This is a genomic window from Sphingomonas asaccharolytica NBRC 15499, from assembly GCF_001598355.1.
Taxonomy (GTDB): Bacteria; Pseudomonadota; Alphaproteobacteria; order Sphingomonadales; family Sphingomonadaceae; genus Sphingomonas; species Sphingomonas asaccharolytica.
On sequence record NZ_BCYU01000009.1, the window covers coordinates 1 to 54,106 of the forward strand.

60 protein-coding genes and 1 tRNA gene (1 of these 61 cut by a window edge) are annotated in these 54,106 nt (G+C 65.4%); 33 read left to right on the top strand and 28 right to left on the bottom strand.

Translation table 11 applies throughout. The annotated features are described in order from the left end of the window. Window positions 1–87: 87 nt before the first annotated feature. Window positions 88–978 carry a LysR family transcriptional regulator gene (locus SAS01S_RS03600; protein WP_066804949.1) on the bottom strand — a complete coding sequence of 297 codons (891 nt, stop codon included), beginning with the start codon at window positions 976–978 and terminating at the stop codon, window positions 88–90. A 91-nt stretch (window positions 979–1,069) separates the two neighbouring features. Between SAS01S_RS03600 and SAS01S_RS03605 the strand changes: the two genes are divergently transcribed. The 3 genes from SAS01S_RS03605 to rlmN all read left to right on the top strand — a co-directional run bounded on the left by SAS01S_RS03605 (window position 1,070) and on the right by rlmN (window position 3,817). Then, window positions 1,070–1,996, top strand: coding sequence for an NAD-dependent epimerase/dehydratase family protein (locus SAS01S_RS03605; RefSeq protein ID WP_066804952.1), 927 nt, complete (start codon window positions 1,070–1,072; stop codon window positions 1,994–1,996). Window positions 1,997–2,047: 51 nt separating this feature from the next. Then, on the top strand, window positions 2,048–2,563 hold the full coding sequence (locus SAS01S_RS03610; RefSeq protein WP_066804954.1) for a hypothetical protein: 516 nt from the start codon (window positions 2,048–2,050) through the stop codon (window positions 2,561–2,563). A 69-nt stretch (window positions 2,564–2,632) separates the two neighbouring features. After that, window positions 2,633–3,817, top strand: coding sequence for a dual-specificity RNA methyltransferase RlmN (gene rlmN / locus SAS01S_RS03615; RefSeq protein ID WP_439646828.1), 1,185 nt, complete (start codon window positions 2,633–2,635; stop codon window positions 3,815–3,817). Window positions 3,818–3,919: 102 nt separating this feature from the next. Here the strand turns inward: rlmN and SAS01S_RS03620 are convergent, their stop codons facing one another. Continuing rightward, window positions 3,920–4,582, bottom strand: coding sequence for an MBL fold metallo-hydrolase (locus SAS01S_RS03620; RefSeq protein WP_066804962.1), 663 nt, complete (start codon window positions 4,580–4,582; stop codon window positions 3,920–3,922). A 117-nt stretch (window positions 4,583–4,699) separates the two neighbouring features. Between SAS01S_RS03620 and pabB the strand changes: the two genes are divergently transcribed. Next, complete coding sequence (gene pabB / locus SAS01S_RS03625; protein WP_066804978.1) at window positions 4,700–6,463, top strand: aminodeoxychorismate synthase component I; 1,764 nt, start codon at window positions 4,700–4,702, stop codon at window positions 6,461–6,463. Window positions 6,464–6,504: 41 nt separating this feature from the next. Here pabB and SAS01S_RS03630 read toward each other — a convergent pair whose 3' ends face one another. Both SAS01S_RS03630 and SAS01S_RS03635 read right to left on the bottom strand, forming a co-directional pair. Beyond that, window positions 6,505–7,779: a spinster family MFS transporter gene (locus SAS01S_RS03630; RefSeq protein WP_066804980.1), complete on the bottom strand. Its 1,275-nt coding sequence runs from the start codon at window positions 7,777–7,779 to the stop codon at window positions 6,505–6,507. 74 nt (window positions 7,780–7,853) lie between these two features. Further along, a complete protein-coding gene (locus tag SAS01S_RS03635; protein ID WP_066804982.1) occupies window positions 7,854–10,241 on the bottom strand; it encodes a TonB-dependent receptor in 2,388 nt (795 codons plus the stop codon). Window positions 10,242–10,366: 125 nt separating this feature from the next. Here SAS01S_RS03635 and SAS01S_RS03640 point away from each other — a divergent pair, with 125 nt between their 5' ends. Continuing rightward, the gene (locus tag SAS01S_RS03640; RefSeq protein ID WP_066804985.1) at window positions 10,367–10,999 is read left to right on the top strand and encodes a TetR/AcrR family transcriptional regulator; all 633 of its coding nucleotides are present in this window, start codon (window positions 10,367–10,369) and stop codon (window positions 10,997–10,999) included. 69 nt (window positions 11,000–11,068) lie between these two features. On the opposite strand, the gene SAS01S_RS03645 is transcribed toward SAS01S_RS03640, so the two are convergent. The 7 genes from SAS01S_RS03645 to SAS01S_RS03675 form a co-directional block, all read right to left on the bottom strand. Next, complete coding sequence (locus SAS01S_RS03645) at window positions 11,069–11,359, bottom strand: GIY-YIG nuclease family protein (RefSeq protein WP_066804987.1); 291 nt, start codon at window positions 11,357–11,359, stop codon at window positions 11,069–11,071. 52 nt (window positions 11,360–11,411) lie between these two features. Then, window positions 11,412–11,798, bottom strand: coding sequence for a MerR family transcriptional regulator (locus SAS01S_RS03650; protein WP_066804988.1), 387 nt, complete (start codon window positions 11,796–11,798; stop codon window positions 11,412–11,414). A gap of 11 nt (window positions 11,799–11,809) precedes the next feature. After that, window positions 11,810–12,109: an integration host factor subunit alpha gene (locus SAS01S_RS03655; protein ID WP_066804989.1), complete on the bottom strand. Its 300-nt coding sequence runs from the start codon at window positions 12,107–12,109 to the stop codon at window positions 11,810–11,812. A gap of 101 nt (window positions 12,110–12,210) precedes the next feature. After that, on the bottom strand, window positions 12,211–13,176 hold the full coding sequence (locus SAS01S_RS03660) for a beta-ketoacyl-ACP synthase III (protein ID WP_084238466.1): 966 nt from the start codon (window positions 13,174–13,176) through the stop codon (window positions 12,211–12,213). Then, on the bottom strand, window positions 13,173–14,219 hold the full coding sequence (gene plsX, locus SAS01S_RS03665; RefSeq protein ID WP_066804990.1) for a phosphate acyltransferase PlsX: 1,047 nt from the start codon (window positions 14,217–14,219) through the stop codon (window positions 13,173–13,175). Before plsX ends, SAS01S_RS03660 begins: the two co-directional genes overlap by 4 nt. Before the next feature lie 28 nt (window positions 14,220–14,247). Then, the gene (gene rpmF, locus SAS01S_RS03670; protein WP_066804991.1) at window positions 14,248–14,427 is read right to left on the bottom strand and encodes a 50S ribosomal protein L32; all 180 of its coding nucleotides are present in this window, start codon (window positions 14,425–14,427) and stop codon (window positions 14,248–14,250) included. 119 nt (window positions 14,428–14,546) lie between these two features. Then, complete coding sequence (locus SAS01S_RS03675; protein ID WP_066804992.1) at window positions 14,547–15,503, bottom strand: acyl-CoA desaturase; 957 nt, start codon at window positions 15,501–15,503, stop codon at window positions 14,547–14,549. 84 nt (window positions 15,504–15,587) lie between these two features. Between SAS01S_RS03675 and SAS01S_RS03680 the strand changes: the two genes are divergently transcribed. The 6 genes from SAS01S_RS03680 to SAS01S_RS03705 all read left to right on the top strand — a co-directional run bounded on the left by SAS01S_RS03680 (window position 15,588) and on the right by SAS01S_RS03705 (window position 20,161). Further along, complete coding sequence (locus SAS01S_RS03680; protein WP_066804993.1) at window positions 15,588–15,902, top strand: metalloregulator ArsR/SmtB family transcription factor; 315 nt, start codon at window positions 15,588–15,590, stop codon at window positions 15,900–15,902. A 50-nt stretch (window positions 15,903–15,952) separates the two neighbouring features. Next, window positions 15,953–16,390, top strand: coding sequence for an MAPEG family protein (locus SAS01S_RS03685; protein ID WP_066804994.1), 438 nt, complete (start codon window positions 15,953–15,955; stop codon window positions 16,388–16,390). 105 nt (window positions 16,391–16,495) lie between these two features. Further along, on the top strand, window positions 16,496–17,254 hold the full coding sequence (locus tag SAS01S_RS03690) for a sulfite exporter TauE/SafE family protein (RefSeq protein ID WP_066804995.1): 759 nt from the start codon (window positions 16,496–16,498) through the stop codon (window positions 17,252–17,254). 53 nt (window positions 17,255–17,307) lie between these two features. After that, complete coding sequence (locus SAS01S_RS03695; protein ID WP_066804997.1) at window positions 17,308–18,111, top strand: cytochrome b/b6 domain-containing protein; 804 nt, start codon at window positions 17,308–17,310, stop codon at window positions 18,109–18,111. Further along, on the top strand, window positions 18,108–18,866 hold the full coding sequence (locus SAS01S_RS03700) for a molybdopterin-dependent oxidoreductase (RefSeq protein ID WP_066805000.1): 759 nt from the start codon (window positions 18,108–18,110) through the stop codon (window positions 18,864–18,866). Before SAS01S_RS03695 ends, SAS01S_RS03700 begins: the two co-directional genes overlap by 4 nt. A gap of 62 nt (window positions 18,867–18,928) precedes the next feature. Continuing rightward, on the top strand, window positions 18,929–20,161 hold the full coding sequence (locus SAS01S_RS03705; protein WP_066805003.1) for an SAM-dependent methyltransferase: 1,233 nt from the start codon (window positions 18,929–18,931) through the stop codon (window positions 20,159–20,161). 45 nt (window positions 20,162–20,206) lie between these two features. On the opposite strand, the gene hemA is transcribed toward SAS01S_RS03705, so the two are convergent. Next, entirely contained in the window at window positions 20,207–21,451 is a 1,245-nt protein-coding gene (gene hemA, locus SAS01S_RS03710) for a 5-aminolevulinate synthase (protein ID WP_066805006.1), read from the bottom strand. A gap of 197 nt (window positions 21,452–21,648) precedes the next feature. Here hemA and SAS01S_RS22735 point away from each other — a divergent pair, with 197 nt between their 5' ends. Then, window positions 21,649–21,822: a hypothetical protein gene (locus SAS01S_RS22735; protein ID WP_169804895.1), complete on the top strand. Its 174-nt coding sequence runs from the start codon at window positions 21,649–21,651 to the stop codon at window positions 21,820–21,822. A gap of 3 nt (window positions 21,823–21,825) precedes the next feature. On the opposite strand, the gene murI is transcribed toward SAS01S_RS22735, so the two are convergent. Then, window positions 21,826–22,617, bottom strand: coding sequence for a glutamate racemase (murI, locus tag SAS01S_RS03715; RefSeq protein WP_066805008.1), 792 nt, complete (start codon window positions 22,615–22,617; stop codon window positions 21,826–21,828). Window positions 22,618–22,787: 170 nt separating this feature from the next. On the opposite strand from murI, the gene plsY reads away from it, so the two are divergent. The 5 genes from plsY (at window position 22,788) to topA (ending at window position 28,153) form a co-directional block, all read left to right on the top strand. After that, on the top strand, window positions 22,788–23,357 hold the full coding sequence (plsY, locus tag SAS01S_RS03720; RefSeq protein ID WP_084238470.1) for a glycerol-3-phosphate 1-O-acyltransferase PlsY: 570 nt from the start codon (window positions 22,788–22,790) through the stop codon (window positions 23,355–23,357). Further along, a complete protein-coding gene (gene dprA / locus SAS01S_RS03725; RefSeq protein ID WP_066805022.1) occupies window positions 23,350–24,429 on the top strand; it encodes a DNA-processing protein DprA in 1,080 nt (359 codons plus the stop codon). Before plsY ends, dprA begins: the two co-directional genes overlap by 8 nt. A 78-nt stretch (window positions 24,430–24,507) precedes the next feature. After that, window positions 24,508–25,176 carry a hypothetical protein gene (locus SAS01S_RS03730; protein ID WP_066805025.1) on the top strand — a complete coding sequence of 223 codons (669 nt, stop codon included), beginning with the start codon at window positions 24,508–24,510 and terminating at the stop codon, window positions 25,174–25,176. Further along, entirely contained in the window at window positions 25,173–25,547 is a 375-nt protein-coding gene (locus SAS01S_RS03735) for a hypothetical protein (protein WP_066805027.1), read from the top strand. Before SAS01S_RS03730 ends, SAS01S_RS03735 begins: the two co-directional genes overlap by 4 nt. 59 nt (window positions 25,548–25,606) lie before the next feature. Then, complete coding sequence (gene topA / locus SAS01S_RS03740) at window positions 25,607–28,153, top strand: type I DNA topoisomerase (protein WP_066805031.1); 2,547 nt, start codon at window positions 25,607–25,609, stop codon at window positions 28,151–28,153. Window positions 28,154–28,233: 80 nt separating this feature from the next. Here topA and SAS01S_RS03745 read toward each other — a convergent pair whose 3' ends face one another. Then, the gene (locus SAS01S_RS03745; RefSeq protein WP_066805210.1) at window positions 28,234–28,533 is read right to left on the bottom strand and encodes an SEL1-like repeat protein; all 300 of its coding nucleotides are present in this window, start codon (window positions 28,531–28,533) and stop codon (window positions 28,234–28,236) included. 84 nt (window positions 28,534–28,617) lie between these two features. Then, a complete protein-coding gene (gene panC, locus SAS01S_RS03750) occupies window positions 28,618–29,448 on the bottom strand; it encodes a pantoate--beta-alanine ligase (protein ID WP_066805034.1) in 831 nt (276 codons plus the stop codon). Window positions 29,449–29,546: 98 nt separating this feature from the next. Between panC and SAS01S_RS03755 the strand changes: the two genes are divergently transcribed. The 4 genes from SAS01S_RS03755 to SAS01S_RS03770 all read left to right on the top strand — a co-directional run bounded on the left by SAS01S_RS03755 (window position 29,547) and on the right by SAS01S_RS03770 (window position 33,007). After that, entirely contained in the window at window positions 29,547–30,314 is a 768-nt protein-coding gene (locus tag SAS01S_RS03755) for a division plane positioning ATPase MipZ (RefSeq protein ID WP_066805036.1), read from the top strand. A gap of 2 nt (window positions 30,315–30,316) precedes the next feature. Next, complete coding sequence (locus SAS01S_RS03760) at window positions 30,317–30,610, top strand: J domain-containing protein (RefSeq protein ID WP_066805039.1); 294 nt, start codon at window positions 30,317–30,319, stop codon at window positions 30,608–30,610. A gap of 52 nt (window positions 30,611–30,662) precedes the next feature. After that, window positions 30,663–32,045, top strand: coding sequence for a phosphoglucomutase/phosphomannomutase PgmG (pgmG, locus tag SAS01S_RS03765; RefSeq protein ID WP_066805042.1), 1,383 nt, complete (start codon window positions 30,663–30,665; stop codon window positions 32,043–32,045). Between the two features lie 206 nt (window positions 32,046–32,251). Continuing rightward, window positions 32,252–33,007, top strand: a complete 756-nt coding sequence (locus tag SAS01S_RS03770) for an exonuclease domain-containing protein (RefSeq protein ID WP_066805044.1) — start codon at window positions 32,252–32,254, stop codon at window positions 33,005–33,007. Between the two features lie 4 nt (window positions 33,008–33,011). On the opposite strand, the gene glmM is transcribed toward SAS01S_RS03770, so the two are convergent. Next, window positions 33,012–34,352: a phosphoglucosamine mutase gene (gene glmM / locus SAS01S_RS03775; RefSeq protein WP_066805046.1), complete on the bottom strand. Its 1,341-nt coding sequence runs from the start codon at window positions 34,350–34,352 to the stop codon at window positions 33,012–33,014. 69 nt (window positions 34,353–34,421) lie between these two features. On the opposite strand from glmM, the gene SAS01S_RS03780 reads away from it, so the two are divergent. Next, the gene (locus tag SAS01S_RS03780; protein WP_066805048.1) at window positions 34,422–35,699 is read left to right on the top strand and encodes a dicarboxylate/amino acid:cation symporter; all 1,278 of its coding nucleotides are present in this window, start codon (window positions 34,422–34,424) and stop codon (window positions 35,697–35,699) included. Between the two features lie 187 nt (window positions 35,700–35,886). On the opposite strand, the gene SAS01S_RS03785 is transcribed toward SAS01S_RS03780, so the two are convergent. Further along, window positions 35,887–36,585 (bottom strand): NnrU family protein, encoded by a 699-nt coding sequence (locus tag SAS01S_RS03785; RefSeq protein WP_066805050.1) that lies wholly within the window; start codon window positions 36,583–36,585, stop codon window positions 35,887–35,889. A 223-nt stretch (window positions 36,586–36,808) separates the two neighbouring features. Further along, window positions 36,809–38,620, bottom strand: a complete 1,812-nt coding sequence (locus SAS01S_RS03790; protein WP_066805053.1) for a peptide MFS transporter — start codon at window positions 38,618–38,620, stop codon at window positions 36,809–36,811. A gap of 149 nt (window positions 38,621–38,769) precedes the next feature. On the opposite strand from SAS01S_RS03790, the gene SAS01S_RS03795 reads away from it, so the two are divergent. The 3 genes from SAS01S_RS03795 (at window position 38,770) to SAS01S_RS03805 (ending at window position 41,450) form a co-directional block, all read left to right on the top strand. Continuing rightward, on the top strand, window positions 38,770–39,348 hold the full coding sequence (locus SAS01S_RS03795) for a nitroreductase family protein (protein ID WP_066805056.1): 579 nt from the start codon (window positions 38,770–38,772) through the stop codon (window positions 39,346–39,348). Window positions 39,349–39,387: 39 nt separating this feature from the next. Beyond that, window positions 39,388–39,741 carry a GntR family transcriptional regulator gene (locus SAS01S_RS03800; protein ID WP_066805059.1) on the top strand — a complete coding sequence of 118 codons (354 nt, stop codon included), beginning with the start codon at window positions 39,388–39,390 and terminating at the stop codon, window positions 39,739–39,741. A 149-nt stretch (window positions 39,742–39,890) separates the two neighbouring features. Next, window positions 39,891–41,450 carry a hypothetical protein gene (locus tag SAS01S_RS03805; protein ID WP_066805062.1) on the top strand — a complete coding sequence of 520 codons (1,560 nt, stop codon included), beginning with the start codon at window positions 39,891–39,893 and terminating at the stop codon, window positions 41,448–41,450. Between the two features lie 68 nt (window positions 41,451–41,518). Here SAS01S_RS03805 and SAS01S_RS03810 read toward each other — a convergent pair whose 3' ends face one another. Continuing rightward, window positions 41,519–41,917: a VOC family protein gene (locus tag SAS01S_RS03810; RefSeq protein WP_066805065.1), complete on the bottom strand. Its 399-nt coding sequence runs from the start codon at window positions 41,915–41,917 to the stop codon at window positions 41,519–41,521. A 99-nt stretch (window positions 41,918–42,016) separates the two neighbouring features. Here SAS01S_RS03810 and SAS01S_RS03815 point away from each other — a divergent pair, with 99 nt between their 5' ends. Then, window positions 42,017–42,601 carry a dienelactone hydrolase family protein gene (locus SAS01S_RS03815; protein ID WP_066805068.1) on the top strand — a complete coding sequence of 195 codons (585 nt, stop codon included), beginning with the start codon at window positions 42,017–42,019 and terminating at the stop codon, window positions 42,599–42,601. A 55-nt stretch (window positions 42,602–42,656) separates the two neighbouring features. Here the strand turns inward: SAS01S_RS03815 and SAS01S_RS03820 are convergent, their stop codons facing one another. Continuing rightward, window positions 42,657–43,481 carry an arylamine N-acetyltransferase family protein gene (locus SAS01S_RS03820; protein ID WP_066805070.1) on the bottom strand — a complete coding sequence of 275 codons (825 nt, stop codon included), beginning with the start codon at window positions 43,479–43,481 and terminating at the stop codon, window positions 42,657–42,659. Beyond that, window positions 43,478–45,196 (bottom strand): acyl-CoA dehydrogenase, encoded by a 1,719-nt coding sequence (locus SAS01S_RS03825; protein ID WP_066805073.1) that lies wholly within the window; start codon window positions 45,194–45,196, stop codon window positions 43,478–43,480. Before SAS01S_RS03825 ends, SAS01S_RS03820 begins: the two co-directional genes overlap by 4 nt. Window positions 45,197–45,237: 41 nt before the next feature. Here SAS01S_RS03825 and SAS01S_RS03830 point away from each other — a divergent pair, with 41 nt between their 5' ends. Further along, on the top strand, window positions 45,238–46,215 hold the full coding sequence (locus tag SAS01S_RS03830) for an L-threonylcarbamoyladenylate synthase (protein ID WP_066805076.1): 978 nt from the start codon (window positions 45,238–45,240) through the stop codon (window positions 46,213–46,215). A gap of 127 nt (window positions 46,216–46,342) precedes the next feature. Then, window positions 46,343–47,068, top strand: coding sequence for an aquaporin Z (gene aqpZ, locus SAS01S_RS03835; protein ID WP_066805079.1), 726 nt, complete (start codon window positions 46,343–46,345; stop codon window positions 47,066–47,068). Window positions 47,069–47,170: 102 nt separating this feature from the next. Here the strand turns inward: aqpZ and msrA are convergent, their stop codons facing one another. Then, window positions 47,171–47,719 carry a peptide-methionine (S)-S-oxide reductase MsrA gene (msrA, locus tag SAS01S_RS03840; RefSeq protein WP_066805082.1) on the bottom strand — a complete coding sequence of 183 codons (549 nt, stop codon included), beginning with the start codon at window positions 47,717–47,719 and terminating at the stop codon, window positions 47,171–47,173. 82 nt (window positions 47,720–47,801) lie between these two features. On the opposite strand from msrA, the gene galE reads away from it, so the two are divergent. Next, window positions 47,802–48,800, top strand: a complete 999-nt coding sequence (gene galE, locus SAS01S_RS03845; RefSeq protein ID WP_066805085.1) for a UDP-glucose 4-epimerase GalE — start codon at window positions 47,802–47,804, stop codon at window positions 48,798–48,800. A 19-nt stretch (window positions 48,801–48,819) separates the two neighbouring features. Here galE and SAS01S_RS03850 read toward each other — a convergent pair. Then, window positions 48,820–48,895, bottom strand: a tRNA-Lys gene (locus SAS01S_RS03850). 108 nt (window positions 48,896–49,003) lie between these two features. On the opposite strand from SAS01S_RS03850, the gene SAS01S_RS03855 reads away from it, so the two are divergent. After that, the gene (locus tag SAS01S_RS03855; RefSeq protein ID WP_066805092.1) at window positions 49,004–49,339 is read left to right on the top strand and encodes a hypothetical protein; all 336 of its coding nucleotides are present in this window, start codon (window positions 49,004–49,006) and stop codon (window positions 49,337–49,339) included. Here the strand turns inward: SAS01S_RS03855 and folK are convergent. Continuing rightward, a complete protein-coding gene (gene folK / locus SAS01S_RS03860; protein ID WP_066805095.1) occupies window positions 49,336–49,791 on the bottom strand; it encodes a 2-amino-4-hydroxy-6-hydroxymethyldihydropteridine diphosphokinase in 456 nt (151 codons plus the stop codon). The genes SAS01S_RS03855 and folK overlap by 4 nt on opposite strands. A 26-nt stretch (window positions 49,792–49,817) precedes the next feature. Here folK and SAS01S_RS03865 point away from each other — a divergent pair, with 26 nt between their 5' ends. After that, a complete protein-coding gene (locus tag SAS01S_RS03865; protein ID WP_066805098.1) occupies window positions 49,818–50,477 on the top strand; it encodes a uracil-DNA glycosylase in 660 nt (219 codons plus the stop codon). 9 nt (window positions 50,478–50,486) lie between these two features. Here SAS01S_RS03865 and SAS01S_RS03870 read toward each other — a convergent pair whose 3' ends face one another. Continuing rightward, window positions 50,487–50,942 carry an SRPBCC family protein gene (locus SAS01S_RS03870; protein WP_066805102.1) on the bottom strand — a complete coding sequence of 152 codons (456 nt, stop codon included), beginning with the start codon at window positions 50,940–50,942 and terminating at the stop codon, window positions 50,487–50,489. Then, a complete protein-coding gene (locus tag SAS01S_RS03875) occupies window positions 50,935–51,261 on the bottom strand; it encodes an ArsR/SmtB family transcription factor (RefSeq protein WP_066805106.1) in 327 nt (108 codons plus the stop codon). The genes SAS01S_RS03870 and SAS01S_RS03875 overlap by 8 nt, the downstream gene beginning before the upstream one ends. A 103-nt stretch (window positions 51,262–51,364) precedes the next feature. Between SAS01S_RS03875 and SAS01S_RS03880 the strand changes: the two genes are divergently transcribed. Further along, window positions 51,365–51,613 carry a hypothetical protein gene (locus tag SAS01S_RS03880; protein WP_066805108.1) on the top strand — a complete coding sequence of 83 codons (249 nt, stop codon included), beginning with the start codon at window positions 51,365–51,367 and terminating at the stop codon, window positions 51,611–51,613. A gap of 24 nt (window positions 51,614–51,637) precedes the next feature. On the opposite strand, the gene SAS01S_RS03885 is transcribed toward SAS01S_RS03880, so the two are convergent. Next, window positions 51,638–52,510 carry a sigma-70 family RNA polymerase sigma factor gene (locus SAS01S_RS03885; protein WP_066805212.1) on the bottom strand — a complete coding sequence of 291 codons (873 nt, stop codon included), beginning with the start codon at window positions 52,508–52,510 and terminating at the stop codon, window positions 51,638–51,640. 143 nt (window positions 52,511–52,653) lie between these two features. Between SAS01S_RS03885 and SAS01S_RS03890 the strand changes: the two genes are divergently transcribed. Then, complete coding sequence (locus SAS01S_RS03890) at window positions 52,654–53,277, top strand: glutathione S-transferase family protein (protein WP_157082651.1); 624 nt, start codon at window positions 52,654–52,656, stop codon at window positions 53,275–53,277. A gap of 42 nt (window positions 53,278–53,319) precedes the next feature. Here SAS01S_RS03890 and aguB read toward each other — a convergent pair whose 3' ends face one another. Continuing rightward, window positions 53,320–54,106 carry the 3' portion of an N-carbamoylputrescine amidase gene (gene aguB / locus SAS01S_RS03895; protein ID WP_066805214.1) on the bottom strand. The gene runs 62 nt beyond the window's last position, so 787 of the gene's 849 nt are visible here — the last part of the coding sequence; the start codon falls outside the window, past its right edge — the gene reads right to left on this strand; it ends in the stop codon at window positions 53,320–53,322.

Here is a 54,106-nt window from a genome sequence, read left to right on the forward strand (position 1 = left end):
TCACCTTCCCACTCGGCTATGCCGAGCGGGCCCCTTCCTCTCCCAAAGGGAGAGGAGATTGCACCGATCGCACTGCATCCCCTCGCCTCAGGCCTTTCCCGAGCCGAGATAGTCCTTCAACCCCGCGACCAGCGCGTCGAACACCGCGCGCACCGGGGCGGAAGTACGCAAATCCTCGTGCATCACTACCCAGGTGTCGAGCGGATGGCTGAACGCGTCGGGCAGGATGCGGACCAAAGCCGGGTCGCGCGCGGCGAGGGGCACCTGGCATACGCCGATCCCCAGCCCGGCTCGGAGCGCCGCCATCTGCGCGAGGTCACTGTCGGTGCGGAAGGCGAAGTCCTCGACCCGGATCGGGATGCCGCCGGCGCGCATCGCGCGGGTCACGGCGTTGTCGTTCTCGACTCCGATCAGCCCGAAGGCGATGACCTCCTCGAACGTCGCGGGCGCCGGCCGCCCGGCGAGCAGCTCGGCGCGGACGTGCAGCCCGACATGGATATCGCCGATCCGCCGCGCGACCAGCGCGTCTTGCGCGGGCCGGACCATCCTGACCGCGACATCGGCCTCGCGCCGCACCATGTCCTCATTGCGATTATTTGGGCTGAGCGCGACCACCAGCCGCGGATGGCGCCGGCGCAGATCGGCGAGGATCGGCGGCAATATCTCGACCGAAATCACTTCGCTCGCCGACACGCGGACCAGTCCGGCGACCTCGTTCCCCTGCGTCGCGCCCCGGGCAAAGGCGGCGGCGGCGATTTCCATCGCCTCGGCATGCTGGCGCAGACTGAGCGCGGCCTCGGTCGGCACCAGCCCGTCGGGCGCGCGGGTGAACAAGGCGACGCCCAGCCCTGCCTCGAGATCGGCGATCCGCCGCCGCACCGTCGGCTGCGCCAGCGCCAGCCGCCGCGCGCCGCCTGACAGGCTGCCTTCCCGGAGCACCGCCAGGAAAGCGCGGTGACGTTCCCAATCTTCGCTCATCAAATTTATATGGGCCGATCGTCATATCGTGACAATTTTATTCAGGCGCCGGCTGGCCGATATCAAGGTCAACAAATCGAGGAGACGAACGATGACGAAAACGGGTCTGGTGCTGGGCGCGACCGGCGGGGTTGGCGGAGAGACGGCTCGGGCGCTGATCGCTAATGGCTGGACGGTGCGCGGACTGACGCGCTCGCCGCGCGAGGGCGACGGCATCGACTGGCGGATCGGCGATGCGATGGACCGTGCGGCGGTGCTGGCGGCGGCGGACGGCGTCGATGCGATCGTCCATGCCGTCAACCCGCCGGGCTATCTCGATTGGGAAAAGCTCGCCATGCCGATGCTCGAGAACAGCATCGCCGCGGCGCGGGCCAACGATGCCCGGCTCGCGCTCCCGGGCACGATCTACAATTACGATCCGCGCACCTCGCCGGTGATCGCGCCCGACAGCCCGCAGCATCCGAACACCAGAAAGGGCGCGATCCGCGTCGCGATGGAGCGCGCAATCGAGCAATCGGGCGTAAAAGGAGTGATCCTGCGCGCGGGCGACTATTTCGGCCCGCGCCCGGGCAATAGCTGGCTGAGCCAGGGCCTGGTCACGCCGGGCAAGCCGGTCGGCCGGGTGATGGTACCGGGCAAGGCGGGGATCGGGCACGCCTGGGCCTATCTGCCCGATGTCGGCGGGACGTTGGCGCGACTGCTCGACAAGAGCGACGACCTGCCTCGCTTCGCTCGTTATCATTTCGCCGGCGTGTGGGACGATGACGGCACGCGGATCACCGGGGCGATCGCGCAAGCGGTCGGGCGTCCGGTCAAAACCTGGCGAATGCCCTGGGCACTGCTCCCGCTGATCGGCCTGTTCAATCCGACGATGAAGGAAATGGTCGAGATGCGCCCATTCTGGGAGTATCCGGTGCGGCTCGACAATGAAGACCTGGTCGCCGCGATCGGACCCGAGCCGGACACGCCGCTCGATATCGCGATGGCGACTAGCCTCAAGGAACTCGGCTGCGACTGACTTGCTGGCGGTGGCGGGACATGTCAGCCTGCGGCGGACAAGGGAGGAACAATGAGCCCGATCGCCCTGCTGCTCGCCGCCGCCGCGCCGCAAACCACGCCGCCGCCGACGCCGCCGAAGGTCGACTGCACCGACGCCGACCACCGCGCACTCGATTTCTGGATCGGCGACTGGGACGTCTTTGCCGCCGGATCGAAGACTCCGGTCGCGCACAGCAGGATCGAGAAAATCGTCGGCTGCGCGATCAGCGAGACGTTCGATCAGTCGATCGGGCCGAACGGCAAACCGATTGCGTATAAGGGCCGTTCGATCAGCGCCTATGTCCCGGCGGAAAAAGGCTGGCGGCAATATTATGTCGATAGCGGCGGCACGGCGGCGACGTTGACGGGCAATATTACGAGCGGCGACATGATCTTCCTGTCGACCAACGGACCGGTCACCAACCGCATGACGCTCGGCCCCGATCCGGTCGGCTCCGTCCATCAGCGAGGCGCTTTCTCGACCGACGGCGGCAAGACGTGGAGCCCGGCCTACGACTTCACCTATCGCCGCCGCGCGGTACCCTAGCCACCCACCTAGCAAATCACGCCCTTTTCCCCTATGTGCGGCGCCATGCAGACAGAGTCGGCCGCCCTCATGCCCATTCCGGGGCACATCGATCCCGTGCCCGTGCCTCGCCAGACGGTGGCGCGCGAGGATGGCCGCCTCGACCTGATCGGCCTGTCCAAGGCCGAGTTGCGCGAGGCGTTGCTCGCCGCCGGGATGGACGCCAAGCAGGCGAAATTGCGCGCCAAGCAGATCTGGCACTGGATCTACAATCGCGGCGCGACCGACTTCACCGCGATGACCGACATCGCCAAGGCGCAGCATCCCTGGCTGGTCGAGCGCTTCGTCGTCGGCCGGCCCGAGGTGATCGAGGCGCAGGTGTCGACCGACGGCACGCGCAAATGGCTGCTGCGCGGGCCCGACGGCCAGGATTACGAGATGGTGTTCATCCCCGACGCCGATCGCGGGACCCTATGCGTGTCGAGCCAGGTCGGCTGCACGCTCAATTGCCGTTTCTGCCACACCGGCACGATGCGGCTGGTACGCAATTTGACCAGCCAGGAGATTGTCGGCCAGGTCATGCTCGCGCGCGACGCGCTCGGCGAATGGCCGTCGCAGCCCGAGGGGCGGATGCTGACCAACATCGTGATGATGGGGATGGGCGAGCCGCTCTATAATTTCGACAATGTCCGCGACGCGCTCCATGTCGTGATGGACGGCGACGGGCTTGCGCTGAGCAAGCGCCGGATCACGCTGTCGACCTCTGGCGTGGTGCCGATGATGGCGCGTGCGGGTGCCGAGATCGGGGTCAATCTCGCCGTCTCGCTCCATGCCGTGACCAAGGAAATCCGCGACGAGATCGTCCCGATCAACCGCAAATACGGAATCGAGGAATTGCTCCAGGCGTGCGCCGACTATCCCGGCGCCAACAATGCCCGGCGCATCACGTTCGAATATGTGATGCTCAGGGACAAGAATGACAGCGACGAGGAAGCGCACGAGCTCGTCCGCCTGATCCGCAAGTACAAATTGCCGGCCAAGGTCAATCTGATCCCGTTCAATCCCTGGCCCGGCGCGCCGTACGACACATCGACGCCCGAGCGCGTACGGCGGTTCAGCGACATCATCTTCGAAGCCGGCATCTCGGCCCCGGTGCGCACCCCGCGCGGCCGCGACATCGACGCGGCCTGCGGTCAGCTCAAGACCGCGTCGGAGAAGAAGAGCCGGGCGGAACTCGATCGCCTCGCCGAGGAAAAGCTCGCCGCTCTGGGCTGAGAGTCCGTTTGGAAATGCGCCGCGAGCGCATTTCGCGGCACCGGCCTTAAAACTCGCTCTACCGCGAGTTTTCAAACGGTCTCTGACCCTCGGGAAAGAACGTCAGGCGATTACCGAGTCGGCCACGAACGGGTTCGACTGGCGTTCCTGGCCGAACGTGCTCGGGTCGCCATGGCCGGGCAGGAAGAAAGTGTCGTCGCCCATCGGCCACAGCCGCGTGACGATCGAGTTGATCAATTCCTGGTGATTGCCGCGCGGAAAATCGGTGCGGCCGATCGATCCGCGGAACAGCACGTCGCCGACGATCGCCAGTTTCGACTCGGCATTATGAAATACGACATGGCCGGGCGTGTGCCCGGGCGTGTGGTGGACCGCGAACTCGACCTCGCCGACGGTGACCGTGTCGCCCTGGTCGAGCCAGCGCGATGGTACGAACGATCGGCCGGGTACGTCGTAGCGCAATCCGTCCTCATGGAGCTTTTCGAGCAGGAACATGTCCTCGGGATGCGGCCCCTCGATCTTGACGCTGAGATCGTCGGCGAGCTGCGCCGCGCCGCCGCAATGATCGAAATGGCCGTGCGTCACCAGGATCTTCTCGATCGTGACGTCGTGCTTTTCCATCTGCGATTTGAGCAAAGGCAAATCGCCGCCCGGATCGACGAACGCGCCGCGCATCGTCTTCGTGCACCACAGCAAGGTGCAGTTCTGCTGAAGCGGAGTGACGGGGATGATCGCCGCGCGAAGCGGCTGCGCGGTGCTGGCCATGGCGGAGACCTAAGGTCTGTGTTCGCGACGGGCAATGCCCTGTGCGAGGTGACTTGCATGAGCGCCTGACGCATCGCGGCAAAAGCTTGGGGTTGCGGAAGCGTCGGACCCGGTTGCATGAGCAGGGCAGTGATCCGCCGCGGCCGCCCTTTCATTCTGCTCGACGACGCCCGCGAAATCGGCGCCGCCCCCGCGCGGCTCTATCAGTCGCCGGTCGAGATCGTCGAGGCGCGCGAGATCACCGCGGTCAAACCCGCGCTCGAGCGGCTGCGCGCGGCGCGGCATCGCGGACTCCATGCCGCCGGGTTCCTCGCCTATGAGGCGGCGAGCGCGTTCGAGCCGGTGTTGGGCGACCTGCCCCAGGCCCGAACCCCCTTATTATGGTTCGGCCTGTTCGAGCGGTTCGATGAGATCGCCCCGGCCGATGTCGCCTCCTGGCTGCCCGATCCCGCCGCCGCCTGGCTCGGTTCACCCGAGCCCGATATCGACCGCGACACTTATGCCGACCGCTTCGCCGAAGTGCATGCGCTGATCGAAGCGGGCGATCTCTATCAGGCCAATCTGAGCTTTCGCGCGCGGGTGCCGATCGCCGGCGATCCGCTGGCCGCTTATGCGCGGCTGCGGGGCAGCGCGCGCGCGGGCTACGGCGCGGTGGTGTGGACCGGGCACGATTGGCTGCTGTCGCTGTCGCCCGAATTGTTCTTCGCGCTCGACGGCGGCCGGCTGACCACGCGACCAATGAAAGGCACCGCGCGGCGCGGCGCGACTCCCGAAGAGGATCGCGCGTTCGCCGCCGAACTGCGCGGCGACGCCAAGCAACGTGCCGAGAATTTGATGATCGTCGATCTGCTGAGGAACGATCTGTCGCGCGTCGCCGAACCGGCCAGCGTCGCGGTGCCCGAATTGTTCGCGGTCGAGACCTATCCGACCATCCACACGATGACCTCGACCGTCACCGCGACCTTGGCCCCCGACCAGGATGCGATCGATGTGCTGGCGGCGTTGTTTCCGTGCGGATCGATCACCGGCGCGCCCAAGATCCGCGCGATCGAGGCTCTTGCAGGGATCGAGATGGGCAGCGCGCCGCGAGGGCCCTATACCGGCGCTATCGGTCGGTTCGACGCGACCGGCGGGGCGATGTTCAATGTGGCGATACGGACCTTGGTGATCGAGAATGGGGCGGACCACGCGCTGTTGGGCGCGGGCGGCGGTATCGTCGCCGATTCGCGAATGGGCGAGGAATGGGACGAGGCGCAGGCCAAGACCGCGTTCGTCGGCGTCGGCGCGCGCCGCTTCGACCTGATCGAGACGATGGCGTTCGATCCGATCGAGGGGATCGCCATGCTCGAACGCCACCTGGCGCGGATGAAGGCGAGCGCGACCGCCTTCGGTTTCGCGTTCGACCGCCATGCCGCGCGCAACGAACTCCAGGCGGCGACCTTCCGGTTGCGCCGGGCATCACGCATCCGCTTGCTGTTGGCGCCGTCGGGCGCGGTCGCGATCGAAGTCGCGGCAATGCCGGCGATGCCCGAGACGCCGGTCGCGGTGACGATCGCGCCGCTGCCGGTCGCGCCCGACGATTTCCGCCTGCGTCACAAGACCAGCGATCGCGCCTTTTACGATCAAGCGCGTCAGGGGTTCGAGACAGTGTTCGAGGTCGACGGCCGTCTGACCGAAGGCAGCTTCACCACTCTGTTCGTCGAGCGCGGCGGCGTGTTGCTGACCCCGCCGCTCAGTGCCGGACTGCTCCCCGGCATATTGCGCGCCGAGCTGATCGAGAGCGGCCGCGCCGTCGAGGCGGCGCTGACGCGCGCCGATCTCAAACACGGCTTCTTCGTCGGCAACGCCTTGCGCGGGCTGATCCCGGCGACGTTGGGCTAAAGTTTGTTTCAGCAGAGCTGAAACAGTTGCGGCACTAAAGATCAGTCCGTTGCCTCGACCCAGCCGCGCTTGAGCGGCTTGATCGCCAGGAACGCGAGCAAAGCCGCGACCAGGTACAGGCTCACCCCGATGATCGCGGCATAGCGCAGCGAATCGGCACCGTAGCTGGCCTTCAGCGCGTCGGAGAGCGTGCCCATCAGCAACGGGCCGAGGCCGAGGCCGAGCAGATTGTTGACCAGCAGGAAGCTGCCCGAGGCGCTCGCGCGCGTCCGCGACGGCGCCAGATGCTGGGCGGCAGTGACGATCGGGCCGAGCCACAGCGTGTTGAGCGCGTTGGGGATCAAGAGCAGGAACCAGGCGAACATCGGATAGGGCGTGAACAGGCCGAGCATGAAGGTCGGCGCGGTGATCAGCCAGGCGATGGCGGGCAACCGCGCATACCAGGCGCGATCGACCGTCCCGAGCCGGTCGGCAAACACGCCGCCGAGGAAAATCCCTGTGGTCCCGCCGATCAGCAGCAGCGAGCCCATGAACTGGCCGACCTTGATCAGGTCGTGATTGGAGGTCCAGCCGTAATGGACCGCGATGATCTTGGGCACCCACAGCGCCAGGCCGTAGCCCGCCATCGAGCTGCACCCGGCGCCGATCGACAACAGCCAGTAAGCCGGCTTGCGGGCCAGGATCGGGATGACCGCCAATACCGGCACCGCGTCGGCTTCGGCGACTGGCGCGGGGCGCGGACGATCGCGCACCAGCCACAGGAAGACCGGCGCGACCAGGATGCCGGCGACGCCGACGGTAAGGAACGCGGTCTGCCAGTCGACCAACGCGGCGATATAGGCGCCGAGCAGCACGCCCGAGCCGAGCCCGATCGGAATGCCCATCGAATAGATGGCGAGCGCGCGGGCGCGGCGCTCGACCGGGAAATAATCGGCGATCAGCGCATAGGATGGCGCGACCCCGCCTGCTTCGCCGACGCCGACGCCGAGGCGCGCGAGGAACAGCGACCAGAAACCGGTCGCGGTGCCGCACAAAGCGGTAAACCCGCTCCACACCACCAGCGAGCCGGCGATCACCCGGGTCTTGCCGACGCGATCGGCGAGCAGGGCAAGCGGCACGCCCAGGACCGAATAGAGAATGGCGAAGGCGGTCCCGCCGATCGCGCCGAATTGCGCGTCGCTCAAATGGAGGCTGGCCTGGATCGGCTTGGCCAGGATGCCGAGGATCTGGCGGTCAAGGAAGTTGAACGTATAGACGACCAGCAACATCGTCAGCACCAATGCCGGATAGCCCGGCCGCTCGGCCCTGTTCGTCATACGCCCTCTCCCGCTTATAGAAAGAGCCGGGCGCGCGGCTGGCGCACCCGGCTCATCCCCCTTTTACCCTGCCATCAGAATTTGAGCGAGAAGGTTCCGAACACCTGGCGCGGATTGCCGTAGAACGCGGTGGCGATGCCTTCCTTGCCCAACGTTCCGATATAGCCCGTGCCGTTGGTGATCGGCTTGTTGGCGGCGTCGAGCGGCACGCCGGCGAGATCGGTCTTGATGTATTGGTATCCGCCGATCTTGTAGCGCACGTCGGTGATATTCTTGGCGTGTAGCCCGAACGAATACTGCTTCTTCGATCCGAAGCTGTAGGTCAGGTTTGCATCCCACAAGGTGTAGCCGGGCTGATCGAGGAATGGCGACGCCGTTTCGAACTGATGCGTCAGGCTGCGATACGACACGGTGGACGATGCGGTCAGGTCGCCGGTAGCCACTGGCACGGTCCCGCTTAGCGTCCCCGAGAGTGTCCATTTGGGCGTGTTCTGGAAGACGCGGATATTGGCGATATCGGTACCCGTCGGGCCAATGAAGCGCTTGTACTTCGCGTCCAGATAGCCGAGCGCGCCGGCGAAGGTCAGGTTCGACCCCGGCCCGGCAAAGCCACGGGCCAGCACCGCGTTGGTTTCCAACTCGACGCCCTTCAGATCCGCCTTGGCAGCGTTGCTGGTTATGCCAATGAAAGTCTGCACGTTATTGACGATCTGTGCGGCCGAGCCCGGAATCTGAACGTTGCTATAGTCCGAATAGAAGCCGTCGAGCGCCCAGGTCAGCCGTTTGTCGAACGCCGATCCCTTCCAGCCGATCTCGTAGCTCTTGACCGTTTCGGGGTCGAACGAGAGGTAGTTGTAGATTTCCTGATATTGCAGGCCCGGCACGCCGTTGGTCTCTGGCGCCGAGGCACCCGAACCGCGCGGATCGAAGCCGCCGCCCTTGAAGCCTTCCGAATAGGACACATAGAACATGTGATCGGCGCTGGGCTTGAACGCGAGGCTGGCGCGCGGCGTGAAACGCTTGAAATTCGCCTCGCCGCGGAAGTTGGTTAGCGGTGCGCCAAACGGGATCGGATTGCCGCCGAACTCGCTGGTCGCGCCAAACAGCGGCCCACCCAGGTAGTTCGCCTTGTAGATGAACGACGTGCGCTGATCCCAGGTGTAGCGGCCGCCGAGCGACAGGCTCAATTGCGGGGTGAAATCGAAAGTGAAATCGCCATAGATGGACGACGTTTCTGTGCGGACGTCACCCGCGGTATAACCATCGAGATTGGGCAACGTGGTATTGAGCAGGACATCGAACCCGGTCGAAGCCTTGGCGCCGAGATAATAGAAGCCGATCAGGCCGTTGACCTTGCTGCTCGACCATTGGAACTGGAATTCCTGGCTGGTCTGCTCGTTGCGATAGACCGCGGGCACGTCGACATCGACCGACGGTGTCGAATCGAAGTCGATCGGGGTGAAGCTGCGGTCCTTGCGCCAGGCGCTGATCGACTTGAAGGTCAGATGGTCGGTCAGCTTCGCGGTCGCGGTCATCGACAGGCCGCCGGCCTGGATATCCTGTTTGGGGAAATTGAGCCCGGCATTGGTGTCATAGACATTGTCGAGCACCGGCGATCCGGTCAGCTTGCCGGCGAACAGGCGATGGCCGTTGCGCGGCGCCGATTTGTCGTGGGTATAATCGCCGGTGATGCGGACGAGCAGGCGGCTGTCGGGCGTTTCGAACTCGATCGTGCCGCGGCCAGCCCAGATGTTCTTGTTGTAATTGTCGATGCCGAGATTGCGGTTGCGGCCGAACCCGTCGCGAGTCAGCCGCGCGCCCGACACGCCGATCCGCACCATCGATCCGATCGGCGCCGACAGGCTGACGATGCCGTCGGCCTGATTATACGAGCCATAGGTGCCGCGCGCGGCGACCTCGAAATGGTCCGGCAGCCGGCGGGTGACATATTTGACCGCGCCGCCGATCGTGTTGCGGCCGTACAGCGTGCCCTGCGGCCCGCGCAGCACTTCGATCCGCTCGACGTCATAGATGTCGAGCACTGCCGCCTGCGGACGGTTGAGATAGACGTCGTCGAGATAGATGCCGACACCGGCCTCGAATCCCGGCACCGGGTCCTGCTGGCCGACGCCGCGGATGAAGGCGGCGAGCGTCGAATTGGTGCCGCGCGCGTCCTTGATCGTCGTGTTCGGGGTGGTGTTCTGAATGTCGGTCAGGTCGACCGCGCCCATCTTGTCGAGCTTGTCGGCGGTGAACGCGGTCACCGCGATCGGCACGTTGAGCAGGGTTTCCGAGCGGCGCCGCGCGGTGACGACGATATCGGCGGGCGCATCGGCGTTCGCCTGGACATCGTCCGCGACCGGCTGCGTCGCCGGCGTTTCCTGCGCGTAGGCGGGGCCGGCGAACAATGCGGTGGCGGCAGCGCCGAGATACAGCGCGCGCACGTGACGGTGACGAATCATCCCTTCAACCCTCCCAATGGTCTATCGTCCGTGCGGGAAACGACCCGGTTGAACGCTTGTTGATCCGGCCTATACTGAAACCTGAACCGGGTTTCAACTTGCCGGTTGACGGGGAGGCAAAAAGAATGGTCCAGCGTGGCTCAACTGCAACGCTCGATGCCACCGCCAGCGAAGGAAAAGCGCCACGCACCGAGCGCGGGCGGCGGACATTACGCGCGCTGCTCGACGCGGCCGCGATCGAATTCGGCGAAAAGGGATTTCACGACGGATCGATCAGCGGGATCACGCGCCGCGCCGGCGTCGCGCTGGGCAGTTTCTACACCTATTTCGATTCGAAGGACGCGATCTTCCGCGCGCTGGTCCGCGACATGTCCGACCAGGTCCGCGACACCGTCGCCCCGGCGATTCGCGCCGCGCCCGACCAGATCGCCGCCGAGCGCGCCGGCCTATTGAGTTTCCTCGAGTTCGTGCGCGGCCACAAGGAGATCTACCGCATCATCGACGAGGCCGAATTCGTCGACCCCGCCAGCTTCCGCACCCATTATGCGACCACTGCCGAGCGCATCGAGCAGCGCCTGAAAGCAGGCGCCGAGCGCGGCGAGATTCGCGACGACGTATCCGACGTCCACGCCTGGGCAGTGATGGGGATGAACGTGTTTCTCGGGCTGCGCTACGGCGTGTGGGACGAGGACCGCACGCCGGAAGCGGTGGCGGATGTCGTGGCCGAACTGCTGCGGGATGGATTGCGGGCGCGGTAGGGGGTTTCCGGCTAAAACGACCGTCATCCCCGCGAAAGCGGGGACCCATCGCCGGGAGATGCCGCAAGCTTAGCAGTTGATATCGAAGAACAAATCGCGCCAATCTGGGTTGTTGCGTTCAGTCAGGGCAATTTTCCAAGCCCGGTTCCATTTCTTGATCGCCTTCTCGCGAGTTATCGCGTCGTAGATCGGGTCGTGGCTCTCGACATACACCAACCGGTTGATGCCATACTTCTTGCAGAACTTGCTGCCGGTCCCATCGCGATGCTGCATCATACGCGCGGCGATATCGGCGCAGACGCCGGTGTAGAGCGCACCATGTTTGCGGTTAGTCAGGATGTAAACGAAGCCGCCGGTCATCAGGCACGCGCTGGAGATGGGTCCCCGCTTTCGCGGGGATGACGATGAAGAACTATTCTGCCAGCGCTCGCGCCAGCATGTCGCGAACCGTCCTCAGCGCGCTCAGATCAATCGGCGAACCGGGCACTGGGACAGGTGCGGCCGGAACCGCCGGTGCCGGTGCGGGCGACGGCGTTGGCGCGCTCCCGCGCGCCTCGGCCGCCAGCAATTTTTGCACGCCGCGGATCGTATAGCCCTGCTGGTTGAGCAGGTCGTCGATCCGCCGAATCAGCGCGACATCATCCGGCCGGTAATAACGGCGCTTGCCGGCGCGCTGCAGCGGACGCAATTGTGCGAAGCGCGTTTCCCAATAGCGCAGGATATGCTGGGGCAATCCGGTGTCTTGCGACACCTCGCCAATCGTACGGAATGCGCCAGCCGCCTTGTCGAGCGCGGCCATGCGCTGCTCCGTCAGCCCGCGTCGACGATGCGGTCGCGCATCATCTGACTGGCGCGGAAGGTCAGCACGCGCCGCGGCGCGATCGGCACTTCCACACCGGTCTTGGGATTGCGGCCGATTCGCTGACCCTTGTCGCGCAGGACGAAGGTACCGAAGCCCGAAATCTTGACGTTTTCGCCACGCGCCAGCGCGTCGCACATGTGACCCAGGATCTCCTCGACCAACTTGGCCGAATCGGCCCTGGATAGCCCAACCTCACGCTGTAACGCATCGGACAGATCAGCCCGCGTCAACGTACCCACAATTGCCATTCACACCCTCCCTTGCGTGGCAAAAAATTGTCGTAACACAATGGAGGAAGGCATGAAATGGCCTTAGTGACCCTAAATAGGTGCCCTTGGACCGCTTTGGGTCAGATGCGGACGACCGCGGCGCCCCAGGTGAAGCCGCCACCCATCGCTTCGAGCACGACGATCTGTCCCGGCTTGATCCGCCCGTCGCGCACCGCGGTGTCGAGCGCGAGCGGGACCGACGCGGCCGAGGTATTGGCATGCTGGTCGACCGTGACGACGACTTTTTCGGCCGCCAGCCCGAGCTTGCGCGCGGTCGCGTCGAGGATGCGGGCATTGGCCTGGTGCGGCACCACCCAGTCGACGTCGCCGGGGACGAGGCCCGCCGCGACGAGCGATTCGTCCATCACGCTGGCGAGGTTGTTGACCGCGTGCCGGAATACTTCGCGCCCCTTCATCCGGACCTTGCCGACCGTGCCGGTAGTCGACGGGCCGCCATCGACATAGAGCAGTTCGTTGTGGCGACCATCGGCATGGAGCCGGCTGGCGAGGATGCCGGGACCGTCCTCGGCGACGTCCCGGGCCTCGAGCACGATGGCGCCGGCACCGTCGCCGAACAGCACGCAGGTGGTGCGATCTTCCCAATCGAGGATGCGGCTGAACGTCTCGGCGCCGATCACCAGGGCGCAATTGGCGGAGCCGGTCTTGATCAGGCTGTCGGCGACCTGGATCGCATAGAGGAAGCCCGAGCATACCGCGCCGACGTCGAACGCGACGCAATCGTCGATCCTAAGCATCGCCTGGACCTTGGTCGCGGTGGCGGGAAAGGTCTGATCGGGAGTCGCGGTCGCGAGCACGATCAGGTCGACCTCGTCCGCCGCTTTGTCCGCTGCGGTCAGCGCCGCGCGCGCCGCGTCGGCGGCCAGCGTGCCGGTGGTTTCGTCAGGGCCGGCAATGTAGCGGAAGCGGATGCCGGTGCGCTCGACGATCCACTCGTCACTGGTGTCGACGGTCTCCGCGAGCTCCGCGTTCGACACGCGCCGCATCGGCAGCGCCGACCCGGTTCCGGTGATGACCGCACGCCTCACGCAACTGCTCCTTCGGGTTCATGCGCCTCGAAATATTTGAGATCCTCGGCGATCTTGCGCGCCAGATCGTCGCGCACGCTCTTGGCCGCAACCGCGATCGCGTTGGCGACCCCGGTTTCGTTGGCGCCGCCATGGCTTTTCACAACAAGGCCGTTCAGGCCGAGAAAGACCGCGCCATTATGGTTGTTGGGGTCGAGATGGTGGCGCAGCAATTCGGTCGCCGGACGCGAGATCAGGAAGCCGATCTTCGAGCGCATTGAGCTGCTGAACGCGCGACGCAGCAGGTCGGCGACGAATCGCGCGGTGCCCTCGGCGGTCTTGAGCGCGATATTGCCGGAAAAGCCGTCGCACACGATCACGTCGACATCGCCGCGCGACAATTTGTCGCCTTCGATGAAGCCGGCAAAGGTCAGCGGCAAATGGGTCGCGTCGCGCAGCGCCTGGGCGGCGTCGCGAATCTCCTCGGTACCCTTCTGGTCCTCGGTGCCGATGTTGAGCAACGCGACGCGTGGACTGGCAAGATCGAGCTGAGTGCGGGCATAGGCGGCGCCCATCACTGCGAACTGCATCAGATTGCGCGCGTCGCACTCGGTATTGGCGCCGAGATCGAGCACGACCGTGTCGTTGGGGCCGAGGCTGGGCATCAGCCCGGCGAGCGCGGGACGATCGATCCCCTTCATCGTGCGCAGCGAGACTTTCGCCATCGCCATCAGCGCGCCGGTATTGCCCGACGAGACGGCGGCGGCGGCGCGGCCCTGCTTCACCAGGTCGATCGCGACGCCCATCGACGTGATCTTGGCGCGGCGCAGCGCGGCGCTGGGCTTTTCGTCGCCCTTGATGACTTCGGGCGCGTGGACGATTTCGGAATTGGCCGTCAGGTTGGGGTGATTCTTCAGCCCCTCGGCGATCTTCGCTTCGTCGCCGACCAGGAAGAAATGCGTGCCGTCGAATCGGCGCCGCGCTTCGGCGACGCCTGCCAACATTACCGCCAACCCCTCGTCACCGCCCATCGCGTCGATGGCGATCCAGGAGTTGGTGGTCACGCCTCAGTCCCCCCTCAATGGGCCCCGATCAACCTTCGACCGAGACGACCTCACGGCCATTATAATGGCCGCACGACGGGCAGAGGTTGTGCGGACGCTTGAGCTCGCCGCAATTCGGGCACTCCTGGAACGACTCGACCGAGAGCGCATCGTGCGCGCGGCGCATGCCACGGCGGGAGGGCGAGGTTTTCTTCTTGGGAACGGCCATTGCGGCGACAACCTTCAACTATCGAATTGATCAAGACGACTAGGCCCGGACGTTTATCGGCGCAACCGACGGGTCGGCCACGCGGTACAAAGGCTCGGGATGCATCGCGAAGCGTGCGCCTATAGCGATTTGGCGCGCCGTTGCAACCCGCGCGGCGTCGCGGTCAGCCGCCGTTCGCGCGACGGCAGCGCGTCCGGGGTGCAGACATCCCAGGCGAGCCCCAACCGTTGCAGCAGGCGGATCAGCATGAACCCCCAATCGCTCTGCCCTGGATAGAGCCCGATCCGTGCCGAGCCCGGGAAAGCGTGATGATTGTTGTGCCGCGCCTCCCCCATGGTCGGGATCGCCGCCCAGGGGACGTCATGCGCTTGCACCCCGGCCGCGTCGACCAGCCAGGATTGCGGGCCGCGGCGATGCGCGAGGTGACCGACCAGCCAATGGCCATGGACCGAGATCGCGACGCGCGCGCAGACGCCCCACACTACCCAGGACCAGCCGCCGATCGCCCAGCAAGCGAGCGCGATCGGCACTTGCTGCGCCATCCACCAACGATCGAGGAAACGATAGAAACCCTGCCGCTCGAGCGCGCTGAGGTCATAAGCGGGCGGGTGGGCGAGATCGAGCCGGCAATGCAATTGCCACCAGGCATCGATCAATGGCGGACGGCGATGCGCGAGATAATCGTGACAATCCGCCTGGCGCTGCGCCCAGTCGCGCAGATCGTGCGTGCGAATCATCCAGTACGGGCCGCTCATCCCGACCGCGGTGCCGCACCAGACCAGGAAATATTCGATCGCACGCGGGGTGCGGAAGCTGCGATGGATCATCAGCCGGTGAAAGCCGACCGAATGACCGAGCAACAAGCCGCCGCCGGTGGTGAGGACGAACAGCAGCAGCGCGCCGGGGGTTGCGACCAGCGGTCCGGCGATCAGCGCCACGCCCGCCATGCCGCCGTTACACAACGAATGAAGCGGATCCCAGCGTACCCGACCGGTCGACGGGTGGGCACCCGGCGTCTCGACCAGCCAGTTGACGGCGCATCGGTCGTGATCGTCCCAATGCTCTCGCTGATTCATGGCGACACCTCTATTAATTAAGGCATGACTTAATTACCTAACTGCCATCTGGAAAGTATTTAAGCAAGCGCCTAATAAGACATCATGCAAAGAGTCTTCGAAGCCCTGGCGTCCACCACCCGCCGCAAGATCCTGGCCTATCTGTCCAAGGCGGAATTGACGGCGGGGGAGATCGCCGCGCGCTTCGAGATTTCCAAACCCGCGGTGTCGCAGCATCTCAGCGTGCTGGAGAATGCCGGGCTGGTGACGAGCGAAAAGCGCGGCCAATATGTCCATTATCGGTTGGTAGAGGACAATCTGGCCAACACGCTGAACGGCTATCTGCAGGAAGTCTGTCCGGTGTCGCGCCCGCTCAAGGTCGAGAGCGCGGCCAAGGCGGCGCGGCTAGACGACGGCTGAGCAATAACAATACCCCGCATCCACGCGGGAAAACCAAGGGGAGGATCGCCATGATATTGCCAGTAACGCTCGTGATCGCGGCAGCGACCGGGTTGATCAACGTCTGGCTGGCGTTCGGCGTCGGGCGCGATCGGGTAAGCAGCAAGGTCATGCTCGGCGATGGCGGCGAGGCGGCGATGACCGCCAAGATTCGCGCGCACGGCAATCTGACCGAATATGCGCCGACCGTGCTGATCCTGATGGCGTTGATCGAACTGGCGCGCGGGCCGAGCCTGTGGTTGTGGATCGTCGGCGCCGTGTTCATCGTGGTCCGGCTGGCACATGCCTTCGGCATCGTCCGCCCGGCGCCCAGCGTGTTGCGCACGATCGGCGCGCTCGGCACCTGGCTGGTGATTCTCGTCCTGGCGATATGGGCGCTGGCGATCAGCTATCAGGCCGAATGGACGCCGCCGGTGCGGTCGATGCAGGTCGCCCCGCCCGCGGCGTGATTCGGAATTTTGCGCTGATCCTTCTTCATCAGGGGTGCGTCCGCGCTTCGGCCTGACACGATTGCGATCTCGACTTTTGCCGCCAACGCTTCAAGGGAGCGGGCGATGAGTCCGACCCTTTCCCTCCTCTTCGCGTTCGGCGCGGGCGCTGTCGGCGGCGCGATGAACGCATTGGCCGGGGGTGGGACGTTCGCGACCTTGCCGTCGCTGCTCGCGCTGGGCATCCCGGCCAACGCCGCCAATGCGACCTCGAACGTCGCTTTGCTACCAGGCGCGGGGATGAGCGCCTGGGCGTTTCGCGACGAGCTCGGGCCGGTGGGCGGCGTCGGGGTTCGGACATTGTCGGCGATCACGTTCGTCGGCGGGCTGGCCGGGAGCGTGCTGCTGGTGCTGACTCCCAGCCATGCGTTCGATGTGATCATCCCCTGGCTGGTGCTCTATGCCTTTATCGTGCTGGCGTTCGGCAAGCGCGCGGCATCGTGGTTGCGCGACCGCGTGACGATCGGGCGCGGCAGCCTGATGGTCGTGCAGATGCTGCTCGGCATTTATGGCGGCTATTTCGGTGGCGGGGTCGGGTTGATGACGACGGCGACCTATGGCCTGCTCGCCGGACATACGCCGCGCGAATTGTTCGCGCCGCGCACGTTGATGCTGGCGGTCGCCAATCTGGCCGCGGCATTCGTCTTCATCGCCGCCGGGATGGTGCGCTGGATCGCGTGCCTGCCGATGCTGGCGGGATCGATCCTCGGCGGCTGGGCGGGCGCGCATATCGGCAAGAGACTGCCTGCATCCGCGGTGCGCGTGTGGACGTTGCTGGTGACGGGTGTGACGACGATCGTATTCTTCGCACGCGCTTACGGCTAGACGAAGCGACGATCGCATGTAACCGATCGGGCGTATCGTTCGAAGGAATCGACATGGACGAACCGACCGCCCCTCCCGATCCATCCGCCAAGCCGCCCGCCGCGACGGGCACCGTTTACCGCCACCGGCTGGCGACGCGGATTTGGCATTGGATCAACGCGATCGCGATCTTCATCATGATCGGCAGCGGCATCGGCATATTGAACGCGCATCCCCGGCTCTATTGGGGTCAATATGGCGCCAATTTCGACCATGCCTGGCTCGATCTGAGGCCATATGGCAATATCCTTCGATCGGGCTGGCTGACGATCCCGGCCGGCTACAATCTGGCTATTTCGCGGCGCTGGCATCTGCTGTTCGCGCTGGTGCTCGCCTTCGGGCTGCTCGTGTTCATGATCGCCAGCCTGATCAACCGTCATTTCCAGCGCGACCTGCGCGTTCGCGCCAGGGAAATCGGACCGCGCTATCTCTGGGCCGACCTGCTCGCCCATCTGCGCTTCGATTTCCACAATCCCGACGATCCGGCGGCCTATAACACCCTCCAGAAGCTCGCTTATGTCGGCGCGATCTTCGTGCTGATCCCGCTGATGATCTTCACCGGGCTGGCCATGTCGCCAGGAATGGACGCGGCGTGGCCATGGCTGATCGAGCTGTTCGGCGGGCGCCAGTCGGCGCGGTCGATCCATTTCATCGCGGCGAGCGGGATCGTACTGTTCGTCATCGTCCACCTGACCCTGGTGGTGCTGGCCGGGCCGATCGAGGAGATATGGTCGATGATCACCGGCCGCTGGACCTTGCCCACGGCACCACCCGAACCGCCGCCCGCCGCGCACGCCGAACCAGAGGCCGCCGAATGACTCTCCTCACGCGACGCTCGCTCGTCACCGGCGGCGCGCTTGGCGCCGGGCTGCTGCTGTCGGGCTGCGACAAGCTCGCCCAGCAACCCGGCTTTCGCCGCATCCTGTTCTCGGGCGAAAAGATCAACATGGGCCTGCAGCGCGCGCTGATGGACCGCAACGCGCTCGCTCCCGAGTTTCGCCCCGACCAGATGTCGCCGGTGTTCCGCACCAACGGCAATTCCAACCCGAACACCACCGATTACAACCGCCACGTCGCCGAGAATTTCGCCAATTGGCGGCTCGAGGTGGGCGGGCTGGTCGACCGGCCGCTGCGCCTGAGCCTGCCCGATATCGGTGCCTTCCCGCAACGCGCGCAGATTACCCGCCACGATTGCGTCGAGGGATGGAGCGCGATCGGCAAGTGGCAGGGGCCGATGCTCGGCAACGTGCTGAAGGCGGCGGGTGTGCGCAATTCGGCGCGCTACATCGTCTTCACCTGCGCCGATTTGTGGAGCGGCGCGCCCTATTACGAATCGATCGACATGGTCGACGCCTTTCACCCCCAGACGATCCTGGCCTGGGCAATGAACGACAAGCGCGTCTCGGTCGGCCATGGCGCGCCGATCCGGCTCAGGGTCGAGCGGCATCTCGGCTACAAGAACGCCAAATACGTCATGCGGATCGACGCCGTCGCCAGCCTGGCCGGGATCGGCCTGGGCAAAGGCGGCTATTGGGAAGATCATGTCAATTACGACTGGTATGCGGGGATTTGATCCGGCCTGAGGTGTCGTCAGGTCTTTTCGCGGCCGCATTCAAGCGATAGCAGCGATCCTCTATGGCCCTGATCGATCTGTTCTTCACGCGCGCGTTCAAGCGCGGCACGCTTTCCGTCACTTATGCCGACGGCACGACCAAGTCGTTCGGCACGGCGGACCCCGATTATCCGGATGTCGCGATCCGCTTCACCACCAAGAGCGTGCCGGGGCAAATCGTCCGCAATCCGGCACTCGGCGTGTCGGAAGCGTTCATGCACGGCCGCATGGTGATCGAGCGCGGCGACCTCATGCAATTGCTCACCCTGGCGACCAAGAACAATCGCTGGGAGGACGCGACCGGCGCGCTCGACCCCGGCCTGGTCGCCAAGGCGGTGGTCGGGGTCAAGCGCAAGCTCGACCAGTTCAACCGTGCGCGCGCGGCGCGAGCCAACGTCAAGCATCATTACGACATCGGCAACGCGCTCTACGATCTCTTCCTCGATGCCGACCGCCAATATAGCTGCGCCTATTTCGTCGACCCCGACGAAAGCCTCGAACAGGCCCAGCTCGACAAGAAGGCGCATATCGCCGCCAAGCTCGCGCTCAAGCCGGGCATGCGCGTGCTCGATATCGGCTGCGGCTGGGGCGGGATGGCGCTCTATCTGCACCAGACTTACGGCGTCGACGTCCTTGGCATCACGCTCAGCGACGAACAGATCGTCACCGCCAAGCAGCGCGCGCTCGACGCCGGCGTCGCCGACCACGTCAAGTTCGAGCTGATCGACTATCGCCATTTGACCGGCACGTTCGACCGCATCGTCTCGGTCGGCATGTTCGAGCATGTCGGCCCGCCGCAATATCGCACGTTTTTCCGCAAATGCCGCGAGCTGCTCAGCGACGACGGCGTGATGCTGCTGCACACGATCGGCCGCGCCGGCGGGGCTGGGGTGACCGACGAATTCACCGCCAAGTACATCTTTCCCGGCGGCTATATCCCGGCGCTGTCGGAGATCGCCAAGGGCTATGAAGGCCTGCGCTATTACATGACCGACCTGGAGGTACTGCGCCTCCATTACGGCTACACGCTCCGGCATTGGTACGACCGTACCGTCGCCAATCGCGACAAGATCATCGCGCTGTACGACGAGCCCTTCTACAATATGTGGATCTTCTACCTCGCCGGCTCGTGCACCAGTTTCCTCTATGGCGGGATGGTCAATTACCAGCTGCAGTTCGCGCGCAACCGCGACGCGCTGCCGATCACGCGCGATTATATGGGCGACGAGGAGCGGCGAATCGCGGCGAAGGTTTGAGGGCCGCCGGCCGCACATGCCGACGGTAGAGGGGCGTGGAGCGGCCTAGGCCGCCTTGCGCAGCTCCAGTTCGAGCCGGTTCCAGATATCGACCAGCGCCTTGGTGAGGTCGCGCATCATCGCTTCGTCATGCGCGGGGCCGGGCGTGAAGCGCAGGCGCTCGGTGCCGCGCGGCACGGTCGGGTAGTTGATCGGCTGAACATAGACGCCGTATTCAGCGAGCAGGATGTCGCTGATCCGCTTCGCCTTGACCGGATCGCCGACCATCAGCGGCACGATATGGGTGTCGCCAGGCAGCACCGGCAGACCCACTTCGGCCAGCATTGCCTTTAGCATCCTGGCCGATGCCTGTTGCCCGTCGCGCTCGGCGGTCGACGCCTTGAGATGGCGCACGCTTGCCAGGACGCCGGCGACCAGCACCGGCGACAGCGAGGTGGTGAAGATGAACCCCGGCGCATAGCTGCGGATCACGTCGATGATCGTCTGGTCGGCAGCGATATAGCCGCCCATCACGCCGAATGCCTTGCCCAGCGTCCCCTCGATGATCGTGATGCGGTCGGCAACGCCATCGCGCTCGGAAATGCCGCCGCCGCGCGGGCCGTACATGCCGACGGCATGGACCTCGTCGAGATAGGTCAGCGCATTATATTTGTCGGCAAGGTCGCAGATCGCCGCCAGCGGGGCGATATCGCCTTCCATCGAATAGACGCTCTCGAACGCGATCAGCTTGGGCGCGTTGGGGTCTTCGGCGGCGAGCAATTGTTCGAGATGCGCGACGTCATTGTGGCGGAAGACGCGCTTGTCGCAGCCCGAATTGCGGATGCCGGCGATCATCGAGGCGTGGTTGAGCTCGTCCGAGAAGATGATGCAGCCGGGCAGGATCTTGCCTAGGGTCGCCAAGGTCGCCTCGTTCGAGACATAGCCACTGGTGAACAGCAGCGCGCCTTCCTTGCCGTGCAGGTCGGCCAACTCGTTCTCGAGATCGACATGGTAATGCGTATTGCCGCCGATGTTGCGCGTGCCGCCCGAGCCCGCGCCGACATCGTGCAGCGCCTCTTCCATCGCCGCGATCACCTTGGGATGCTGGCCCATCGCCAGATAATCGTTCGAGCACCACACCGTGATCGGCATCGGCCCGTTATGTCCCGCGAAACACCGCGCGTTAGGAAACATGCCCTTGTTGCGCAAAATGTCGATGAACACGCGATACCGCCCCTCGGCATGCAGCCGGTCGATCGCCTGGGTGAATACCCGCGAATAATCGACGGGCCGCGCGGTGGAATCGCTCATGAACTGCGCCAATAACGTGGGTTTTGCCGATTTTCCATGGGTAAGACGTGCAAAAGCTGCAATCGCGACGCTGCTTTGGGTCAACGCAAGTGTCGCATTGCCATGGTATAGAGCGAGTCGTCGCCGGCGTTCACGGGTCCGAACGGGCCGGGCGATCGAGAGCAGGAACGCTCCCGCTTGCATTGTCGGAGCTTGCCATGTCCGATCAGATCGGCCCCAAGGGCCAGGATATAGATTATCTCGCGCGGCGCGAAGCCCAGGAACGGATGGCCGCCGAGCTATCCGCCGATCCCTCCGCGCGCCACGCCCATCAAGTGCTGGCCGAGCAATATGCCCGGCGGCTGCGCGCGTCGCCCAGGTCCGTAGCCTAGCAGCTAAAGCGACTCGGCGCGGTTGATACCGTAGCGCGCCAGCGACGGCGCGAGGTGGCGTTCGGCATCGCCGAACCGGGTGAAGACCGCACGATGCAGCGGCGTTTCGGGCCAGTCCTGTCCCTCGGTAAGGTGAGCGACTCGCCGCGCGATTCCCGGCGCCCCGTCGACAAAGCGCACCGGATGCGGCGCGGCTTCGACGAGCTCGTCGCCGACCAGCGGGAAATGCGTGCAGGCATTGACCACGACATCGATGCGGTCGCCCCCGGGCTGGTCGAACAGTCCGAAGATCGCCGCGCGATAGTCGGCGATCGGCCGCGCTTCCCCGTGGAGCTTGGCTTCGGCGAGTTCGACCAACGCGGCCGAGCCGTGGCGCAGGACGACGCAATCGCCGGCAAAGCGTGCCGCGAGATCGTCGACATAAGGCTGGCGCACCGTCGCGTCGGTGCCGAGCACGCCGATCACGCGCGTCTCGCTGATGTCAGCCGCGGGCTTGATCGCCGGGACGGTACCGACGATCGGCAAATCGAGCGCGGCCCGCACCGCGCCGAGCGCGATGGTCGAGGCGGTATTGCACGCGATCACGATCAGCCGCGGATCGTAGCGTTCGGCCAGCCGACCAAGCAGCGCCGGGACGCGCGCGGCGATCTCCAGCTCGCTCTTGGTGCCATAGGGAAATCCGGCCGAATCGGCGACATAGACCAGCGGCGCCCGAGGCAGCAGCGCCTGGGTGGCAGCGAGCACCGAAAGCCCGCCGACGCCGGAATCGAATAGTAAGAGGGGACGATCATCCATAGTGTCGCGCCTCTAGGCCGTGTCCCCCAGGCCGGCAACGGCTGCGCCTCGGGATACATCCATTCTGATCGAGATGAGTAGCGCCAGCCAATGCGCTCGATTATGTATCCAGCCGATTGGGGGAGGTTCACGTGGCGACGGAATATCTATGGGCAGCGCCGGCCGGCGCCATGCTGCTCGGTTACCTTCTCGGCTCGATCCCGTTCGGTGTCCTACTGACCCGCGCGTTCGGCGCCGGCGACCTTCGCCAGATCGGGTCGGGCAATATCGGCGCGACCAACGTGTTGCGGACGGGGCGGAAGGGCCTGGCCGCCGCGACCTTGCTGCTCGATCTCGCCAAGGGTGCCGCCGCGGTGCTGATCGCCGGCTGGCTGTTCGACGGCTACCAGATTCCCGCCGCCGCGGCCGTTTTGCTCGGCCATTGCTATCCGGTCTGGCTCAAGTTCAAGGGCGGCAAGGGAGTCGCGACCTTGATGGGGATCGTGCTCGCGCTGCACTGGCCGATCGCGCTGGTCTATGCCCTGGTCTGGCTGGGCCTGCTTGCGGTGCTTCGCATCTCCTCGGTCGCGGGCATGGCCGCCGCGATCTCCACCCCGATCACGGCAGCGGTGCTGGGCGATTTCGACGCGGTGTTCCTGCTCGTCGCGCTGGCGCTGATCGTGTTGTGGAAGCATCGCGCCAATGTCGAACGGCTGATTCAGGGCAACGAGCCGAGGATCGGCGCCAACAAGGATGGCTGACCCGAGGCTTGCGCGGCTGCGGCTGATCCGCACCCCGACGATCGGCCCCGTTACTTATCGCCAGTTGCTGGCACGGTTCGGCAGCGCCGAGCGCGCGATCGAAGCCTTGCCCGATCTTGCCGCGCGCGGTGGCGGCAAGCCGCCCCGGATCGCCGACGCCGCGACCGTCGAGCGCGAAATCGCCCGCGTCGAGAAACTCGGCGCGCGCTATCTGTTCATCGACGATGCCGACTATCCGCCACTGCTCGCCGAGCTCGACAATGCGCCGGCGGGGATGACGATCCGGGGCGATACCGCGCTGTTCGCGCGCACCAGCGTCGCCATGGTCGGCGCGCGCAATGCCTCCGCCGCGGCATGCCGCTTCGCGCGCGGGCTGGCGGTCGAATTGGGACGCGAGGGCGTGGTGATCGTCTCCGGGCTGGCGCGCGGTCTCGACACCGCGGCGCATCAGGGATCGCTGGCGACCGGCACGATCGGGGTGATCGCGAGCGGCATCGACATCGCCTTTCCGCCGGAGAATCGCGCGTTGCAGGATCAGGTCGCCGAACAAGGCCTGCTGATCGCCGAGCAACCGCCGGGCAGCGAACCGCTGGCGCGCAACTTCCCGCATCGCAACCGCGTCATCGCCGGGTTGGCAACCGGGACCGTCGTGGTCGAGGCGGCGCCGCGATCGGGATCGTTGATCACAGCGCGGCTGGCGGCGGAAGCAGGACGTGACGTCATGGCGGTACCCGGCAGCCCGCTCGAGCCGCGCGCGCAGGGCTGCAATTTGCTGATCCGCGAAGGCGCGACCCTGGTCCAGTCGGCCGCCGACATATTGGAGACGATCCGCCCGATCGACCCGCGCATGGTCCGCGCGCCGGCGAGTCCGTTTGACGGCCAGACCGGCGGCGAGCCGGGCGATGCCGAGCGCCGCGCGCTGATTGGCCTGCTCGGCCCGGTGCCGGTGGCAATCGACGAATTGATCCGCCAATCGGGATTGCCGCCCGCGACGGTCGCGCTGATCCTGCTCGAACTTGAGCTAGCCGGCCGGATCGAGCGGCATGCGGGCGCCAGGATCAGCACGGTCTGACCGCGGTCCGCGGCGATAGCGCTTGCCCCGCGATACGCGGCTAGGCAGAATCGGCGACGGGCAGGCAGGGGATTGGCGATGGATCGCAAATTTTCGTTCAGCGAAGTGATCGGCGCGACCTTCGCGCTGATGGTGAGCGACCTTCCAATGGCCCTCGGCGCGATCGCCGTCATCGCCGCGGCGTCGACCTTTCTCGACGTCACCTCGACCACGCTCTCCAACATCCTCGCGATCCCTGTGCTGGTGGCGCAATATTTCCTGATCCGCCGGTTGGTCGAGCGGCAGGGGCTGCAAATTGCCGATCGCCTGGGCGGGTTCGGATCGTTCTTCCTCCTGGGCATCGTCACCAGCCTGGGCGTCGCGTTCGGCTTCGTCCTGCTGATCCTGCCGGGCATCTATCTGAGTGCGCGCTGGTCGATGGCCAGCGCGGCATTGATAGCGGAGAATCAGGGATCGGGCCGGGCGATGGCGCGGAGTTGGGATGCGTCGCGCGATCATGTCCTGCCGATCGCGCTGACTTGGGCGTTGATCGTCGCGCCTCTCATCGCCGGCATGTTCGCGCTGGGGGGCGTCGGAGCTATGACTGAGCGCTCCGCCGGCGGCGTGCAGTTGGCGATCGTCGCGTGGGATGCGCTCTCCAACCTGCTGATCTACGCGTCGCAGGTCGCCGGCTGGTATTTTGGCGTGGCACTCTATCAATTGCTCGCCGCTCCGGCTGAAACTCGCTTGGACGAGGTATTTGCGTGACTTCTAAATCCGCCCGCTGGCTGTTCCGCGGCGCAGCCATTTACGGCCTGATCATCCTGTTGCCGTTCTATTTCCTCGAGCGGCAGGTCGCGGCCCCGGCGACATCGCTCGACCATCCGATCTATTATTACGGTTTCGTCGGTGCCGCCGCGGCGTGGCAAACGGTCTATTGGACGATCGGCGGCGACCCGCTGCGCTATCGCGCGTTCATGCCGCTGGCGGTATTGGCCAAATTCGGTTTCTGGATTCCCAGTCTGATTCTATGGTTGAACGGACGCGCCCCGACCTCCACCTTTGTCGTGACGAACGGCGACCTCATCCTGGGGATTGCCTTCATCCTCGCCTGGCGGAGCCTCAAGGCCCCGGCTTGACGGGCATCATCGGGGCTCCCCATCCTCGCGCGTACACGTAAGGATCGCTTTTCACCGCCATGCAGCTTGTCATCGTCGAATCGCCCGCCAAGGCGAAAACCATCGAGAAATATCTGGGTAGCGATTATCGCGTTCTCGCGAGCTACGGCCATGTCCGCGACTTGCCGCCCAAGGACGGATCGGTCGATCCCGACGCCGGCTTCGCGATGGATTGGGAAAATTACGCCGACAAGGCGAAGCAGCTGAAAGCGATCACCGACGAGGCCAAGAAGGCCGACCGCCTGATCCTGGCGACCGACCCCGATCGCGAGGGCGAGGCGATTTCGTGGCACGTCCAGGAAGTGCTGCGCAACCGCAAGGCGCTGCCCAAGCAGGTCGAGCGCGTCACCTTCAACGCGATCACCAAGGCGACCGTCACCGAGGCGATGAAGCATCCGCGTCAGCTCGACGAGGATCTGATCGACGCCTATCGCGCCCGCCGCGCGCTCGATTATCTGGTCGGCTTCACGCTCTCACCCGTTTTGTGGCGCAAGCTGCCCGGCGCCAAGTCGGCGGGCCGCGTCCAGTCGGTCGCGCTGCGCCTGATCGTCGACCGCGAGCGCGAGATCGAAGCGTTCGTCAGCCAGGAATATTGGTCGGTCGCCGCCACGCTGGAACAGGACGGCACGCCGTTCACCGCGCGGCTGATCAAGTGGAATGGCGAGAAGCTCGACCGCTTGTCGATCGGTAAGGAAGGCGATGCGCTCAAGGCCAAGGCGGACGTCGAGAACGGCCGCTTCACCGTCCAGTCGGTCGAAACCAAGCCGGCAACGCGCAACCCGCCGCCGCCCTTCACCACCTCGACCCTGCAGCAGGAAGCGGCACGCAAGCTCGGCTTCTCGGCCAGCCATACGATGCGCATCGCCCAGGCGCTCTACGAGGATGGCGCGATCACCTATATGCGGACCGATGGCGTACAGATGGACGGCAGCGCGATCTCGGACGCGCGCAAGGCGATCACCGAGCGCTATGCCGCCAATTACGTCCCCGACAAGCCGCGCCAGTACCAGACCAAGGCCAAGAACGCGCAGGAAGCGCACGAGGCGATCCGCCCGACCGATTTCCGCCGCGACCATGCCGGCTCGGGCGACCATGCCCGGCTGTACGAGCTGGTCTGGAAGCGCGCGATGGCGAGCCAGATGGCCTCGGCGCAGATGGAACGCACGACGATCGACCTGGCCGACGGCACCGGCCGCCACGGGCTGCGCGCGACCGGACAGGTCGTGCTCTTCCCCGGCTATCTCGCTTTGTACGAGGAAGGTCGCGACGATGAGGGCGACGAAGAATCGCGCCGCCTGCCGCGCCTGCGCGACGGTGACGTGCCGGCCAAGCGCGACGTCACTGCCGAACAGCATTTCACCCAGCCGCCGCCGCGCTTCTCGGAAGCATCTTTGGTCAAGCGGCTCGAGGAGCTCGGCATCGGGCGCCCCTCGACTTATGCCTCGATCATCCAGACGCTCAAGGACCGCGACTATGTCCGCGTCGAGAAGAACCGCTTCTTCGCCGAGGAATCGGGCCGGCTGGTGACCGCGTTCCTCGAACGTTTCTTCGAGAAATATGTCAGCTTCGACTTCACCGCGGGCCTTGAGGACGAACTCGACGAGATTTCGGGCGGGCGGGCGCAGTGGCAGAAAGTGCTCGAGGCGTTCTGGCGCGACTTCAAGCCGCGCACCGCCGAGGTGATGGAGTTCAAGCCGTCCGAAGTGACGCAGCAACTCGACCAGTTCCTCGCGCCCTATCTGTTCCCCGACAAGGCCGATGGCGGCGATCCGCGGCTGTGCCCCAATTGCGGACTCGGCCAATTGTCGCTGCGCGGCGGACGGTTCGGCGCGTTCATCGCCTGCTCGAATTACCCCGAGTGCAAATATACCCGCCGCTTCGCCCAGGCGGGTGCGGCGGACGGCGCGGACACCGGGCCCGAATCCTTGGGCAAGGATCCCGAGACGGGGTTGGAAGTCGAGCGCAAGGCGGGCCGCTTCGGGCCCTACATCCAGCTCGGCGAGGGCAAGGACGCCAAGCGTGCCTCGATCCCGAAGGATATCGAGCTCGACCTCGACTGGGCATTGAAGCTGCTCAGCCTGCCGCGCGAGGTTGGTGCGCATCCGGAAACGGGCAATCTGATTACCGCCTCGATCGGGCGCTATGGCCCCTATCTGGCGCATGACGGCAAGTACGCGCGCTTGCAGTCGACCACCGAAGTGTTCGAGACCGGCATGAACGCGGCCGTGGTCAAACTGGCCGAAGCAGCGGCGAATGGCGGCCGGCCGGCACGCGGATCGCAGGCCCCGCTCAAGGTGCTGGGCGCGCATCCGCGCACCGAGCTGGAGATCAAGCTGATGGAAGGGCGCTATGGCGCCTATGTCACCGACGGCACGACCAACGCGACCTTGCCCAAGACGATCGACAAGGATCAGCTGACGTTGGAAGAGGCGGCCCAATTGATCGACGCGCGGGCCGCCGCGGCACCGGCCGGCGGCAAGGGAAAGCGCGGAGCGAAAAAGGCACCGGCGAAGAAGGCTGCTGCGAAGAAAGCGCCGGCGAAGAAAAAGGCGGCGGCTGCGAAGTGATCGTCACCCCAGCGAAAGCTGGGGTCTCATGCAAAGGAAATACGGCCAGAGATCCCAGCTTCCGCTGGGATGACGGCTTGTCAGGCCGCCCGGCTGCTCGTCGCGTTCAGCCAAGACCTGGCGCGGGTCTGCGCTTCGGCGATTTCGCGCGCGGTCATCTCGTCGGCCACTTCGGCGCGGCAATAGCGCGCGCCTTCATGACCGCCGCGCGACGCGGCGAGGTTGAACCATTTGTGCGCCTCGACCAGGTCGAGATCGACGCCGTTCGCGCCGGTCGAATAATCGACTCCGAGATCGTAGCAGGCGTCCCAATTGCCGCGCGCGGCATCGATCAGCCGGCTCTCGATCAGGAACTGCGCATTCTTCAGGCTGCTGCCCATCGTCGCCACCCCTTTATCCCTTTGGCCGGGCTACCTTGGCGGGCGAGCGGTCAACAAATGGTTAACGGCGTTTAACCACGAAATTCAGGGCTCTATGTCCAGGTTGTCGATCAGCCGGGTGGTACCGAGTCGCGCAGCGGCGAGCAGACGGCGAGATTTTCCCGGTTGCGGCTCCCCCAGGGACGCCGCATCGACCAGCGAAACATAGTCCGTCACGAATCCTGCATCGGTAAGTGACGTCATCGCGGCATCGATCGCGCCCGGCTCCTCCGCCTCGATCGCGCGTTTCGCCTCGGCCAGCGCCTTGGGCAGCGCAACGGCTCGCGCGCGCTCGTCGGGCGAGAGGTAAATGTTGCGCGACGAGAGCGCGAGCCCGTCCGGCTCGCGCACCGTCGGTACCCCGACGATCTCCAGCCCCATGTCGAGATCGATCACCATGCGGCGGATCACCGCCAGCTGCTGAAAATCCTTCTCGCCGAAAAACGCGGTATCGGGGCGCACCTGGTTGAACAATTTGGTGACGACGGTGGCCACGCCGTCGAAATGGCCGGGCCGCGCCGCGCCGTCGAGCCCATCGCTGACTCCCGACACCGACACGTTGGTGGCAAACCCCGCCGGATACATGTCGTCGACCCCCGGCATCCACAACAGGTCGCAGCCATGGGCGATCAACAACGCCTTGTCGGCTTCGGCCGGGCGCGGATAGCGCGACAAATCCTCGTTCGGGCCGAATTGCTTGGGATTGACGAAGATCGACGCGATCACCTTCGCCCCCGTCGCCCGCGCGGCATCGACCAGCGCCATATGTCCGGCATGGAGCGCGCCCATCGTCGGGACCAGCGCGACGCGTGCGCAATCGCCGCGCAGCTCGGCGACCGCGCGTCTCAAATCGGGCAGATGATGGACAATTTGCATGGGACTTGTCGCTTCGATAGACGAAGGTTCGCCTGTAAGAGGCGCGGGGCATCTCAGGCAACCAGGGTCTTTACGTGGCGGACGCCAACAAACCACATATGATCGTCTTCGCCAACGAAAAGGGCGGGACCGGCAAGTCGACCACCGCGGTCCATGTCGCGATCGCGCTGCAGGCGCGCGGCGCGCGCGTCGCGGCGTTCGACCTCGACCATCGCCAGCGCACCATGGCGCGCTATTTCGAGAATCGCGTCGCTACCGCCAAGCGCACCAGCCGCGAGCTGCCGACGCCCGCCTTTGCCGCGCATGACGGCGAGAGCCTGGAATATTTCGACGACACGCTTGGCCGGCTGTGCAGCGACGCCGATTTCGTGGTGATCGACACGCCGGGCCGCGACGACCGCTTCGGGCGGCTGGCGGCAAGCCGCGCCGACACGATGGTCACGCCGATGAACGACAGCTTCGTCGATTTCGACCTGATCGGGCAAGTCGATCCCGATACCTACAAGGTGACCCGGCCGAGCTTCTACGCCGAATTGATCTGGGACGCGCGCAAGGCCCGGGCCAAGGCCGATGGCGTCGCGATCGACTGGGTCGTGTTGCGCAACCGCCTCCAGCATATCGAGGCGCGCAACATGCGCCGGGTGTCCGAAGCGCTCGACCAGCTTGCCAAGCGCGTCGGTTTCCGGATCATTCCCGGGCTGGGCGAACGCGTCATCTATCGCGAATTGTTTCCCAAGGGGCTGACGATGATCGATAGCCGCGATTTCGGCGAAATGGGCATGGCGCACGTCGCCGCGCGGCAGGAATTGCGCGAGATGATGGCGGCGCTCGCTCTGCCCGAGCCGGTCCTGCCGCTCTTCGCCTGATCATGGCCAAGCTCCTCCTCGCGTTGGCCGTGGCCTGGTTCGGCTGGTGGCTGTGGCAAGGACCCAAGAGGGTCTGGACCGACGGCCGCCGCAAGCCGCAGCGCAGCGAGGACGAGATCAGCGCGCTCGCCGTGCTGGGACTCGATCCCGGCGCCAGCCGCGACGAGATTCGCGTCGCGCATCGCCGCCTGCTGCGCAACGTCCATCCCGATCATGGCGGCACCGACGAGCTCGCTCGTCGCGTAAACGAGGCGCGCGATATCTTGTTGAAGCCCAGGATCGAGCCGAGGGATTGAACTTTTTCCCTGCTCGGCGGATTGGGCGCGCATCAACCTGACGGGAGCCCCCATGACCCACCGTTTCGATCCTACATCGCTGCGCGAATATGATATCCGCGGAGTCGTCGGCAAAACCTTGTCGACCGACGATGCCCGCGCGATCGGCCGCACCTTCGCGACGATCGTCCGCCGCGCCGGCGGCACCCGCGTCGCGGTGGGGCGCGACGGCCGCACCTCGTCGCCGGCGATGGAAACGGCTTTGGTCGAAGGGCTGCTCGCCTCTGGCGTCAATGTGGTCCGCACCGGCATGGGACCGACCCCGCAGCTGTACTGGGCCGAGGCCGAGCTGGAAGTCGATGGCGGCATCCAGATCACCGGCAGCCACAATCCGGCCGAATATAACGGCTTCAAGATGGTGCTGCAGCACCTGCCGTTCTTCGGCGAGGATATCCAGAAGCTCGGCCGGATGGCGGCCGAGGGCGATTGGGAAGAAGGCGAGGGCGAGGTTTCCGACGTCGATATCGTCAACGATTATGTCGGCCGCCTGATCGCCGGCTATTCGGGCGGCGCGTACCGGATCGGCTGGGACGCGGGTAACGGCGCCGCGGGGCCGGTGATCGAGAAGCTGACCAAATTGCTGCCGGGCGAGCATCACCTGCTGTTCACCGAGGTCGACGGCACTTTCCCCAATCATCATCCCGACCCGACCGAAGAGAAGAACCTGGCGCAGCTCAAGGCGCTGGTGGCGGAGAAGGGGCTCGATTTCGGCGTCGCGTTCGATGGCGACGGCGACCGCATCGGCGCGATCGATGGAAAGGGCCGGGTGATCTGGGGCGACCAGATATTGTCGATCCTGGCCGAACCGGTGCTGCGGGAATTGCCCGGCGCGACGATCATCGCCGACGTCAAGGCGAGCCAGGCGCTATACGATCGCATCGCCGAGCTGGGCGGGCAACCGCTGATGTGGAAGACCGGGCACAGCCTGATCAAGACCAAGATGAAGGAGACGCACGCGCCGCTCGCCGGAGAGATGTCGGGCCACATCTTCTTCGCGCACGAATTCTACGGCTTCGACGATGCGCAGTACGCCGCGGTCCGCCTAATCCGCGCGGTGCACATGATCGGCAAGTCGATGAACGAGATCAAGGACGCCATGCCGGTGATGGTCAATACGCCCGAAATGCGTTTCCAGGTCGATGAGAGCCGCAAGTTCGCGGTGATCGACGAAGTGCTCGACCGGCTCGAGACCGAAGGCGCCGACGTCAACCGCACCGACGGCGCGCGGGTCACTACGCCCGACGGCTGGTGGCTGTTGCGTGCGTCGAACACCCAGGACGTGTTGGTCGCGCGCGCCGAGGCAAAGGATCAGCCGGCGCTCGACCGCCTGCTCGCGCAGATCGACGCGCAACTGGCGGCAAGCGGGCTGGAGCGCGGACCGCAAGCGGGGCATTGAGGTCGGGTGGTGCGGCGGATGCACGCGAGGTCGTCACCCCGGCCTTGTGCCGGGGTCCGCCGTGCCGCACGTGATGGACTAGAAGCTCAAGGTCAGCAGCTGCTGCCCGGCGGATCCCGGCACAAGGCCGGGATGAAGGTTGGTATTTGGCGGCGCGTTCACCGCCCGGAGTCGCTTTTTCCGGCCAAAACCCCCATCTAGTCCGAATGCCTTCCCCCTCGATCATCCGTGTCATCGACCTCGAAACCACCGGCAGCGCTCCACCACAGCATGGCGTGCTCGAAATAGGCTGGCAGGACGTCGCGCTCGGCGCGGACGGGCGTTGGGAAATATACGGCGAGGGCGGCAGCCGGATGGTCAATCCCGGCCGCCCGGTCCCGCCGATCACCCAGGCGATCCACCATATCCTCGACGAGCAGGTCGCCGACGCGCCTTATTGGATCGATGTCGCGCGCCCGGTGCTCGATCCCTATCCGCGCCGACTCGCGCTCGCCGCGCATCGCGCCGATTTCGAGGAGCAATTCTGCACCCCGACCTTGACCCATGGCGCCGACTGGATCTGCACCTGGAAATGCGCGCTCAGGCTATGGCCCGATAGCCCAAGCTTCTCCAATCAGGTGCTGCGCTATTGGCGCAAGCCCGAGGGACTCGATCACGAACGCGGCCTGCCCGCGCACCGCGCCTTTCCCGACGCCTATGTCACCGCGCACCATCTGCGCGACATGCTCAACGAGGCATCGGTCGCGCAGTTGATCGAATGGTCTAACCAGCCCGGGCTGCTGCCCCGCGTGCGCTACGGCCCGGATCGCGGCAAGGAATGGAGCGAGATCGCCGAGGACAGCCTGGCCGGCTTCCTGACCGATCGCGACCCCGACGTGCGCTTCACCGCGGAGACCGAACTCGCCCGGCGGCGCGGCGGCGGCGCGGTCGGGCGCGCCAATTTGCAGGGCCTGTTGCTGTAGGCTGCTACCCCGCCGCGACCTTCACCGCGTCGCAGATACGGTCGACCACCGCTTCGACCTGAGCGGCGTCCTCGCCCTCGGCCATCACGCGGATCACCGGCTCGGTGCCCGACGGGCGAATCACCAGCCGGCCCTTGCCCTCGAGTTCGCCCTCGGCATCGGCGATCACTGCCTTAACCCCGGCATCGTCGAGCGGCTTGCCGCCCTTGAACCGCACATTCTTGAGCAATTGCGGCAGCGGATCGAAGCGGTGGAGCAATTCGCTCGCCGGGATCCCCGAGCGGACCAGCTCGGCGAGGATCTGAAGCGCCGCGACCAGCCCGTCGCCGGTGGTCGCGTAATCCGACAGGATGATGTGGCCCGATTGCTCGCCGCCGACATTATAGCCCTGGCCGCGCATCGCCTCGAGCACGTAGCGGTCGCCGACCGCGGTGCGGATCAGCTTGATCCCCTGCGCGCTGAGATGGCGCTCGAGCCCCAGGTTGGACATCACCGTCGCGACCAGCCCGCCATTGCGGAGATTGCCCGCGCGCGCCCAGCCGGTCGCGATCACCGCCATCAGCTGGTCGCCGTCGATCACCCGGCCATTCTCGTCGACCACGATCAGCCGATCGGCATCGCCGTCGAGCGCGATTCCGATATGCGCGCCGCTGGCGACCACGGTTTCGCACAAGGTCTGCGGTGCGGTCGATCCGACCTGGTCGTTGATGTTCTTGCCGTTGGGCGTGACGCCGATCGCGATGACCTCAGCGCCGAGTTCCCACAAAGCCGAGGGTGCGACCTGATAGGCGGCGCCATTGGCGCAATCGACCACGATCTTGAGACCGTCGAGCGTCAGATCGTCGGGAAAGGTCGCCTTGGCGAAATGGATATAGCGCCCGCGGGCATCCTCGACCCGGCGCGCGCGGCCGATATCGGGCGCGTCGGCAAGCGCGACGTCGCCGTCGATCAGCGCTTCGATCGCCGTCTCGTCGGCATCGCTCAATTTGTAGCCGTCGGGACCGAACAATTTGATGCCGTTATCGGCGTAAGGGTTGTGGCTGGCCGAGATCATCACGCCCAAATCGGCGCGCATCGACTTTGTCAGCATGCCGATCGCGGGAGTCGGCAACGGCCCGAACAGGGTCACGTCCATACCGACGCTGGTGAAGCCCGCGACCAAAGCGTTTTCGAGCATATAACCCGATAGCCGCGTGTCCTTGCCGATCACCACACGGTGCTTGTGGTCGCCGCGAACGAAATGCGCGCCGGCCGCCATGCCGACCTTCATCGCCATCTCCGCGGTCATCGGCTGCATGTTGGTCAGGCCGCGAATGCCGTCGGTACCGAAATATTTTCTTGCCATTCTGCCCGTTTCCGTCCGCTATCCCGCGCCAAGGCTGCCTCTTAGCGCGGCAAACGGAGAAGGGCGAGCATGAGCCAAGCATTGAGGATCCTGATCTCGCTGGTGGCCGGGCTGGCGCTGGGCATCGCGCTCGCCAATTGGGCGCCCGACGCCGGCGGCTGGGTCCTGGTCTTCACCAAGCGGATCGGCGGCGCCTGGCTGCACGGGCTGCAGATGGTGATCGTGCCGCTGGTCGTGGCGCTGCTGGTGATCGGCATCGCCGCCTCGGCTGAAGCCGCGCGCGCGGGCAAGATCGCTGGGCGCGCGCTGATCTTCTTCGTCGTCATCCTGTGGTTCAACACGATCATGTCGGCGCTGCTGACGCCGTTGCTGCTCAAGCTGTTTCCGCTCCGCCCCGATTGGGCCGCGGCGCTCAGGGCCTCGCTGTCGAGCGCCAAGACCGCCGGGCAGGTACCGAGCCTGGGCGATTTCTTCGACAAGATCGTGCCGACCAACATCATCGACGCCGCCGCGACCGACGCTTTCCTGCCGCTGACCGTGTTCGCGATGGTATTCGCCTTCGCCATCACGCGACTGCAGCCCGATCGTCGCAAGTTGATGGTCGATTTCTTTCAGGCGATCGCCGACGCGATGATCGTGGTGATCGGCTGGGTGCTGGTGCTCGCGCCGCTCGGCGTGTTCTGCCTGGCGTTCGGCGTCGGGATGGAGACCGGCGCGGCCGCGTTCGGCGCGCTGGCGCATTATGTCGCGATCGTCTCGACGCTGGGCATCCTGGTGCTGTTGTCGGCCTATCCGATCGCGGCGATCGGCGCGCGCGTGAGCATCGGGCGGTTCGCCCGTGCCGTGCTGCCGAGCCAGATCGTCGCGATCAGCACCTCGTCGTCGCTCGCCTCGCTGCCGACCATGCTCCGGTCGAGCGAGGCGATCGGCGCTCCGGCGCGGGTGTCGGGGATCGTCCTGCCGATCGCGGTCGCGGTGTTCCGCGCGACCAGCCCGGCGATGAACCTGGCAGTTGCGCTCTATGTCGCGCATCTGACCGGGACCCCGATCGGCCCGGGCCAGCTCGCTGCCGGCGTGGTCACCGCAGCGATCACGACGATGGGATCGGTGTCGCTGCCCGGCACGATCAGCTTCTTCGCCTCCGTCGCGCCGGTGGCGGTGGCGATGGGCGTGCCGCTCGAGGCGCTGGGGCTGCTGGTCGCGGTCGAGACGGTGCCTGACCTGTTCCGGACCTTGGGCAATGTGACGATGGACGTTGCGGTCACCGGTACGATCGCGGTGCGGAGTGGCATCACGACGGAGGGTGAGGGCGAGACTGATCGGATGGTTGAGCAGCTGCCTGGGTGATTAAGGGCTCCCTCCCCCTTGTGGGCGCATCAGGTAAACAGCGCGGGGCGCTGTTTACCTGATGCGAGAGGGAGCGCCGTAGGCGCGGAAGGGTGAGGGGGACTCTCAGCTTTCGCCGACCCCCCTCATCCTTCCGGCGCTGGGCGCCTCCCTCCTTCTCCCACAAGGGGAGAAGGAACTCAGTCTCCTACCCGCCGATCCAGCGCCAGATCCCCGCAGGCATCCCCGCCAGCGGCAAATGCGCCCAGGTGGCGGCGAGCCACAACGCGATCCCGCCCACGGCCGGCACGACCCCGGCGGGCGTGAACTTGACTCGCCCGCTCAGGATCGCGCCGAGCGGCCAGTAGCTGGTATTCGCTTCCCATGCCCGCCAGGTCTCGGGCTGGAGCTTTTCCTTCTTCCTGTCCTGCAACGCGGCGCCGACCAAGGCGAGGAAGATGATCGTCTTGGCCAGGACGATATTGGCGGGCGTCGGCATCACCAGGATATGCGCCGCGCCCCACAAGGCAAAGCTCCACATCATCGGGTGCCGCGTCACGCTGAACACGCCGCGTGGCTCGGGTACGGCGCTTGCCGCGCGCGGCGGGCCGGGCAACGCCGGATTGCCGAGCAACGACCCCACGAACATGATGCTCGCGAAGAACATGATGACCGTGCTCAGGATCCACAATCCGTCGCCGACCGCCCAGAACGGCGCTTCCGCCGGCACCGCGCGGAACGCCAAAGCGAGCCAGCCGAACGTCGCCAGCGCTACCAGTGAATAGATGCCCTGGAACGGCAGCTCGCCGATCGCGCGGACGATCGGGGCACGCAACGGATGCGACAGCAGGAAATGCGACCCGACGAACGCCACCGCGGCGGCGATTTCCCAGCATAACGGACTCATGGATCCTCTCCCGAAACCGTTTCTGGGGAGAGGCTAGGACGGATCGACGTTCAAACCAATCCTCCCCCGCCAGGGGGAGGTGGCGCCGAAGGCGACGGAGGGGGCGGACAGCGAGACACTCACCGTCGTGCTTCCTCCCCTTCCGTCAGGCTGCGCCTGCCACCTCCCCCTGGCGGGGGAGGATTTAAAACTGCCAGCCGCGCTCAGGGCAGAATGTCGATACTCACTGGACCCCGTGCATCCACTTCTTGAGCGGCCAGGACAGCAACAACAGCAACACGCCCAGTCCAATCGCAATCAGCGCGATCATCGTGAAGGTGTGCGTATAGATATCCAGGCTGACCTTCAGATTGGTGACCTGCCCGCCGACGGTGTCGACACTGGCAAACTGGGCGACCAGGCCGGCGACATATTGCGCGACCGAGATCGACAGGAACCACACGCCCATCATCAGCCCGACGACGCGCGCGATCGACAATTTGGTAATCATCGATAGCCCCACGGGCGAAATGCAGAGCTCTGCGATCGAGTGGATCACATAGAGCCCGGCGAGCCACCACAGGCCGACCTTGAAGCTGCTGTCGGCGAAGGTCGAGCCCCAGACGAGGAACAGGAAGCCAGCGCCCACGCCCATCAACGCGCCGGCGAACTTGATCGGGATCGATGGCTCCCAGCCGCGCCGCGCGAGCCAGCCCCACAAAGCGCTCATCACCGGCGCGAGCAGCACGATCGAGATCGGGTTGAAATTCTGCGTCTGTGGCGCCGACATTACCCAGTCGCCGATCACGGTGCGGTCGGTATTGCGGTCGGCGAACAGGGTCAGGCTCGACCCGGCCTGTTCGAACAAGGTCCAGAAGACGACGTTGAAGACGATCAGCACCATCGCCGCGACCATCATCTCGCCTTCCTTGCGGCTACCCTTCACGAACGACCAGATGAGGATGCCGGGAACCGAGATGATGAAGGTGCCGAACAGCAATTTACCCGTGAGCGGGAGCGACGCGAGATATCCGATGAAGCCCGATCCCGCGGCGGGTTCTTCGGCCTGCATCAAATTGACGAACAGGAAATAGACCACCGGCACGGCGACGATCGAGAGGGCGTAGATCAGCATCGCCCGGTCGGGGCCTTCGCGTGGCGGTGGGTTGCCGTACGCGTCGAGCCGGCCGCCATGATAACTGATCATGAAGAACGAAATCACCATCGCCACGCCGGCGAGCCCGAGCCCGAACGGCCATCCGAAACTGTCGGCGAAGATCGCGCAGAGGAACTGGCCGAGGATCGAGCCGGTGTTGATTCCCATGTAGAAGATGGTGAAGCCGGCATCGCGGCGGCGGTCGCCTTGCTCGTAGAGCTCGCCGACCATCGTCGAGATATTGGGCTTGAAGAAGCCATTGCCGACCGAGACCAGCGACAGCGCGCAGAGCAGGATCATCGTCAGGAAAGGGCTGCGCTCGGCCTCTTCGGCAAAACTGCCCTTGGCGAGCTTGCGGACTTCCTTGCCGTCGGCAGCGAGCAGCGACATGCTGCCGTCGTCATTGCCGCGCATCGTCAGCTTCTGGCCGTTGTCGACGATGTAGCGCGCTTCCTTGGCATCGCTGGTCGGAGCGTCGCGGAAATTGGTGACGACCACTTCGTACTTCTTGCCGTCGATCACCTGATAGGGCTTGGCCGGCTGGCCGCCGAAGGCGAGCGTGAAATAACCGACCGCCATCATCAGCGCGCCGAACCGCACCGCCCGTTTCGAGCCGAGATATTGGTCGGCAAGCAGCCCGCCGACCAGCGGAGTCAGATAGACCAAGGCGGTATAGCCGCCATAAAGGCCAGTCGAGGCGCGGTCGCCAAGGATGAAATGCTTGGTGAGGTAGAGCGTGAGCAGCGCTCGCATGCCGTAAAAGCCGAACCGCTCCCACATTTCGGTGCCGAACAGCCAGAATAGCGGCTTGGGATGGCCGAACCAGGTTCCCTCGGCCGCCGGGTTGATATGGGTGATATCTGGCTCGCGCGGATTGTCCGCGGTCGGGGTGTCCACCATGCATTCGCTCCCTGAATTCTTGCTCTCGCCGTCTCAAAACGCAGCGAGTGGATGGAGCGAGACTAGCGGCAAAGCAGGGCGAGTAAATATACCGCCGACAGCCCGCGGACGCCGTTGCCGCTGGGCGCGCGCCCCCCTAGATCACGGCCATGTTCAACGACCGCTCTACCCCGCTTTCGCTGCTGTCGACCCGCCGGTCGGGCAAGCCGCGCGATCTTGTCGCGCCCGGTCCCGACGATGCGCAGCTGCGGCAAATCCTGGAGATCGCGGCGCGCACTCCCGACCATGGCAAGCTCGCGCCGTGGCGGTTCGTGATCGTCCCCGCCGACAAGCGCGCCGCGCTGGCCGAACTGATCACCACGGCCTATCGCGCCGAGCGTCCCCAAGCGGCTCGGCTGGAGATCGAGGCGCTCGAGCAATTCGCGATCCAGGCGCCTACTTTGGTGGTGGTGCTGTCATCGCCCAAGGTCGACAGCCACATCCCGCTTTGGGAACAGCAATTGTCGGCCGGCGCCGCGGCCATGAACCTGCTTCACGCCGCGCATGCCCTGGGGTTCGCCGGCGGCTGGCTGACCGGTTGGGCGGCCTATTCGGACGCGGTCCGCGATGCGTTCGGCGCGGAGCCCGAACGGATCGCCGGGTATATCTTCTTGGGAACGCCGGCAAAGCAACTAGAAGAAAGGCCGCGCCCTGATTTGCAAAAGATTATTTCAACATGGCAAGGGTAATTGACTGGACTCTTTTGACCATTGCTGTATTAATGCACCATGGCACTTAGCAATGATGACAGCCCGGTTTACATCCGGTTGAGGGGCACGATCTCGGCGGCAATCCTGCGGGGCGAATATCGTGCGGGCGACCAATTGCCGTCGGTCCGCGCCCTCGCGGCCGAACACGGCGCCAACCCGCTGACGGTGGCCAAGGCCTATCAGAGTTTTCAGGACGATGGTTATGTCGAGGTGCGGCGCGGGGTCGGCATGTTCGTCCTGCCCGGCGCGGCGGAAAAGCTCCGCATCGCCGAGCGCGATCGCTTCGTGACGCAGCAATGGCCCCGCATCGCCGATTATATCGAGCTGCTCGGGCTCGACGCCGCCGATCTGCTTGAGCGCGAAGGCGCCTGAATTCCGCCCGAATTCCGGCCCTTACGGTCGCTGGAAAGCGCCTTGGAGCGCCCATCCGCGCCGCGGCCGTCTCTGCACGACGATCGCCCAAATGCGGCCGCTCAGCGATCCGCTTTGACGTGGCGAGCGCTGCCGGTAATTAGCTGATCATGGCGGGGCAGGAAACGGGAAGCGGGTCAGCCGCCGCGCTCAAGCCCGGCACAATCCTGGTCAGTCGCGCGGCGATCGGCATTCTGGCGGCGGTGTTCCTCGTCGCGCTCGTCCGATTTACGGCGCACGCGTCCATCGCGTTCCATTTTCCCTATGCCTTCGATTACGGCGAAGGCGTCGTCTGGCAGCAGATGCGCAACATCGTCCAGGGCGAGGGTTACCAGGCGATCGGGATCTATCCCGCGATTGCTTATGAATACCCGCCTTTATTCCATCTTTGCGCGGCAGGTGTCGCGCGGATCACCGGGATCGACGAGCTTTACGCCGGGCGGCTGGTGTCGGTGGCGTCGGCGGTCGCATGTGCCATGCTCATCGCCCGGCTGACCGCTTATGCCCTCGCCGGCGAAAACCGGAAGGTGGTCTTCGGTGCCGCGACGATTGCAGGATTGGCGTTCCTCACGCTGCCGGTGGTCGACGAATGGGCGCTGTTGATGCGGATCGATCTGTTGGCATGCGCCTTGTCGCTCGCAGGTATGGTGCTGGCGATTCACGCCCCTCGGTCGATTAGCGCCTGTGTCGCTGCCGGCCTTATGTTCACGGCGGCATTGTACACGCGCCAAACCAGCCTGCCGGCGCCAGCGGGCGCGTTCCTGGTCCTTGTCGCCGTGCGCCCTTCACGGGCCTGGCTGATGGCTGCCGTTGCGGTCGCGAGCGGGCTGGCGGTCCTTGCTATGCTCGAAGCCGCTACCCAGGGCGGCTTTCTGCTGAATATCGTTTCGTACAATATCAATCGCATCATCTGGGATCACGCATCTGCTTTCGGCGTGGTGCTGCTGGCCAATGTCGCGGTAATCGGGATAGGAACATTCGGCCTTCTCGACAGCGTTCGCTGCTCGGGCCTGCGGCATTGGCGTGATCTAAAGGCGTGGCTCGCCGCCGATCTGAAAAACGTGGCGATTTCGGTCGTCGTCGCGGCACTGGCGTGCAAGACGTTGATGCTGCCGGCGATCCTGAAATCGGGCGCGAGCGACAATTACCTGATCGACTGGTTTTCCGAGCTCGCAATATTGTTCGGCATCGCGATGGTGCCGGTGTTGCGTTCGACATTGCGTTTGCCGGCGAAACCGAACGTGATCCTGCTGGGGTTGGTCGGCATTGTCCTGCCGCTGCAAACCGCCGGCGCCGGGCTGTTGCCCGATCGCGGCGCCGTCGACGTTCAGCAGCGAGCGCTTGACGCGATCGTCGATCGCATCCGTCAGACCAAACGACCCGTGATTTCCGACGACGCGACACTCTTGATCCGCGCGGGGCAATCGATGCACTGGGAGCCATCCATCGTTGCCGAGCTAGGCAGCGCCGGGCGCTATGACGAATCGAAGTTCGTGACGCTGATCGAAGAACACCGGTTCGGATTCTTCATCACCGATGGCGATCGCGGTGACGTGGTGTTCGACCAACGGTTCAATCCGAAGGTCGTCGAAGCTATCCACCTCGCCTATCCTCGCCGCGAACGCATTGGCGGACGGGTTCTGCATCTGCCTGGTAAGGACGGCAATTGAGGGCGGCACGCTGGAGCAGCCCAACCGCGCAACTCTCTCTTCGCTCAGGTCGATCCCGAATACGTGCCTTAGAAAGGCTCCGATATCCCCAGCATGTTGCCTTCACTATCGCGGAACCAGGCTGCATATTCGCCCGCCCCCTTGCTCGGATAATTGCCCTGGATCGTTGCAATACTGTCCTCGGTCCGCAGCCGGCCCTCGCTATAGTCTTCGAAGACGACGCCGTTCGACCTCAGCTGTGCGACCGCCGCCCGCAAATCCTCCACTTCGAATCCCAGCTGCGTAAACGCGCCATCCGACTTGCCGGCGGATACGAATAAGGCGAATTCGCACGATCCGATCACATACCGCACTCCGCCCGGCCGCGTTTCGTCGGCCGTGAGGCCCAGCTTCTCGGCGTACCAGGCGCGTGCCCGATCGAGATCCTGCACCGGAAGTCTCGCGACAATCTTCTTGACGCCCAGCATACGTCCTCCACCATTGATCGGTCGGTCTTCCAAAGCGGACCGCCTGAATCGGGCCGGCCATGGTCAGGCCGCCCGGGATATGAACAACCGGACACTCATATGGCAACGATCGCGATCTTTCACTCGGTCTTGGGCTTGAGAGCGATCGAGCTCGCCACCGTCGCGCGCTTTCAGGCCCGCGGCCATAGCGTCTTCGCACCCGACCTGTTCGAGGGGCGGACGGCCGCCACGGTGGAGGAGGGGTTCGCGATTATGGAGCAGGTCGGTTGGCCGCTGATCTGTGATCGAGCTCGCGCCGCGCTGGAGCAAGCACCGTCAACGACCGTCCTGCTTGGCTTTTCCATGGGTGCTGGGGTGGTTTCGTCGATCTGGCCCGAACGCCGGCAAGCGAGTGGAATCGTGCTGCTGCACGGCCTGGCGAGCGTACCTGCAAATCTCGATCCACGTGTTCCGGTTCAGGTGCACCTGGCGGATCCCGATCCCTTTGCGCTGCCGTCTCAGCTGCACGAATGGATGCGTCTGGCTGCGGCATCCGGGATGGAAATGTATCGATACCCTGGTCTCGGGCATTTCTTCACCGATCCCTCCCTGAACGACTTCGATGCCGATGGGGCAGAGCTGGTATGGGATCGGGTCAGCCGATTCCTTGATACGGTAGATCACGGCGCGAAGGCGCAAAGTTGATTCGCGTAGCGGCGCGGCCGGCGCAGAAGAGTTTCCGTACCTCCGCGTGAGGCAATCAATCGCCGAACAACCCCAGCCGCGCGACTTCCTCTTCGCTCAGGTCGATCCCGAACAACATGCTGAGCCGCAAGCGATAGACGCGCGGATCGTCGATCGTGCCGGTCGTGTCCTCGCCTGCCGAATGGCGGCGATAGGCGCGGTCGGTCAGCGCGGCGAAGCCGTGCGGCAGGACGATGCTGACCACGACCAGATCGGTGAACCGCGTGTTCGGCGCGGTCGCGGTCCAATGGTTGGACATGACGAGGTCGATCTGCGGTACCTCGTCGAGCGTGAAACTGAATTGCTCGACCCAGCCCTCGCCCGACTCCCGCCCGTCGGTGGTCGCGGGGTTGCCGTCGCGCGACAGCATCCAGCCGCGTTTATCGTGAGTCAGGCGGAACAAGGCACCGTCGGGCGCGGTCGCCTCCGCCCCGTCGATCAACGGCATGACCGGCGAATAGCTGCCGCCGAAGCCGGCATCGGCGAGCCAGTCCTGGCCGTCGAGCGTCACCAGTAGCACCATGTGCGTCCGCCCCGGCGTCGCAGTCGCGCCGAACCAGACGCGCGCGAGCAGCGGCCTGACGGTGAAGCCCAATTCGGTCAGCGCGTCGCAGAACAATCGATTCTGTTCGAAACAATAACCGCCGCGCCGCCGCGTCACGAGCTTGGCGAACACCGAATCGCTGTCGATCGCGATGCCGCGGCCGAGCCTGATGTCGAGATTCTCGAACGGAATCGCCAGCCGGTGCGCGCGCTGGAGCGTGGCCAGGCCTTCGAGATCGCAGGCCGGGCGTTCGGCGAGCCGGATTCGGTCGAAATAGGCGTCGAGGTCGAAACTCATGCCGCGAACAACGCCGCAGGTAATTGATAGAGCCCGGCCGCGGGCGCTGCCGCTGCGGCGTGCAGGCCCAGCGCCTCGGGCACGATCTGCTCTACATAGAAAGCGCAGACCGCGCGCTTCATGCGCAGGAAATCGTCATCGCCATCGGCCGCCGCGCGCCCCTGCCGCTCCATCAGCCAGCCGCACACCGCTACGGACACCATATTGAGGAACGGATAGCTCGCCGCCAGACGATCGTCGGCGTCCGCCGTCGCCAGCCGGCGGCCGACTTCGTCGCAGGCATCGATCAGCATGCGCAGCGCCGACTCCTCGGCCTCGGCGCGCATGTCGGCGATCAGCGTCGCAAACGCCGCGCCGTTCGACAGGCCGAGCTTGCGCCCGACCAGATCGGCGGCCTGGATGCCGTTGGTGCCTTCGTAGATCGGGGTGATGCGGGCATCGCGGAAGAACTGCGCCGCGCCGGTCTCCTCGATATAGCCCATGCCGCCATGGACCTGGATGCCCAGGCTGGCGACTTCGTTGCCGAGATCGGTGCCATGCGCCTTGGCCAGCGGCGTCAGGATTTCGAGCCGGTCCTTCGCCGCCTCGTCGCCCAGGCCCGCGCGGTCGACTTGCGCCGAAGCGAGATAGACCAATGCGCGTGCCGCCTGGGTCTGCGCCTTCATCCGCATCAGCATGCGGCGGACGTCGGGATGCTCGATGATCGCGACCGGGGTCTTGTCGGCCGAACCGGCGCGGGCGGACTGGATGCGCTCGCGAGCGTAATCGACCGCTTTCTGCGTCGCGGCTTCCGCCACCTGCACGCCCTGCAAGCCGACATTGAGCCGGGCATTGTTCATCATCGTGAACATCGCGCGCATGCCGGCATTCTCCGCACCGATCAGCTCGCCGATACAGTCCCCATTGTCGCCGAACGACAAAACGCAGGTCGGCGAGGCGTGCAGCCCCATCTTGTGTTCGATCGAGACGACCCGAACATCGTTGAACTCGCCGGGCTTGCCGTCGGCGTCGAGGCGGTATTTGGGCACCAGGAACAATGAGATACCGCGCGTCCCCTCGGGTGCGCCGGGTGTGCGGGCGAGGACGAGGTGGACGATATTGTCGGCCATGTCGTGATCGCCGAACGAGATGAAGATCTTGGTGCCCGAAATCTTCCATTTGCCGTCACCCGCGGGCTCGGCGCGGCTGCGGAGCGCGCCGACGTCTGAGCCGGCCTGGGGCTCGGTTAGGTTCATCGTGCCGGTCCAGGCGCCGGTCGCGAGATGCGGGAGATAGGCGGCCTGCTGCTCGGGCGTGCCGTGGTGGAGCAATGCCTCGATCGCGCCGACGGTCAGGGTGGGGGCGAGCGCGAAGCCCATATTGGCGGCACCCAAAGTCTCGAGCACTGCGCTCGCCAGCACGAACGGCAGGCCCTGTCCGCCGAAATCGCCGGGCGCGCCGATCGTGCCCCAGCCGCCCTCGACATAGGCGCGATAGGCTTCGGGATAGCCGGCCGGCATCTTGACGCCATCGGGAGTCCATTTGGGGCCGTCGGTATCGCCCGCGCGCGCCAGCGGCGCCCATTCGCCCGCGGCGAAGGCGCCAGCGCCTTCGAGCACCGCGTCGACCAGATCGGGGGTGGCGTCGGCGAAGCGCTCAGTCGCGGCGAGATCGGCCAGCTGCGCGACATGGTCGAGCACGAAACGCTGCTCACGAACGGCGGGATTGAAGGGCATTCGGCTTCCTCTCCTGATCCGACGCGCTATAGCCCCCGGCGATGGACGCGCAACTCACCCGCACTTTACCTTATGGAGCCGCTTCCGTCGCCGAAGCGGCGGCGCTGATCCGGCAAGGCGCTTGCGTCGCGGTCCCGACCGAGACGGTCTATGGCCTGGCCGCCGACGCGACCAACGCCGCCGCGGTCACCGCGGTCTATGCGGCCAAGGGACGGCCGAGTTTCAATCCCCTGATCGTCCATGTCCCCGATCTCGCCGAGGCGAAGCGGATCGCCGCGTTCGACCGGCGCGCCGATGCGCTGGCCGAAGCGTTCTGGCCGGGCCCGCTGACCCTGGTGCTGCCGCTCAAGCCCTCGGCGCAGATCGCGTCGCTGGTGACCGCAGGGCTTGAGACGATCGCGATTCGCGTGCCGCGGCACCGCGCGATGCGCGCTTTGCTCGAAGCAAGCGGGCGGCCGCTGGCGGCGCCGTCGGCCAATGCTTCGGGGTCGATCAGCCCGACGCGCGCCGAGCATGTCGCCGCCAGCCTCGATGGGCGCATCCCGTTGATCCTCGACGACGGGCCGACCAGCCAGGGGATCGAATCGACCATCGTGCGCGAAGTGTTCGGGATGACGCGCATCCTGCGCCACGGTCCCGTGACGATCGACGAAGTGCGCGCGGCGATCACCCGGCCCGGCGTGAAGCTCGATCGCTTCGATACCGGTGAAGATGGCAGCCAGCCCGAGCAGATCGAATCGCCGGGCCAGTTGCTCGCGCATTACGCCCCGCGCAAACCCTTGCGGATCGACGCGCCGCGCGGCGCCGAAGACGAATGGATGATCGGATTCGCCGCGACCGGGGGCAACGACAATCTCTCGCCAAGCGGCGACCTCGCCGAGGCGGCGGCCAATCTGTTCGACGCGCTGCACCGGGGCGACGCCTCACCGCAGCCGAAAATCGCGATCGCCCCCGTCCCCAACGAAGGCATCGGCGTCGCAATCAACGACCGATTGCGCCGCGCCTCGCATCGGGAATGACTGCAAAACAAGCCGTTACGTCTTTACCCGTTACGTCTTTACACTGGCGAAACGACGTTTAGTCTCCCTTCCATCGGGCCGTTCCGGCACTCGTTCCGTAAGGCGGCACGACCAAGGAGAGGGGCGTATGACGAACATCCAACGCGGACTCGCCGAGCTTATCGGCACGTTCTGGCTCGTTTTCGGCGGCTGTGGTGCCGCGGTCCTGGCCTGTAATTTTCCCGGCGCCGGCATCGGCTTTGCCGGGGTTTCCCTGGCTTTCGGCCTCACTGTCCTGACGATGGCCTATACGATCGGACATATCTCCGGCTGCCACCTCAATCCGGCGGTCACGCTCGGCTTGTGGGCGGGCGGGCGTTTTTCAGGCAAGGACATTCCGCTCTACGTCGTCGCCCAGGTGCTCGGCGCGGTGATCGCCGCCTATCTGCTCTATTTCATCGCCTCGGGACAGCCCGGCTGGGAGATGGGCGGGTTCGCCACCAATGGGTTCGGCGAGCATTCGCCCGGCAAATATTCGCTGGTCGCCGCCGTGACGATCGAAATCGTCATGACCTTCATGTTCCTGGTCGTGATCATGGGCGCGACCGATACGCGTGCGCCGGCCGGCTTCGCGCCGATCGCGATCGGGCTCGCGCTGACGCTGATCCATCTCGTCTCGATCCCGGTGACCAATACCTCGGTCAATCCGGCGCGCTCGACCGGCCAGGCGCTGGTCGTCGGCGGCTGGGCGATCGAGCAGCTCTGGGTATTCTGGGTCGCGCCGCTGATCGGCGGGATTCTGGGTGGTGTCGTCTACAAGGCGCTCGGTGCCGACGCGACGGTCAGGCCGCCGGTCGAGGGTGAGGCGCTGTAACCAATTGCCCTAACCAATCACCGTCACCCCGGCGAAAGCCGGGGTCTCCGGCAGTATTTCCCCGCCTGAGATCCCAACTTGCGCTGGGATGACGGTTGATCGTCAGGCCGCCGCCGTCTCGGCCTTGGACCGCGCGGCGAAGCTCTTGCGGAGTTTCTTGAGCTTGGGCGGGATCACCGCGAGGCAGTACGGATTCCGCTGGCCTTCGCCGTCCCAATATTCCTGGTGGTAATCCTCCGCCGGATACCACTCACCGAGCGGCTCGATCGTCGTCACGATCGGATTGGGCCACTCGCTGGCATTGCGCACGATCGCCGCCTTGGCCTCTGCCTGCTGCGCCGCATCGTGCGGGAAGATCGCCGAGCGATATTGCGTGCCGACGTCATTGCCTTGGCGGTTGAGCGTGGTCGGGTCGTGCGTCGCGAAGAAGATGTCGAGCAGGTCGGCATAGGAGATCCGCTCGGGATCGAACCCGACCCGGATTGCCTCGGCATGGCCGGTGTCGCCGCCGCACACCTGTTTGTAGGTCGGGTTGGCGACATGGCCGCCAATATAGCCGCTTTCGACGCTCTCGACGCCGATCACGTCATTATACACCGCCTCGGTGCACCAGAAGCAGCCGCCGGCAAGCGTCGCAAATTCGAGGGACATTCGTCTCACTCCCTTTTCAAGTTGACCTAAAGATAGGTACGGCGCGCGCAGCGGCAAAGAGGCAGGCGAAAAGGATGCGCGAATGAGCAAGGGCAAGGTGCTGGTCACGGGCGGCGCGGGCTATATCGGCAGCCATGCGGTGCTGGCCCTGCTCGACGCGGGCTGGGATGTGGTGGTGGTCGACAATCTCGTCACCGGGTTCGACTGGGCTGTCGATCCGCGCGCCACTTTGGTCGTCGCCAATATCGAGGATGACGACAAGGTGCGCGCCGCGATGCGCGAGCACGACGTCCTGGCGGTGATGCATTTTGCCGGATCGGTGGTGGTGCCCGAATCGGTCGAGAACCCGCTCAAATATTATCGCAACAACACCGTCGCCAGCCGCGCCTTGATCGAGAGCGCGGTCGTCTCGGGAGTCAAGCATTTCATCTTCAGCTCGACCGCGGCGACCTATGGCACCCCCGATCGCGTCCCGGTGGCGGAGGACGATCCCAAGCTGCCGATCAATCCTTATGGGATGTCCAAGCTGATGACCGAGGCGATGCTGAAGGACGTCGCCGCCGCGCATCCGATCAATTATTGCGCGCTGCGTTATTTCAACGTCGCCGGCGCCGATCCCCAGGGCCGGTCGGGCCAGTCGACCGCCGGCGCCACGCATCTGATCAAGGTCGCGGTCGAGGCGGCGACCGGCAAGCGCGACCATGTCGGCGTGTTCGGCACCGATTTCGCCACCCCCGACGGCACCGGCGTGCGCGACTATATCCATGTCAGCGACCTCGCCGCCGCACACGTCCAGGCGCTCGACCGCCTGATCACCGAGCCCGACGAGAATCTGACGATGAACGCCGGCTATGGCCATGGCTATTCGGTGCTGCAGGTGCTCGACGCCGTCGATCGCGTCACCAATCACGAGGTCAAGCGCGTGTTCCAAGGCCGCCGCGCCGGCGACCCGGCGGGGTTGGTGTCGGATAACCGCCGCATCCTCGCGACCTTGCCGTGGCGCCCGCAATATGACGATCTCGACCGCATCGTCCGCGACGCCCTGGCCTGGGAGCGGGTATTGGCCGAGCGGCAAGGGTAAGACGGCGCGGAGAAGGAAGTGGTGGGCTCGCCGGGATTCGAACCCGGGACCTACAGATTAAAAGTCCGTTGCTCTACCGACTGAGCTACGAGCCCCAAGGTGGCGGCGCTTAGGGGGCGAGGCACGCCGGGTCAACCATTGCGCCGCTTGGCATCCGGCGCGGTCGCCGCTAGCCATGCCGAATTGGAGCGATAAGGGGCATCATGGCCTGCGATCCCGATCCGATGCGCCCGTCAGTGCGTCCGGTTCCTTATTATCCCGACCCTGTGCCCTCGGAAGGGTCGGGCGCGGCGACCGCGTCGCTGGTCCTCGGCATCCTGGGGCTGATCTGTTCGATCATTCCGATCATCGGGCTGATCTCGTGGCTGCACGCCCCCGCCGCGCTCATCACCGGCGGGATCGGACTAAGAAGCCCGACCAGCAAGGGACTGGCGATCGGCGGGCTGGTGACCGGCGGGCTCGCTTTGGTCGTTTGCCTGTTGTGGCTGGTGTTGTTCGGCGCAGCGATCGCGTCGGTGGGAAGCGCGCGCAGCTTCTAGCGGAGACGTGCCCCCAATTGGCGCATCGTCAGCCCGGTCATCGGGTCGCGCCAATCGGGCACGATCGCCGCGACCGGCCCGAGCACGAAGTCGCGCCGGCGGAAGTCGGGATGCGGCACGGTCAGCCCGTCGCTCGCCCAGGCGCCTCCCGACCACAGGATGATGTCGAGGTCGATCACGCGGTCGGTCCAGCGCTGGCCGCGCCGGCGCCCGAACGCACTCTCGATCGCCTTCAGCCGCGCAAGCAGTTCGGGCGGGCTGTCGTCGCTCTCGATCAGCGCCGCCGCATTGACGAAGCGACGCCGCGCCGGGCCGAGCGGGGCGGTGGAGACCAGGGGTGACGTCATGACGACACCGCCAATCGCCGCCAGCGCCGCGCGCACCTCATCGGCGGGCCTACCGTGGCGGCCGCGGCGGTTGGAGCCCAAGGCGATCACATAGCTGGACGTCATGACGCCAGCGGGCCTACCGCAAGCGCATGGACTTTGCACCCGGCCCGATCCCCGACACCGAACCGCCGCACGATTGCCCGCGCTGCCCGCGCCTGGTCGCGTTTCGCGAGCACTTGCGGGTCGAGCATCCCGATTGGTGGAACGCCCCCGTTCCCGCATTCGGCGATCCGCACGCGTGGCTGTGCATCGTCGGGCTCGCGCCGGGCAAGAACGGCGCCAACCGTACCGGTCGCCCCTTCACCGGCGATTATGCCGGCGACCTGTTGTTCGCGACGCTCGCCAAGTTCGGCTTCACTCGCGGCACCTATCAATCGCGCCCCGATGACGGGCTGGCGCTCGACGGCGTGATCATCTGCAATTCGGTCAAATGCCTGCCGCCCGAGAACAAGCCGACGCCTGAGGAAATCCATAGCTGCCGCCCGTTCCTGGCCGGCCAGGTCGATGTCCTGCCTAACGCGCGCGTGTTCGTCGCGCTTGGCCAGATCGCCCACCAGTCGGCGGTCAAGGTGCTGGGCGGCAAGCTCCCCAAATGCCGCTTCGCGCATCTCGCCGAACATCGCGTGCCCGACGGGCGGATGCTGATCGATAGCTATCATTGCTCGCGCTACAACCAGAATACCGGCCGTCTGACCGCGGAAATGTTCGAAGCGGTGTTCGCGCGCGCGATCGCATTGCGCGGCGTCTGATTTCCGCGATCAGGGTTTGTTGGGCAGCACCACCGTCCCGGTTTCGAGCAGCGACTTGAGGTTGGAGAGGATCTTCGGCCAGCCGCCGGACACCGCGGCAATGAACGGCGAGTCGGCACGCTCGATGCTGTGGGTGACGCTGAGCTTCACGCCTTCTCCTGCAGGCTCCAGCTCCATCATGCAGATCGAATAGCCCTCGGCGTTGAACTCGGGTTTCCACTCGTTACGCCAGCGGATGCCGAGGCGCTTCGGCGGTTCGAACGCGACAATCTCGCCCTGATCGGCAACACGGCCATCCGGAAAAAGCAATTTCCAGCTGCCGCCCAACCGCCATTCCGCCTCGGGCCGGTTTCCGAGCCAATATTGGGCGACGAAGTCGGGGTCGATCAGCGCCTCCCACAGCCGGTCCGGAGTCGTCTTGACGTAGGTCACGTAGACGAAGCTGCTCTGCGCATGGTCAGTCATTGTCTTCTCCTTCGAGATGTTGCTTGAGCGCCGACAGCGCGCTCAGCCGCGGCTGGTCGAACTTGCCGATCCAGCGTTCGGCGATTTCGTTGATCGGCACGCGGTTGATGAAGTGCCGCTTTTCCCGGCCCTGCCGCACCGCAACGACGAGATTGGCCGCCTCCAGCATGGCGAGATGCTTCGCGACCGCTTGCCGCGTCATGGCGAGGCCTTCGCACAGGTCGCCCAGCGACTGGCCATCGGTTACGTGCAGGCGATCGAGCAGGCGCCGCCTGCTGGGGTCGGCCAAGGCCCGGAAGATGTCGTCGTCGGTCGGCATGACAGGCAACCCATTAGTTGCCTTTAAGATAATATGCAACCCAATGGTTGCCTTTCGGCGGGGCGCGGTTGAACTTCACTCGCCGTCGTCGGTTGTTCCGAGCATGACCCACGAACCGCCCGTTCCGCCCGACAACCAGTCGCCTTATCCGATCGCCGAGCCGCCGCATGTGCATCACGCGCCGCCGCCGGCTCCCCAACCCGAGGAAGAACAATCCGGTCCGCCGCGCATGTTGCTGGTGGGCGGAGCGGTCGCTGCGGGGGTTGCCGCGATCGGCGGCCTGACCGCGTTCCTGCTCCGCCGCGGCAAGTCGCGGCCCAAGGCGGCAGCGAAGGCCAAGCGGAAGCGCTAAGGGCCGCCCGGCCCCGGGCGTACCTTAACCCGGCAGCGAGATTACCGCATCACGCAGCACGTAGCGTGCATGATAGAAGTCGCGCAGCCGGACGATGCGGCCGTCGGCCCAATCGATCACGATCAGCCCGGTCGGCGGTCCTGCCGGATCGGCGGGATCATGGACGATCGCCGCGGCGCGGCCTTCGATCATGCCGACCGACAAGCGCCATGACGTCATTTCGGTATAACGCGTGAAATAGGTTTCGAATGCCGCGCGGTCGCGCGTCATTCGCGCCACCAGTTCGAACCGCACATCGTCGGCGAGCATCGCGCGGATGGCGTCGAAATCGCGCGCATTGAAGCGGTCGACATAGGTCTGCAGCCGGATCACGTCGCCGCGATCGGCGGGCGGCGAGGATGACGGCGCGTCGGCGAGAGTACGGAGGCGCGCGCGACCGCGGTGCAACGCAGCCTTGGTCGCCGCCAGCGTCGTGTCGAGAATCCCCGCGGCTTCCTCGTTCGAATAGCCCAGCACGTCCTTGAGGATAACGGTCCCGCGCTGCAGCGGTGGCAGGTGCATGAACACCGCCAGCGCGGCGCCCGCGGCAAAGCGGCGGGCGGCCTCATCACCGTCCGACACCATATCCTCCTCCTGGATCTCCTGCTCACCGCCGCGGCGCACACGCGCACGCAAATGGTCGATCGCGGCATTGTGCACGATGCGGAACGACCAGGCAGCGGCGTCACCTTCGGGCGGCGCGCGGTCGAGCGCCGCCATGGCGCGCGCGATCGCGTCCTGGACCACATCCTCGCCGTCGAGCACCGATCCCACCATCCGCGCGGCATAACGATGCAGCGCCGGCCGCAGTTCGACCAGCAGCGCCTCGATCCGGGTTCGATCTGTCTTGTCCGTCATGTCCATCGCCATCCGCCGTTCTTCTATCGGGATAGACGGTGGCGCCGCGGAAAAAGATTCGGCCGGGCGAATCCTTTTTCGTCGAGCCTCCGTCCTTGGCAACAGCGGGCGGCGCTGGGCTGCCCGGTTCGACGGAGAATGTCATGAAGCTCTATGCCCTGGTTAAATCGCTGAATTCCCGCAAGGTGTTGGCGCTGATCCACCATCTCGACCTGCCGGTGGAGATCGACGCGATGACCGTCGAACAGGTCCAGTCCGATGCCTATGCCGCGATCAATCCCAATCGCCTGGCGCCGACTTTGGTCGATGGCGAGGTCGTTTTGTGGGAATCGAACGCGATCGGTCTCTATCTCGCCGAGGGTAGCACGATGCTGCCGACCGAACGCCGTCAACGTGCGGACATGGCGCGCTGGCTGTTATGGGAAGGTATCCATTACAACCGCGCCCTGGGCACGATCTTCTTCGAGTCGGTTGTGCGTCCGCAATTGGGCTGGGGTGCGACCAACCAGCCGCTGGTCGACGACGCACTGGTGCAGGCGGCGCGCTTGCTGCCAGTGCTCGACGCCCATCTCGCGACACGCGAGTTCATGCTTGGCGACCGGCTGAGCTTCGTCGACTTCGCGATCGCCTCAGCCGAGCCGTATCGCGACGCGATGCCGATCGACTTCGACGCCTATCCCAACCTCCAGCGCTTCTACGACACGATCGCGCTGTTGCCGGCGTGGCAAAAGGCATTGGGCCAGCCGCGGATGGCCGTCGCGGCGTGACGTCAGCCGGGCGTCGCCATCGAGCGGCGCCCGGTTTCGCGATCAGATATCCTGGACTAACCGGCCGTAGAGCTCCGGCCGGCGGTCGCGGAAGAAGCCGAACGCGGCACGATGGCGCTTGACCTGATCGAGGTCGAGCGTCGCGGTGATCACGCCTTCCTCCTCCCGCCCGAGTTCGGCGAGGATGTCGCCACGCTCGTCGGTGATGAAGCTGGTGCCGTAGAAGGTCTGACCGTGCTCGGTGCCGATGCGGTTGGCGGCGACCACAGGCACGACGTTCGACACCGCATGTCCGACCATCGCGCGGCGCCACAACCTTGCGGTGTCGAGGCCCTCATCATGCGGTTCGCTGCCGATCGCGGTCGGGTAGAACAGGATCTCCGCGCCCATCAGCATCATCGCGCGCGCGGTTTCGGGATACCATTGGTCCCAGCACACCCCGACGCCGAGCTTGGCCGAGGGGCCGTCCCATACCTTGAAGCCGGTATTGCCCGGACGGAAATAGAATTTCTCTTCGTATCCCGGGCCATCGGGAATGTGGCTCTTGCGATAGACGCCGGCGACCTTGCCGTCGGGATTGACCATCGCCAGGCTGTTATAATGATGCGGGCCGTCGGCTTCGAAGAAGCTGGTCGGGATCCACACCTTGAGATCGGCGGCGAGCGCCTGCATCGCCTGGACTGCGCGATGCTCGGCGGTCGGCCTGGCGCTGGCGAACAGCCCTTCGTCCTCGACGCGGCAGAAATATTCGCCCTCGAACAATTCGGGCGGCAGGATGACTTGCGCACCCCTGGCGGCCGCCTCGCGAACCATGCGCGAGACGTTGGCG

Coding starts and splice junctions, on each gene's coding strand:
- SAS01S_RS03810 (WP_066805065.1), bottom strand. CDS start 41,917: ATGCTGGGCGTCAAGAAGATTGTCGCGAGACTTCCGGTGCAGGATCTC.
- SAS01S_RS03630 (WP_066804980.1), bottom strand. CDS start 7,779: ATGACGAACAGGGCCGAGCGGCCGGGCTATCCGGCATTGGTGCTGACG.
- SAS01S_RS03820 (WP_066805070.1), bottom strand. CDS start 43,481: ATGAGTTTCGACCTCGACGCCTATTTCGACCGAATCCGGCTCGCCGAA.
- pgmG (WP_066805042.1), top strand. CDS start 30,663: ATGACCCACCGTTTCGATCCTACATCGCTGCGCGAATATGATATCCGC.
- SAS01S_RS03645 (WP_066804987.1), bottom strand. CDS start 11,359: ATGACCGGCGGCTTCGTTTACATCCTGACTAACCGCAAACATGGTGCG.
- SAS01S_RS03805 (WP_066805062.1), top strand. CDS start 39,891: ATGGCGGGGCAGGAAACGGGAAGCGGGTCAGCCGCCGCGCTCAAGCCC.
- SAS01S_RS03640 (WP_066804985.1), top strand. CDS start 10,367: ATGGTCCAGCGTGGCTCAACTGCAACGCTCGATGCCACCGCCAGCGAA.
- rpmF (WP_066804991.1), bottom strand. CDS start 14,427: ATGGCCGTTCCCAAGAAGAAAACCTCGCCCTCCCGCCGTGGCATGCGC.
- SAS01S_RS03745 (WP_066805210.1), bottom strand. CDS start 28,533: ATGGGCAGCAGCCTGAAGAATGCGCAGTTCCTGATCGAGAGCCGGCTG.
- plsY (WP_084238470.1), top strand. CDS start 22,788: ATGCTGCTCGGTTACCTTCTCGGCTCGATCCCGTTCGGTGTCCTACTG.
- SAS01S_RS03655 (WP_066804989.1), bottom strand. CDS start 12,109: ATGGCAATTGTGGGTACGTTGACGCGGGCTGATCTGTCCGATGCGTTA.
- SAS01S_RS03815 (WP_066805068.1), top strand. CDS start 42,017: ATGGCAACGATCGCGATCTTTCACTCGGTCTTGGGCTTGAGAGCGATC.
- SAS01S_RS03680 (WP_066804993.1), top strand. CDS start 15,588: ATGCAAAGAGTCTTCGAAGCCCTGGCGTCCACCACCCGCCGCAAGATC.
- SAS01S_RS03825 (WP_066805073.1), bottom strand. CDS start 45,196: ATGCCCTTCAATCCCGCCGTTCGTGAGCAGCGTTTCGTGCTCGACCAT.
- SAS01S_RS03760 (WP_066805039.1), top strand. CDS start 30,317: ATGGCCAAGCTCCTCCTCGCGTTGGCCGTGGCCTGGTTCGGCTGGTGG.
- SAS01S_RS03890 (WP_157082651.1), top strand. CDS start 52,654: ATGAAGCTCTATGCCCTGGTTAAATCGCTGAATTCCCGCAAGGTGTTG.
- aqpZ (WP_066805079.1), top strand. CDS start 46,343: ATGACGAACATCCAACGCGGACTCGCCGAGCTTATCGGCACGTTCTGG.
- SAS01S_RS03795 (WP_066805056.1), top strand. CDS start 38,770: ATGTTCAACGACCGCTCTACCCCGCTTTCGCTGCTGTCGACCCGCCGG.
- SAS01S_RS03885 (WP_066805212.1), bottom strand. CDS start 52,510: ATGACGGACAAGACAGATCGAACCCGGATCGAGGCGCTGCTGGTCGAA.
- SAS01S_RS03880 (WP_066805108.1), top strand. CDS start 51,365: ATGACCCACGAACCGCCCGTTCCGCCCGACAACCAGTCGCCTTATCCG.
- SAS01S_RS03800 (WP_066805059.1), top strand. CDS start 39,388: ATGGCACTTAGCAATGATGACAGCCCGGTTTACATCCGGTTGAGGGGC.
- SAS01S_RS03755 (WP_066805036.1), top strand. CDS start 29,547: ATGATCGTCTTCGCCAACGAAAAGGGCGGGACCGGCAAGTCGACCACC.
- SAS01S_RS03855 (WP_066805092.1), top strand. CDS start 49,004: ATGGCCTGCGATCCCGATCCGATGCGCCCGTCAGTGCGTCCGGTTCCT.
- SAS01S_RS03600 (WP_066804949.1), bottom strand. CDS start 978: ATGAGCGAAGATTGGGAACGTCACCGCGCTTTCCTGGCGGTGCTCCGG.
- topA (WP_066805031.1), top strand. CDS start 25,607: ATGCAGCTTGTCATCGTCGAATCGCCCGCCAAGGCGAAAACCATCGAG.
- SAS01S_RS22735 (WP_169804895.1), top strand. CDS start 21,649: ATGTCCGATCAGATCGGCCCCAAGGGCCAGGATATAGATTATCTCGCG.
- SAS01S_RS03770 (WP_066805044.1), top strand. CDS start 32,252: ATGCCTTCCCCCTCGATCATCCGTGTCATCGACCTCGAAACCACCGGC.
- pabB (WP_066804978.1), top strand. CDS start 4,700: ATGAGCAGGGCAGTGATCCGCCGCGGCCGCCCTTTCATTCTGCTCGAC.
- msrA (WP_066805082.1), bottom strand. CDS start 47,719: ATGTCCCTCGAATTTGCGACGCTTGCCGGCGGCTGCTTCTGGTGCACC.
- SAS01S_RS03870 (WP_066805102.1), bottom strand. CDS start 50,942: ATGACTGACCATGCGCAGAGCAGCTTCGTCTACGTGACCTACGTCAAG.
- SAS01S_RS03785 (WP_066805050.1), bottom strand. CDS start 36,585: ATGAGTCCGTTATGCTGGGAAATCGCCGCCGCGGTGGCGTTCGTCGGG.
- SAS01S_RS03675 (WP_066804992.1), bottom strand. CDS start 15,503: ATGAATCAGCGAGAGCATTGGGACGATCACGACCGATGCGCCGTCAAC.
- glmM (WP_066805046.1), bottom strand. CDS start 34,352: ATGGCAAGAAAATATTTCGGTACCGACGGCATTCGCGGCCTGACCAAC.
- SAS01S_RS03650 (WP_066804988.1), bottom strand. CDS start 11,798: ATGGCCGCGCTCGACAAGGCGGCTGGCGCATTCCGTACGATTGGCGAG.
- SAS01S_RS03705 (WP_066805003.1), top strand. CDS start 18,929: ATGGCCCTGATCGATCTGTTCTTCACGCGCGCGTTCAAGCGCGGCACG.
- SAS01S_RS03780 (WP_066805048.1), top strand. CDS start 34,422: ATGAGCCAAGCATTGAGGATCCTGATCTCGCTGGTGGCCGGGCTGGCG.
- dprA (WP_066805022.1), top strand. CDS start 23,350: ATGGCTGACCCGAGGCTTGCGCGGCTGCGGCTGATCCGCACCCCGACG.
- murI (WP_066805008.1), bottom strand. CDS start 22,617: ATGGATGATCGTCCCCTCTTACTATTCGATTCCGGCGTCGGCGGGCTT.
- SAS01S_RS03790 (WP_066805053.1), bottom strand. CDS start 38,620: ATGGTGGACACCCCGACCGCGGACAATCCGCGCGAGCCAGATATCACC.
- SAS01S_RS03865 (WP_066805098.1), top strand. CDS start 49,818: ATGGACTTTGCACCCGGCCCGATCCCCGACACCGAACCGCCGCACGAT.
- SAS01S_RS03610 (WP_066804954.1), top strand. CDS start 2,048: ATGAGCCCGATCGCCCTGCTGCTCGCCGCCGCCGCGCCGCAAACCACG.
- rlmN (WP_439646828.1), top strand. CDS start 2,633: ATGCCCATTCCGGGGCACATCGATCCCGTGCCCGTGCCTCGCCAGACG.
- SAS01S_RS03730 (WP_066805025.1), top strand. CDS start 24,508: ATGGATCGCAAATTTTCGTTCAGCGAAGTGATCGGCGCGACCTTCGCG.
- SAS01S_RS03605 (WP_066804952.1), top strand. CDS start 1,070: ATGACGAAAACGGGTCTGGTGCTGGGCGCGACCGGCGGGGTTGGCGGA.
- SAS01S_RS03875 (WP_066805106.1), bottom strand. CDS start 51,261: ATGCCGACCGACGACGACATCTTCCGGGCCTTGGCCGACCCCAGCAGG.
- hemA (WP_066805006.1), bottom strand. CDS start 21,451: ATGAGCGATTCCACCGCGCGGCCCGTCGATTATTCGCGGGTATTCACC.
- SAS01S_RS03620 (WP_066804962.1), bottom strand. CDS start 4,582: ATGGCCAGCACCGCGCAGCCGCTTCGCGCGGCGATCATCCCCGTCACT.
- panC (WP_066805034.1), bottom strand. CDS start 29,448: ATGCAAATTGTCCATCATCTGCCCGATTTGAGACGCGCGGTCGCCGAG.
- SAS01S_RS03700 (WP_066805000.1), top strand. CDS start 18,108: ATGACTCTCCTCACGCGACGCTCGCTCGTCACCGGCGGCGCGCTTGGC.
- SAS01S_RS03685 (WP_066804994.1), top strand. CDS start 15,953: ATGATATTGCCAGTAACGCTCGTGATCGCGGCAGCGACCGGGTTGATC.
- folK (WP_066805095.1), bottom strand. CDS start 49,791: ATGACGTCCAGCTATGTGATCGCCTTGGGCTCCAACCGCCGCGGCCGC.
- SAS01S_RS03695 (WP_066804997.1), top strand. CDS start 17,308: ATGGACGAACCGACCGCCCCTCCCGATCCATCCGCCAAGCCGCCCGCC.
- SAS01S_RS03635 (WP_066804982.1), bottom strand. CDS start 10,241: ATGATTCGTCACCGTCACGTGCGCGCGCTGTATCTCGGCGCTGCCGCC.
- SAS01S_RS03690 (WP_066804995.1), top strand. CDS start 16,496: ATGAGTCCGACCCTTTCCCTCCTCTTCGCGTTCGGCGCGGGCGCTGTC.
- galE (WP_066805085.1), top strand. CDS start 47,802: ATGAGCAAGGGCAAGGTGCTGGTCACGGGCGGCGCGGGCTATATCGGC.
- SAS01S_RS03830 (WP_066805076.1), top strand. CDS start 45,238: ATGGACGCGCAACTCACCCGCACTTTACCTTATGGAGCCGCTTCCGTC.